The following is a 54,188-nucleotide window of genomic DNA, read 5'->3' on the forward strand; positions in this document are numbered from 1 at the left end:
GAATACCGGCCTGTCACGCCGGGGGTCGCGGGTTCGAGTCCCGTCCACTCCGCCATTTATTAAATCCCTAGTAGCAATACTGGGGATTTTTTGTATGGAAGAACGCAGAGCGGTCGTTCAGTGGGTTCGCTTATTGACCTTGAAAGAAGCGCCCAGTCACGCTGACGAAGGCATTCGTGGATTCGAGTCTCGCTGGAGTGCCAGTCCAACCGCTTCGCCATTTATACTAAGCCTCAGACTAGGCGTCCCCACCGAAATGTTGGCGCTTTTCTCAGTCTATAAAAAATAGTTAGTTTACTTATCTTGAAACAAGCGCCTTCAGTTCTTGATCTCGAGCTTGTTCATTCGGCCCAAGGTGTTTTCGCCGCATTACTTACGCTCTATTCGGTGAGTTATGATTATCCAACGTGTTGGGATCGATCGCTAAGTGTTGATGAACATAGCGACGAATAAAAGGAATGACTTCTTCCTCGAACCAAGGATTTTTCCTTAACCAAAGCGTATTTCGCGGCGAAGGGTGGGGCAACGGTAAGTATTGTGGTGCCCACTTCTCCCATTGCTTTACAGTTTCCGTTAGTGTCTTGGGCTTGTCGGACAAATAATAGCTTTGTGCATACTGACCAATAAGCAGCGTCATACCAATATTCGGCAGGCAATTCAGTACGGGTTGATGCCAAAGCGGCGCGCACTCTTTACGAGGTGGTAAATCACCACTTTTGGCCTTTCCTGGGTAACACAGACCCATCGGCATGATGGCAATATTGTCTGGATCATAAAATGCGTCTTTACCAAGCTCAAGCCATTGCCTTAGTCGATCGCCGCTAGGATCATTCCAAGGGATTGAGGTTTTGTGTACTCGAGTACCAGGGGCCTGACCAATAATCATTAGCTTAGCACTCTCGCTCGCTTGTATCACTGGATTAGCGCCAAGCGGTAGTTCCGGTTCGCATACTCTGCATTGACGAATTTGGTTTAATAATTGGTCAAGCATCAATAGCCTCGAATAAAATCGACTTGATGATTGAGAGTGAATCCATCTCGCCATTGTAAATAATTATCGGCAAAGATGCCCGCGACCTGTTTGGGAAAGCTTGGGGCTGCGACGTGAGGCGTAATCGTTATTGCTGGATGGTGCCATAAAGGGCTATCTTGAGGTAGCGGTTCTTGGTCGAATACATCAAGGTACGCATGAGCAATATTCTGCTGTTCAATGGCGGATAGCAACCCTGTAATTTCCAGCGTATTCCCTCGTCCAACATTAAACAGCAAAGCTTGCTTGGCAAAAGACAATGACTCTTGGTTAAGTAAATGATGCGTTTGCTCGGTATTGGGTAATGTGTTGACGATGATATCCGCATTCTCCAGTGCTAATTCCAGCTGCTGAATATGATAAACAGTATCAAAGGGTGAGTCCTTTGGTGGAATACCACTGCGATTGATACCCATTGTTTTGATGCCAAAATGATTTGAAGCGTGAGCTAAGTGCGCCCCAATCGAGCCTGTTCCTAGTATGACCATTGTTTTGGTCGCTAAAGAGTCAAACGAGTAAGCATGCCATTCTTGATTGCTTTGTTGCTGCTTATACTGAACAAAATGACGATAATACTGGAGGCTATAGCCGAGAACATATTCGGCAATCAGCGGGCCAAATATGCCTTTGATATTGGTAAGTTGGTAATCTTGACGCAGTGATGGCGTCATCAGAGGTTCAACTCCTGCATAAACCGACTGCAACCATTGTAGATTAGGGAACTCATCCAACTGCTTGGCTGCTAGAGGTGGCGCTGCCAGTAAGATTGTGGCTTGTTGTTTGTCTTCAGTGATCTCAAGATCCTCAAGATCACGCTCAGCAAGCAATTGGCGGTAAGTTTGGTCTTGTTTAGTCAGAATATAGAGCTTATGAGTAAAATTGTTCATGTTCTTCGCTTTTTTCCATTCGGTAGATCAAGTACACTTCCGCTGTCTTCTTCAGCAACGAATGAGTAACCATGCTACAGAATCCACTTCAGGTTCGTCTAGAAAAGTTAGAACCTTGGCAACAGATTACCTTTATGGCTTGCCTATGTGAGCGTATGTATCCCAACTTTGCGATGTTTTGTGAGCAAACGGAGTTCGCTGAAGCCCGAGTTTATCGTGATATTTTAGATAGTGTTTGGGAAATACTGACGGTTAAAAATGCCAAAGTGAATTTTGAACGTCAGCTTGAAAAGCTGGAAGACGTCATTCCGAGTTCTGAAGATTTTGATATTTATGGTGTGCTACCAGCGATTGATGCCTGTGTCGCACTGTCTAGCTTACTTCATGGCTTACTTGACCGTGAGGAAGGTTTGTATGAAAGCATGCAAGAAATTAGTCAACAGTCGGTGTTAACAGTCGCTCAGTTGGAGCTTGCCAATACGGGTGTCGAGATTACCAACGACAATCAAAAACAAAATGAAGCGGTGTGTGAAGAGTGGGATGTCCAGTGGGCTATTTTCCGCCCGTTACGTGAGGCGACAGAGCGCGACATCGATCTGATTAAAGATTTACGTCAGGAACTCAGAGATGAATGCGTGAGTAATATCGGTATTGAGTTATAAAAAAGGAGCCTTCAGGCTCCTTTTTACTCTTTGGCTTACTCTTCTTCTTTTTCATCACGGCTTTCTATGACGCCGTGAGTTTGTTTCCATTGCTCCCACTTCTGAAAAGCAAGCTGCTGCATGTCGGTGGTTTTGTCTGCTTCATCGATGATTTCTTCACCCAGTAAGTATTCAAAGATATCTTCTAAAGTGACAATGCCTTGCACCGTGCCATATTCATCAACCACAAGGGCAAGTTGTAGACGCTGTGCCATCATCTGCTCAAACACTTTAGGCAGAGACAAGGTATTCAGTACCACATGGATAGGACGCATAATCGCACCAAGTTGCTTTTCTCCCATCCCTGCCTGTTGCAGCTTAAATAACTCCAAACGATGAGCAAAGCCGATGATGTTATCCTTGGATTGACTGTAAATGAGCGGTCTTGAGAACGGCGTTTCTTTATAGTCTTTGAGGAAGCGGTTGATGGTCATCTCTGCTTTTACTCGAAACAGTACCGTTCTTGGTGTCATCACTTGAGTAATCGGAACGTTTTGAATACGCAGTAAGTTATCAAGAATTTTCGATTCTCCTTCGGCAAATTCCCCGCTCTCTCTCGCTAGGATTGCCATTGCCGATAATTCATCTCGCATTAGCGGTGTGCTTTGTTCTTTGGAGAGACGTTTCGTTATCAACTCGGAGAACCACACGAAGGGTTTTAGCCACCAGATCATCGCAATCAAGACACTCGCAGTAAGTGGAGCGAGCTCTCGCCAATAAGTCGCACCGAGCGTTTTCGGTACGATTTCAGAAAGTAGAAGAATCCCCAGGGTTAACACCGCTGAAAATAGTCCAAGCCACTGACTGCCAAAGACGACAGCAGCTTGTGCACCAGCGCTCGCTGCGCCAATGGTATGGGCAATGGTATTGAGGGTCAGGATGGAAGCCAGTGGGCGATCAATATCCTGTTTTAGGCGTTCAAGTTTTTCAGCAGAGCCATGAGACTGCTGTTTAAGTTGAGCGATATAAGTAGGAGTGATACTTAATAACGTGGCTTCAAGTACCGAACAAATAAACGAAATGCCAATAGCGATGGAGACATAAAGTGTCAGCAGCAGCATATAATTCCTTACAGAGTAATCGACCCGAAAGGGTAGAAAGTTCCGCTATGTAGACCGATTTTAGGTGCGGAAACGTATTATATTTGAGAGTAAAAATAGGTGAAAGCCCTTATTTCGTAGGGGCTCCAGAGCTCTCCACCTTAGTACATATGGTTTGAATGTCATGAAATCAAGTATGCTTTTTAACCAGCTCTATGACAAATTGTGAGTTGATGCTCAGAATATGGTTAAAAGTACGTCATGAAAGTCAAAGATCGGCTACAAACCTTTGCCAGATGGGGCGTTTATGCTTTAGAGTGAGGAGAATTCAATAACATATAAGAAGGGAAACCTAATGAACAAGACCCAATTAATCGACTTTATCGCAGAGAAAGCAGACCTTTCAAAAGCTCAAGCGAAAGCTGCTCTTGAAGCTACTCTTGACGGTGTGACTGGCGCACTTACAGAGGGTGACCAAGTTCAACTAATTGGTTTTGGTACATTCAAAGTTAACCACCGTGCAGCACGTACTGGTCGTAACCCTAAAACTGGTGCTGAAATCCAAATCGCCGCTGCAAACGTTCCTGCATTTGTTGCTGGTAAAGCACTGAAAGATTCAGTGAAGTAATTTATAAACTGCACTAAGCTTGTCTTAGTGCAGTTCTTTTTGGAACACTATGAAAAAGATCCTTCTTCCTTCATTAATAAGTTTATTCTTGCTTGGCTGCTCCTCAGCCGTCGTCCCTACTAAAAATCCCGATTTATATGTTAATTATACGGGTGGACAAACCATGGGCGACACCACCAGTTTCTACTGGTATACCGAAAAATCCTCCAATCCTGATTCCGCCGCCGATTACGTTTTTTCGGGAAATTACGGTTGGTATAAATCGGATTATCGTTGGGAAGGCAACCAAGTCCGTGAATTTATTCGTGAAGGTGAACAAATCAAGCCGGAAGAGGGGTTAGTCCCTTATAAAATCCATGCTCGCTTTAATAAAGCGGGAGAGGCGGTTTATCAGCAATACCGAATTGATGGTAAGGTATTGCCCTTAAGTTCTGAGCAATTACTTCGCTATCAACAAGAAGCTAAGACGCTACAACAAACCTCTGTCGCCCAAGAAGAGGTCGGTTTAGAGTTATTGCAAGGGGTTTGGGATGGTTCTTCACTTGAATTGTGCTCCGGGCAGACATACGAGCGTGTTGAGTTCAACCAAACGCTACCAAGCTTTGTGATTAATCGGTTAGCCACTATCGATAGCTACGTGGCATTTATGGGGTCTTTGCGAAGCAATCGAGTCGTGGTTGCTGAGCTACTTAGCTTAGCCGATGAAGACCATGGGTGTGTGGAACGCCCAGTGCTGATAGAAGATTAAATAGATAGAATAAAAAAGGCGCTCATTGAGCGCCTTTTTTTGTCACGATAATAAAGAGTTAGCTGTTTTGTTCACGAGCAATGGCACGGTAGCCAATATCATTCCGATAGAAGACGCCATCCCACGAAATTTGCTTGCTGAGTGCATAAGCGCGTTGCTGAGCTTCTAGCACCGTGTTACCTAGAGCGGTGGCACACAGTACGCGTCCGCCACTGGTCACGACATCACCGTTATTCTCGCTTGTTCCAGCGTGGAAGACTTTTTCGCCGTCGATTTCCTGCTGCGGCAGACCAGAAATGACATCACCTTTTTGATAATCACCTGGATAGCCGCCAGCCGCCAATACGATGCCAATAGAAGCGCGTGGGTCCCATTTGGACTCCGCTTGATCCAATTTGCCATCAATTGCGGTTAAGCACAGCTCAACTAAATCGGATTGCATGCGCATCATGATAGGTTGAGTCTCTGGGTCACCAAAACGGCAGTTATACTCAATCACTTTTGGAGTGCCGTCTTTATCGATCATCAAGCCAGCGTATAAGAAACCTGTGTATGGATGACCTTCCTGAGCCATTCCATTTACGGTTGGATAAATCACTTCTTGCATGATGCGATCATGAATTTCTTGCGTGACTACTGGAGCAGGTGAATACGCGCCCATCCCACCAGTGTTAGGCCCAGTGTCTTTATCGCCTACTCGTTTATGATCTTGGCTCGTCGCCATTGGCAATACGTTTTTGCCGTCAACCATCACGATAAAGCTTGCTTCCTCGCCATCGAGGAATTCTTCAATAACCACGCGGTTGCCTGCATCGCCAAAGGCATTGCCAGCAAGCATGTCTTTGATTGCGTCTTCGGCTTCTTCTAGCGTCATGGCCACAATAACGCCTTTACCTGCGGCCAAGCCGTCGGCTTTAACCACAATCGGCGCACCTTGAGCTCGTACGTACTCGATGGCTGGTTCGATTTCAGTAAAGTTGGCGTAAGCGGCTGTTGGAATCTTATGGCGTGCTAAGAAGTCTTTAGTGAACGCTTTTGAACCTTCCAATTGCGCAGCGGCTTGCGTTGGGCCAAAGATTTTCAGGCCAGCTTGACGAAACGCATCAACCACACCAATCACCAAAGGTGCCTCTGGACCGACAATGGTTAAATCGACCGCATTGTCTTTAGCGAATGCCACGAGCCTTTTGATGTCTTCAACCTGAATTGAAACATTGGTCAGCTTTGGCTCAAGCGCCGTTCCTGCGTTGCCTGGTGCAACAAAGATATTGTCAACTTCTGGGTTTTGCGCCACTTTCCAACCGAGAGCGTGCTCGCGACCGCCGCCACCAATAATCAATACATTCATTTTTTAATCCTTACTGCTGGGCCATTTCTAAGACCCCCGTATCAAGCATGTGGATTTATAGCGATAAACCGTACGTGCTTTTGTTGAGCTCTCAAAAATGGCTGTGCATTAAATTCTTAAAACGTTGCTTTAACGAATTTTTAAACTTATCTCATCTAAATGCTGAATTAGTGACGGAAGTGACGCATGCCTGTAAAGATCATTGCCATTCCGTGCTCGTCTGCCGCGGCAATGACTTCTTCGTCACGCATAGAACCGCCCGGCTGAATGACACATTTGATTCCCGCTTCTGCTGCCGCATCGATACCATCACGGAATGGGAAGAAAGCATCAGAAGCCATCACGCTACCAGCCACTTCAAGGCCTTCATCGGCCGCTTTAATACCAGCAATCTTAGCGGAATAAACACGGCTCATTTGGCCTGCTCCTACACCAATAGTCATGTCGCCTTTGGCGTAAACAATGGCATTCGATTTCACGTACTTCGCCACTTTCCAGCAGAACAGCGCATCTTTAAGCTCTTCAGCGCTTGGTTGGCGTTTAGAAACGACTTTGAGATCTTCCAAACCGACCATGCCTTGGTCACGGTCCTGAACCAATAAGCCGCCATTGACGCGTTTTAGATCAAAGCCAGAAGTCTTGGTCGACCACTCGCCACACTCAAGCAAGCGAACGTTTTTCTTCGCAGCAACCACCTCAGCAGCCTGAGCTGAAACGCTTGGTGCAATGATGACTTCAACGAACTGACGTTCAACAATCGCCGCCGCCGTATCTGCGTCTAACTCTTGGTTAAACGCGATGATGCCACCAAAAGCTGACGTTGGATCGGTTTGATACGCTCGGTTGTAGGCTTCAAGAATGTCGTTGCCTAGAGCGACGCCACATGGGTTCGCGTGTTTAACGATCACACAAGCCGGTTCTCTGAATTCTTTAACACACTCAAGTGCGGCGTCTGTGTCGGCAATGTTGTTGTAAGACAACGCTTTACCTTGTAATTGACGAGCCGTTGATACCGATGCTTCTTGAGGGTTCGCTTCAACATAGAAGGCCGCAGCTTGGTGACTATTTTCACCGTAGCGCATGTCTTGTTTTTTCTCGAATTGCTGATTGAAGGTGCGAGGGAATTTGGATTCTTGGTCACCTTCTTTATTTTCGCCGTAGCTAGGCACCATGGTACCGAAGTAGTTGGCGATCATACCGTCGTAGGCTGCGGTGTGTTCAAAGGCAGCGATGGCAAGGTCAAAGCGAGTATCCAGCGTAAGTGATTGGTTGTTGCTGTCCATTTCGCTAATTACACGCGTGTAATCTTTCGCATTCACGACGATGGTGACATCTTTATGGTTTTTCGCTGCCGAGCGCACCATAGTTGGTCCGCCGATATCAATGTTTTCAACGGCATCTTCGAGTGTGCAACCGTCTTTAGCCACGGTTTCTGCGAAAGGGTATAGGTTGACGACAACCATATCAATTGGGTTAATGCCGTGCTCTGCCATGATGGCATCATCTTGACCACGACGGCCCAGTACACCACCGTGTACTTTTGGGTGGAGCGTTTTTACACGCCCGTCCATCATTTCTGGAAATCCGGTATAGTCAGAAACTTCAGTCACTGATAAACCGTTGTCGGCAAGTAGGCGAGCGGTGCCGCCAGTAGAAAGAATATCGACGCCACGCTCTGCTAGAGCGGTAGCGAACTCAACAATACCGGTTTTGTCTGATACGCTGATCAAAGCGCGACGAATAGGACGAGCGTTGTTCATGCTTCCTTGTTCCTCAAAATAAGTGGAGTTTTAAGATGTTTGCCAAAAGTGAACATGGGTTACTTGAGCGGTAACAACTTGGCCAATTTTGGTAAAAACCTTAGTCTGGGTTTTCATCCGTGAAGTGAAAGTGTTGCAGACAATCCAAATTTTGATGGCGCGTATTCTAACTAATTTATTACAAAAAAGCTCGCGCAATCGTTTGGCATGATGAAATTATTTGCAAATCCCACGATATTTCGCGTTTTAGATAACAACAATGCAAAAAGGTATCACGATGTTCCAAATAGGTGAATTAGCGAAACGCTGCGGCGTAAGTACTGATACGTTGCGCTTTTATGAAAAGAACCAATTGATCAAACCAGCAGGGCGAAGTGAATCTGGTTATCGTTTGTATAACGATAACAATCAACAGCAAGTGGCATTTATTCTCAAAGCCAAAGCGTTAGGCTTAAGTTTGGAGGACATTCGGGAGTTACTGGAGATCAAATTGGAAGCGACGGAGCACAGCTGTGCCGAAGTTAAGGCCATTACCTCGAGCAAACTCGAGATCATCGACAACAAAATTGCTGAGCTGAGAGAGATTCGCAGCGCGTTGAGTAAAATTAATAGTGCGTGTTGTGGTGGTGTGGATGAAGACGCAACCCATTGTTCGATTCTTGCTGCATTGGAGAAGTAACGGCAGTTTATACTTGCCTTTCGCTGCGGCTACTGCAAAATACGCTCACTTCAACATGCTAACATGACTTTATTTCTTATGCTGCTGATTATCGATAACTACGATTCATTTACCTATAACCTTTACCAATACTTTTGTGAGTTGGGCGCTGAGGTTAAAGTGGTTCGTAATGACGAGATTGATATCGCGGGTATTGAGGCTCTTGCTCCTTCTCACTTAGTTATTTCTCCTGGGCCATGCACACCCAATGAAGCGGGTATTTCATTGGCGGCGATTCAGTACTTTGCTGGTAAGTTACCGATTCTAGGTGTTTGTCTCGGCCACCAAGCGATCGCACAAGCCTTTGGTGGTGAGGTGGTCAGAGCCCGTCAAGTTATGCATGGAAAAACCTCCCCGATTGTTCACACCGGAAACAGTGTGTTTAAGCAGCTCAATAACCCCTTAACTGTCACGCGGTATCACTCACTGGTGGTGAAAAACGGGACATTGCCTGATGAATTTGAGTTGACGGCTTGGACGCAATTCGCGGACGGTTCGATGGATGAAATCATGGGCTATCAGCATAAAACGCTGGCAATAGATGCCGTACAATTTCACCCTGAATCGATCAAAACGGAACAAGGGCACCAACTTTTGGCCAACTTTTTAGCGCGTTAACTCCCTCAGAACTCTGATAACGATCACCTTTCTCAACATTCCTCAGCTCTCTTTTCCGTGGTTGTCTTGGTTGCAATTCTATGCGCAGCTGAGTACGTTGCTTTACTTCAACCTAATGATTTATCGATGGTTTGAAATTTTTTTTTGCGCCAGTTCAAAAAAACACTTCATAAAAGAAGTGGCATGATGCATAAATAATCATAGGCGTCTCAAAAGACGCTAAGTGGTTGCTAGTAAAAAGAATAAATCACTATTGAAATGGTTAATTAAATGTAAATACAATGCTGCATCAAGCAAAAGTCGAAACAATCTCCGTTAAACTTAGTTTATAAGACAATGGATTACTCGACTCGCGGTGCGGTATTGAGAGGGAATGTGCAATGACAATGGAACAAAACATAGAGCGCGGTTTATTCGATGAGGTAATGGTGCCTTGTTATAACCCGATGGAAATGATCCCAGTGAAAGGGGAAGGCTCTCGAGTATGGGACCAGCAGGGTAACGAATACATCGACTTTGCTGGCGGGATCGCGGTGAGCTGTCTAGGACATTGTCACCCAGCGATGGTCAAAGCACTGAACGAACAAGGCAACAAGTTGTGGCACCTGAGCAACGTGATGACCAATGAGCCCGCACTGCGTTTAGCCAAAAAACTGACTGACATCAGCTTTGCCGAGAAAGTGTTTTTTGCTAACTCTGGCGCCGAAGCTAATGAAGCGGCATTAAAATTAGCTCGTCGCTATGCCGCCGATGTGTATGGTTCAGAGAAGTCAGAAATTATTGCGTTTAAGCAAGGGTTCCATGGACGTACTTTCTTCACTGTCACGGTGGGCGGACAAGAAGCTTATTCTGATGGCTTTGGGCCAAAGCCAGGTAACGTAACCCATTTGCCATATAATGATATCGAAGCGCTCACTCAGCACATTTCTGATCGCACTTGCGCGATTATGATGGAACCCCTTCAAGGTGAGGGGGGAATTGTGTCTCCAACACCTGAGTTTGTACAAGCTGTGCGAGAATTATGCGATAAGCACAATGCATTACTGATTTTTGATGAAGTGCAAACGGGCAATGGCCGTACGGGTGATTTTTATGCGTATCAAGGGCTTGGTATTACACCTGATATTCTCAGTACGGCAAAATCGTTGGGGGGCGGGTTCCCAATTGGCGCAATGTTAACAACGACCAAACTAGCTCAGCACATGAAAGTGGGCGTACATGGTTCGACATATGGCGGTAATCCCCTCGCATGTGCGGTGGCCGAAGCGGTGGTTGATATCACGAGCCAGCCAGACACCCTAGCGGGTGTTAAGCAGCGTGAAGCTTTAATGCGTGAAGGCTTAGAGAAGATTAATCAAAAATACCAAATTTTCAGTGAAATTCGCGGTAAAGGTCTATTACTGGGTGGCGCTCTAACCGAGCAGTGGCAAGGCCGAGCTCGCGATGTTTTGGTGGCAGCAGGAAAACATGGCCTATTGATGCTGGTAGCAGGTGCCAATGTCGTGCGCTTTACACCATCATTAGTGATCAGTGAACAAGAAATTGAACAAGGTTTAGCGAAACTGGATAAGGCGATAGCCTCTTTGGTTTAACTAAGCATATCGCCCCTTGCGCGGAAGCGAGGGGCGCATCCATCACCTGAGAATCGACTCAGGAGCTACTTGCATCAGGAGGGAAGTAACGATGCTGGTTGTTCGTCCTATTGCGATGTCTGATTATGACTCGCTGCATACTTGTGCCGTTGAATCCGGACACGGTTTTACCTCTTTACCCGTCAACGAAGAACTATTAACCAATCGCATTCAGCACTCGGAATACAGCTTTAGTAAATCCAGCGTGACTGAGCCCGGTGATGAAGGTTATTTGATGGTTGGTTTTGATAGTGAAACGGGTGAGGTTGCAGGGTGTACTGGCATCGAAGCATCCATTGGCTGGGATGTGCCATTTTACTCGTATCACATCAGTACCATTGTGCACTCTTCGCAGAAGCTGGGTGTCAATAATGTGGTTAAGTTGCTGACATTTGGCAATAACTACACGGGATGTTCGGAGATCTGCACGCTCTTTTTGCGTCCTACGTTTCGCGGTGGATTAAATGGACGATTAATGTCCAAATGCCGTTTTTTAATGATGGCAGAACATCCGCATCGTTTCTCGAAGACCATTTTTGCTGAAATGCGTGGCGTTTCTGATGAAGAGGGCAATTCACCTTTCTGGCAGTGGCTACAAGAGCACTTTTTCTCGATTGACTTCACTATGGCTGATTACCTGACGGGGATCGGCAATAAAGGCTTTATTGCCGACCTGATGCCTAAGCTACCGATTTACATCAACTTATTGAGTAAAGAGGCGCAGGCGGTGATCGGTCAAGTTCACGAGAATACTCGTCCAGCGTTAAAGCTGCTGGAAAATGAAGGTTTCACTTGCCGTAACTACGTCGATATTTTTGATGCGGGCCCAACCGTCGAATGCGATTTAAAAAACATTAACTCGGTGCGTGACTCGTTTCGTGCCAAGGTGCAAATCGCTGAACACTCGAGTTCACAAGATTATTTAATTGCGAATACGTTGTTTGAAGATTTTCGTGCGACTGCGGCGAAAGCGGCGTATGACAAAGAATCTGAGAGTGTGATTATTTCTCCTCAGGTCGCCGAAGCGTTGAACTTAGGCGTGGGTGATTATGTGCGTATGCTCGCGCAATAAATGGTTCGAATAATACAAGGATACTAAGATGACACATTGGATTGCAGGTCAATGGGTAGAAGGACAAGGTGAACAACTGCATTCAACCAGTCCATACAATGAACAGACAGTTTGGCAAGGTAAAGCCGCCAGTGCTATTCAAGTTGATCAAGCCGTGAGTGCGGCTCGTCATGCCTTAATTGAATGGAAGCGATTAAGCTTCGAGCAACGTGAAAAGGTAGTGTTGACCTTTGCGGAATTGGTGAAAACCAATAGCGAGCAAATTGCCGAAATCATTGCCCAAGAAACCGGTAAGCCATTGTGGGAAACTCGAACCGAAGCCGCGGCGATGGCTGGCAAGATAGCCATTTCTATTCGTGCTTATCACGAACGCACCGGAGAAAGCACGCGAGAAGCCAATGGTAACCAAATTGTATTGCGTCATCGTCCACTAGGGGTCATGGCAGTGTTCGGTCCTTATAACTTCCCTGGTCACCTGCCGAATGGTCATATCGTGCCTGCGCTTCTGGCTGGCAATACCGTGGTATTTAAGCCTTCTGAACAAACGCCAATGACGGGCGAGTTTGCCATGAAACTTTGGCAACAAGCCGGTATTCCAAATGGTGTAATTAACTTAGTCCAAGGCGCAAAAGAAACAGGTATCGCTCTGGCAGAGTCTAAGGGTATTGATGGCTTACTGTTCACGGGCAGCGCGAACACAGGTCATGTTTTGCACCGCCAGTTTGCCGGGCAACCGGGTAAGATGCTGGCATTAGAAATGGGGGGGAATAACCCCATGGTAATCTCCGAACACTATGGCGATCTTGATGCCGCGGTTTATACCATTATCCAATCCGCGTTTATCAGTGCTGGGCAGCGCTGTACCTGCGCGCGTCGCTTGTATATTCCGCAAGGTGAAAAAGGCGATCGGCTTTTGGAAAAGCTGGTGGTTGCGACAAAAAACATTCGAGTGGATCAGCCTTTTGCTGAACCTGCGCCATTTATGGGGTCGCAAATCTCAAAAGCGGCGGCTGATTTTATTTTAGCAGCGCAAGCCAATTTACTCTCATTGGGCGCCACGAGTTTAGTCGACGCTCGCGCTGGTGATGCCGCATTTGTTACTCCCGGGATTATTGATGTCACTGCGATTGAACAGTTGCCAGATGAAGAGTACTTCGGCCCGCTGCTGCAAGTCGTCCGTTATCAACACTTAGAGCAAGCCGTAGAGATGGCCAACGACACGCGATTTGGCCTCTCTGCGGGGCTGGTTTCGACACAAGACAGTGAGTGGGACTATTTTGTTGAACATATTCGTGCTGGGATTGTGAATCGTAATCGCCAACTGACAGGTGCCAGTGGTGATGCGCCATTTGGGGGGCCTGGAGCGTCAGGAAACTTACGTCCAAGCGCGTATTACGCAGCAGATTATTGTGCTTATCCGATGGCATCGATGGAAGGCGAAACGCCGGTACTTCCAGCAACCTTTAGCCCCGGCTTGTCGCTTGACTAAACCGATTAGCCTGCGACTCAGTGAGCGATAACACTCAGCGCAGGCTTAATGATATAGAAGATCGTCACAGGCTGATGATTGTGGATCTCAGCAAATCTTACCTCTCTTTTTGCGTGAATAAATGAGGAGGCGATATGACGCCCTGCGCTCTGTTTGATTGTTTATGGCAAGACTATATTAAGCGCTTGTGCCCATCGGCGCAGCGTGTACACCAATTGCTTGAAGAAGACCAAGCTCTGATTAATGATCATATTGCTCTGCGTACGTTTAACCTAGCGCCGCTCGGGCTGGCAACATTGGCCAAACCTTTTCTTGAACTCGGTTATCGAGAAGGAGGCGATTATGTGTTTGAAAGCAAAAAGCTGGTCGCTAAGCATTTTGAACATGATGACCCATCCTTACCTAAGGTGTTCATTAGCGAGTTAAAGGTTGAAGAGTGCTCATCTGAGCTGCAGGAAATTGTTACACGTTTAGTGGCTCAGGTTGATAGTGCGTATTTCGCTGGGAACCAGTTTCTCTATCAAGGTCGCCCTTGGTCGTTAAGTTTTGCAGAGTATCAAACACTGGCCTTGGAAAGTGAATACGCCGCATGGTTAGCTGCGCATGGGTACGGAGCCAATCATTTTACGGTGAGTGTCAATCAGCTCAATCGCTTTGAGCAAGTGAAACAAGTGAATGACTATCTACGTGAATCAGGGTTTACCATCAATACGTCAGGTGGTGAAGTTAAAGGCACGCCGGATGTTCTGTTAGAGCAATCATCGACGATGGCGGATAAGGTCATGGTGTCATTTGCTGATGAGTCACAGGAGATTCCCGGGGGCTTTATGAGTTCGCCAAGCGTTATCCGCAAGCGGATGGCAAATTGTATTCTGGCTTTGTAGCGGCTTCAGCCGACAAAATTTTTGAGAGTACCGACCGCTAAGATTGACTTTCCCCAATCGTTATTCGTTAAAGCCTCGCAATCGCGAGGCTTTTTTGTTGCGTATTGGTTCTCTACCATAACCTCAATATGACCTTTTTTGACCTCTCAATAACCACACGTTTTCCCTTCATTTACCTTACTGTTACCTAGCCATTTTAGCCATCAGTGCGCTAGCTCAAAAAATATTGGCATTCGATAGCCAAAAAGTATCCGCTGATCACAATTTATAAAAATCATATATAAATGGAATTGATCAAATATGAATAAGTGGTACTTTTTGCTCACCAAGGAGGCTGCGATGCACATTAATTACAACAGTAACCCTACCGATGCGAAATCTTACGACACTGATCGTTTACGCGCGGAATTTCTGACTGAAGAGTTTTTCAAACCTGGTGAGATCACCATGGTGTATAGCCACATTGATCGTATTGTTGCCATGGGCGTTAGCCCAAGTGAACAAGCATTAAAGCTGGACGATGTTGCTGATAAAAAAGCATTTGGTACTGACTTTTTCTTGCAGCGACGTGAGCTAGGCATTGTGAATTTAGGTCAGCGAGCGATGGTGAAAACCAGTACCAGCGAATACACGCTTGAGCATCTTGACGCGCTTTACTTAGGACAAGGCGAGCAAGAGATTGAATTCGTATCTTTGGTCGATGGTGAGTATGCAACGCTTTATTGCTTGAGTGCGCCAGCACATCACGCTTACCCAACACGAATGATTTTACGTGATCAAGCACGCCAAGTGGATTTAGGTGCACAAGAGAATGCCAATGCACGTTTGATCACTCAGTACCTCCATCCAGATGTATTGCCAACTTGCCAGCTATGCATGGGCGTCACCCATCTTAAGCCGGGTAGTGTTTGGAATACGATGCCGGCTCATACTCATGAACGTCGTATGGAGGCGTATCTCTACTTCAATATTAAGCCTGAACAAGTGGTGTTCCACTTTATGGGCGAACCGACTGAGACGCGCCACATCATTGTTCGTGATAAGCAGCTCGTATTGTCACCCAGTTGGTCTATTCACTCAGGCTGCGGCACACAAAACTACAGTTTCGTGTGGGGCATGCTGGGTGAAAACCAGACCTTTGATGATATGGATTTTGTCGATATGAACGCGATTCGCTAATTAGGCATCACATAGTCACAGATGCAGTGCATTTTTAGCGCATAACTTTATTCGTCATAAGTCGTTATCTGCGTTGATATCGCAATCCATTTTCATCAAAGCGTATTTGTCCTCGACGCGAAATGATTAGAACAACATAAAGATTTGTACCCTACGGAGACTTTTTCATGTTTAAATCTTCTGCCCTAAAGCTCGCAACTATTGCGACAGTTATCGCCAGTTCTCTAAGCTATTCAAGCTTAGTGAGTGCCGCCACTGAGTTAAAAGCGGCGTTTAACCAATCTGATAAACACCCTCAGTATCAGGCGCTGAAAGATTTTGGTGACAAACTGAGTGAGCAAACAGACGGCCGCTACAAGCTGACCATTTATCCTAATGAATTGCTTGGTGACCAACGTGCCGCGCTTGAACTCGTACAAAACGGGGCTATCCAAATGGCCGTGGTGGCCAACCCATTGGTTGAAAACTACGACAAGACGTTCCGCGTGATTGGGATGCCTTATGTCTACTCAGGTTCCGAACATCAAGAAAAAGTCTTCACATCGGGTGCGCTTGATGAGTTGTTCGCCTCGACACAAAAGTTTGGTTTTGAGGTGCTAACGGCTTATACCGCAGGTGCCCGTAGCATGTATACCAAAGGTGGGGCAGTCACTTCCGTAGAGGACATGAAAGGTAAGAAGATTCGTGTCATGCAATCTGACACCATGATCAAGATGCTTTCATGCATGGGTGGTACTGGTGTGCCAATGAGCCAAGGGGAAGTGTACACCGCAGTACAACAAGGGGTTCTTGATGGTGCGGAAAACAACGAAATCACCTATGCCGATTTGAAACAATATGAAGTCGCGCCTTACTTTTCAACCACTCGCCATCTGATGGTGCCCGATTTAGTGGTTATCAGTAGCTACTTCTTGTCTACGATGTCTGCAGAAGACCAGGCGACCATCAAACGCTTAGCCAAAGAGAGCACGCCAGAAGAGTTTAAGATCTGGAATCAGCAAATCACTGAAGCGAAGAAAGTGGCGCAAGATAAGGGTGCAACGTTCACTGAAGTGGATATCAAGCCGTTCCAAGAAGCTTGCCATTCTTTGCAAGACCAACTGTTAGAAACACCGGCTCAAAAAGCGTTATTTGAAAAAATCACCGCATTGCAATAATTGCGCGTGTATCGATGTGGTCGAGGCGAATGCCTCGGCCTGATAAAGGTTAAGAAGTTATGTTGAACAATGATCAAAGTGGCCTACTTGGTGTCGTGTCTATGCTCAAGCGTTGGCTCGATAAGCTGGTTGCGAGTACATGCATTGCCATTGTTGCGGCGATGACCGTTCTGGTGACTTACCAAGTCGTAGTGCGATACCTGTTTAATAGTCCTAGTGCCGTTAGTGAAGTGATGTCGCGCTACCTGTTTATTTGGTTAGTGCTGATTGGTAGTGCGTACGTGTTTGGGTTGAAAGAGCACATGGCGATTTCGTTCGTGAAAGAAAAGTTCTCTGCCAAAGCGCAAGTGATTGTCGAAATGTTTATTGAATTGACCACGGTCGTTTTCGCTCTGGCAATTATGCTGGTGGGGGGCTACAACAGCGCCGTTCGACAAATGTGGCAGTTGGACTCTGCACTGCAAATTCCAATGGGGGCTATTTATGCCGCGATTCCAATCAGTGGCGGTTTGATGGTGTTTTACTTTTTACATAATGAATTGCAGCTGTTCTCGCGTTGGAAGCAATTGCGTTCTTCAACGGTGAACTAGGGGTAGGGTATGGACATTGCTTTAACAGCTGCCTTAATCATGTTTTGTGGTGTGGTGTTCTTTTTAGTCATTGGCGCGCCAATCGCGATTAGTGTGGGTATTTCTTCTTTTGCGGCCATGATGATGATCTTGCCTGCGCAAGGTGCGATGGTAACCTCTGCGCAGCGCATGTTTGTTGGCCTTGACTCATTTGCTTTATTGGCGATTCCCTTCTTTATTCTGGCTGGCAATATTATGAATAACGGGGGCATCGCGATACGGCTTATTAACTTTTCAAAGATTGTTAGTGGTTTCTTCCCGGGCTCTTTAGCGCAAACCAATGTGGTTTCAAACATGTTGTTTGGGTCGATCAGTGGCTCTGGTGTTGCTTCTGCGGCGGCAGTCGGCGGGATCATGTCACCGATTCAGCAAAAAGAAGGCTATGACAAAGCGTATAGTACCGCGGTGAATATCGCGTCAGCGCCTACCGGAATGTTAATTCCACCAAGCAATACCTTAATCGTCTATGCAACGGTTGCAGGTAGTGTCTCTGTCTCGGCTCTATTTATGGGCGGTTACATTCCCGGTATTTTATGGGGATTGGGCGTGATGATTGTCGCGGGTATCATGGCAAAACGCCGCGGGTACATCGCCAAAAATCGAATGACGTTGGCAGAGTGTATCAAAGTCTCATTGGAAGCGATTCCAAGTTTATCACTGATCATCGTGGTCATTGGTGGGATATTGGGGGGAATATTTACTGCAACCGAAGCTTCAGCGATTGCCGTGGTGTACGCCTTATTCTTGAGCCTATGTTATCGTTCCCTAGATTTTCGCACTTTGCCAAATATCTTTTTACAAACTGCGAAAATGTCGGCGATTGTGATTTTCATGCTGGCAACCTCTTCGATTATGTCGTGGGTAATGGCGTTCACGCAAATTCCAGGCATGATTGCGGATTTCTTATTGTCGCTGACCGACAACCCAATCATCATCTTACTGATCATCAATATTGTGCTGTTGTTTATCGGTACCTTTATGGACCCAACCCCAGCCGTATTGATCTTTACACCCATCTTCCTACCCATTTGTATGGGGTTAGGCATGGATCCCGTGCAGTTTGGTATTTTGTTGGTATTCAACTTATCGCTTGGTACGATCACACCGCCCGTTGGGCCGATACTGTTTACCGGCTGTAAGGTGAGTGGTATCAGTATTGATGCAGTGATTAAAACCTTACTACCGTTTTTCATCGTTATCTTTGGCGTGTTAATGCTGGTTACCTATATTCCAGCAATTTCGATGACGCTGCCTGAGTTGATGGGACTGATTAAGTAATCAATGAAACGTGAATAACACTTTGTTTATAGCCCCAATTTCGATTGGGGTTATTTGTTTTTTTGCTTGTTATTCAAGCCTGCAGGAATGATTGCAGGCAAAGAGTAGTGTAATCTAAGCCAACATTTGTCAAACGAACCTATCTATGGAACCGAGTAAAAAGACTGAGTATCGCGCGCCTGCCTTAGAGAAAGGGCTCGATATTCTTGAATTGCTGGCAGCCCATGGCGAGCCTTTAACTAAAAAGCAGATTGCTGACAGTCTAAATCGCAGCGTGAACGAGATCTTTCGAATGCTGTCGGTATTAGTAGAAAGGCAATACATTGAGTTTGATGCTTGGAGCTCAGGCTACTCGTTAACCTTAAAAATGTTTGCGTTGTCGAATCAACATCCACCAACATCACAACTACTAAAGCGCGCCGCGCCGCTGATGGAAGAGTTGTGCAGCAAAGTGAATCAATCTTGCCATTTGAGCAGTTATAAAAACGGTGAAATGGTGGTGATTGCTCGCGAAGAAAGCCCTTATAAAATGGGCTTTGGTTTGCGTTTAGGCTCAAAAATCGACATTTGCTCCTCAGGCTCCGGTATTGTTTACTTAAGCTTTAGCTCTGAGCAGCAACGTCAGCAAGTGTTAAGCCGTGTTGATGCGACTGAAGAAGAAATCGCGCATGCGCTTAGCCATGTTGAAGGGACTCAACAGCAAGGTTATTACGTGGGGGATAGCCCCCAGATCTCCGGGGTAACCAACATCAGTGTCCCAATCATTGGGGTGCAAGGGGACGTGTTAGCGGTGATTACGATTCCGTATATGACTTTGAATTCACGGACGGTTCACCATCACATTGAAGATATTGAAAATACCAAGCAAGAGTTGCTCAGTGTGGCTCAGCAGTTGAATCAAGATCTCTGCTAGCAGGCTTACCAATGCTTAGAAACACAAAAGCCACCTGAGCGGTGGCTTTTTCTGACAGCAAATTGCTTAGCGAGTACCGTAAACCACGATGGTTTTACCGTGCGCTGAAATCAAGTTTTGCTCTTCAAGCATTTTCAAGATACGACCAACGGTCTCACGTGAACAACCAACAATTTGGCCGATCTCTTGGCGAGTGATCTTAATTTGCATACCGTCAGGGTGAGTCATTGCATCTGGCTGTTTTGCTAGGTTAAGTAGCGTTTGCGCGATGCGACCAGTCACGTCAAGGAATGCTAGGTCACCAACTTTTTGGCTTGTCACTTGTAAGCGGCTTGCCATTTGCGCTGATAGGCGCATTAGGATGTCCGGATTCACTTGAATCAACTGACGGAATTTTTTGAATGAAATTTCTGCCACTTCACATGGTGATTTTGCACGAACCCAAGCGGTACGCTCTTGGCCTTCTTCAAACAAGCCAAGCTCACCGATGAAGTCACCTTGGTTTAGGTAAGAGAGAATCATCTCTTTACCTTCTTCATCTTTGATTAATACCGCAACAGAACCTTTAACGATGTAGTACAAGGTCTCTGCTTTTTCGCCCGCATGAATCAGCGTGCTCTTTGAAGGGTATTTATGAATATGACAGTGTGAAAGAAACCACTCTAATGTTGGGTCGGTTTGAGGTTTACCTAGAACCATAATATCTCACTTCCTCTGCAGGGTACGCTTGCTTCTTTTCCATATTGTAGCGAAGCTTTTAATACGAGCTTCCTAGAATAAGAGCACTTTAACAATGCTGCAAGCTATCTTGTGTTTCGGTAAGAAATAGTATCCTTTTTAGAAAACGATTTCTTGATTTTAATCGGGTCATACACCGATAAATCTACGCAAAAATGTGCACATGATCACGGTATGAAAAGTAATCACCAAATGTAGGAAAAATTACCCTATCTTTCCTGTCTCTATGAGCTGCTGTAGGAGAGGTCTAACGATCAACTCCATGGCAAAACTCATCTTACCGCCAGGCACCACGATGGTGTTATGACGCGACATAAACGACCCATCAATCATCGCAAGTAAGTACGGATAGTCAACATTTTTAATCCCTCTGAGGCGAATGACGACGAAACTTTCGTCCAAACTTGGAATCCCTTTGGCATTAAGTGGGTTGGAGGTGTCGACTGTGGGAACGCGTTGGAAGTTGATATGGGTTCGTGAAAACTGCGGAGTAATGTAGTTAAGGTAGTCATCCATCGAGCGTACGATGGAATCCATCACAGCTTCACGCGAGTGACCTCGATCGCGTGTATCGCGGACAAATTTCTGAATCCACTCTAAGTTGACTATCGGCACCATGCCAATCAAAAAATCGACGTGCTGCGAGACATTCACGTCACCATCTACCACACCACCGTGCAAGCCTTCGTAGAATAAGACATCGGTATCACTAGGGAGTTCTTGCCAGGGAGTAAAGGTGCCCGGCATTTGGTTGTATGGGACGGCTTCATCAAAAGTATGTAAATAGCGGCGGATTTGTCCAACACCTTCATGGCCGTATTTACGAAAGAACTCCGCTAAGGCTTCGAAATCATTCGCCGCAGGACCAAAGTAGCTGATATGACGCCCCTGTTCGCGCGCTTTACGAATTTCAACGTCCATTTCCGGACGCGTAAAACGGTGGAAGCTATCACCTTCAACCCAAGCGGGTTTAATGTTCATCATATTGAACATTTTGCGAAACGCTTCTGAAGTTGTGGTTGTACCGGCACCGGAAGAGCCCGTTACCGCAATGATCGGATGTTTTGCTGACATGACAAACCTTGTCTAATTGAATACCTTCCTGAAAGCCACCAAGTGTCGGCGACGATAAGTCGCTGGGTGATTTTTAACCCAGCCACTATAGCACGAAGTTATCGCATGTCATCGAATGGTATTCTGTAAATGAAATGAGACGCGTAAAAACGGCCAAAATGAAGTGCTAGAATTTATTTTTAACTTGAATATCAACTGATTCGTGCAGCTCTGAATAAACCACTACCGCTTGGTTGGTTCTAAGTTGATGTTTGACCTGCTCTATTTTACGGTCAAGAGAGACTTCGGAACTGCCGTAATCAGTCCCTTCCCGCAGAACAAACTCACGAATTAAGTTATCCAATGTTTCTGGCGCGATGTCTTGCCATGGAACAATCATAAATACCTCGTTCTTTTATGATAAGTAACCCGTCGAGTTCTATTATGCCGTCTTTAAACTGCGATAGTAAGCGGGGAGTGTATCCTCAAGCCAAAATCGCGGTTTGAAAGCACTACCTGAAACAAAGCCGACATGACCGCCATGGTCAAACAAGCGATAGTCGATATTCTCGGGTAGGACAAACTTAGGAATCACGGCATCGGTCATAAAAGGATCGTCTTTAGCGTGAATGATTTGAGTGGGCAGGGTGATGTCTTTGAGGCGATGGATGCCTGAGCACTTCTGATAGTAATCTTGAGCGTCATTAAAGCCATGCAGCGGGGCGGTAATCAAATCATCAAACTCAAACATGCGAGTAACGCGCTTGATGCTTTGATAGGTTACACCCAATTCACCTTTGAGCAGCTGATGTTTGCGTAAGGCATTGCTTTTCATTGAGCGCAATAAATAAGTGCGATAAACCTTAGAAAAGCCCACTTCCATCTGTTGAGAACAGGCGGAGAGATCCAACGGTGCAGAGATGAGCGTTGCTGCATCTAAAAGTGGTGTGGTGGCGTAGTTAGCTAGATAGTTGGCGAGCATGTTGCCACCAAGCGAAATGCCTGCGGCGACTTTACGCTGCTGAGGAAAGAGCTGGTGGAGGTACTCTAAGAATAATCGCGCATCTTCCACTTCCCCGGAATGGTAAGCGCGGGCAAGACGATTGGGCTTACCGCTGCAGCCTCGAAAATGCATCATTACCGCTAGCCAACCTTCCTCGGCGAAGGCGTGCATTAACCCATTGGCATACGGACTGTAAAAACAGCCTTCTAACCCGTGAAATAAAACAAAAATCGGCTTGTTTTGAGCACCATCACTTTGCCAGTCCTCACTCCAAGCAAGATCGAGAAAATCGCCATCGGGCGTATCAATGGTTTGCCAATGAGGTTCAAACAGAGCACGCTTTCGAATAAAACGCGGCGCTAAGGTTTGTAAATGTGAGTTGGTTAATCCAGTTGCTGCGATAAAGTGCGTCATAAGTATCCGTTTACAAATGAGGGTTTTCAGCCGGAGGCGTGCAAAACGCTGTATAAAGGTGCTCCCCTCCTAATTGGCGACAGTAGCGCAGTGTCAGAGAGTCACCGTGATTGGTGGTCAGCCCAAGTTGATTGATGCAATCGACTAGGTCTGACTGTTGCTGACGCTCCAGTTGCAATTCAAATTGTAGTGATTCGCGATACAGTGTATCTGGCAGGTGCGATTTGAGCTTTTTACGCAGTTCACGGTAACTATGCAGTAAGGTCTCAGACCGGCCAAGACAGGCTTCGAGCTGAAGCCACTGCTGATCATGGATAGTGATGTGCTGAACGTCGAGCCATTTCAGCAACATCAATAAATTCACGTTACCATTGAACTGGTTTTGTAGCTTTAAGCATGCTTCTTTGACTTCTCTAACACTGTAATATTGTAAGCTAAATTGCCATAAACGCTCTAAGGTTAAAGAAACTCGAACCTGCTCATCACTCATTCGTCATTGAACTCCTCTTCCATGGTTTCCAGCGTTTCTTGCTCGGTCATCCACTCCATTTCAACACTTTCTAGTTCCGCTTTCGCCTGAGCTTGCAGCGAAAGTATCTCATTCAGTTTAGCCTTATTTTCGAGTTCATACAGACTGTTGTCTGCAAGCTGAGACTCTGCTTCGGCTAATTGCTGGTTGAGTTTGTCCATCTGCGCTTCCAGTTTTGTTAACTGTTTACGAATTGGTGCGGTTAATTTACGGAACTCCGCCTCGCGACGTTTTTGCTCTTTACGATTGGCTGCGCTGTTGGCGGTATTCTTTTCGGGTTGTTGTGCTTGTGCTTCTTTGCGCAGTACTTTTTGTTGTTCTGTCAGCCACTTGTAGTAATCGTTGAGATCGCCATTAAAAGGGGCGACTTGGCGATCATGGACGAGGTACAAATCGTCGGCAGTCGCGCGCAGTAAGTAGCGATCGTGACTGACAATTACCATTGCTCCCTCAAAGGTTTGCAGCGCCATCGTTAAGGCTTGACGCATATCGAGATCCAAATGGTTAGTCGGTTCATCGAGGAGTAACAGGTTCGGCTTTTGCCACACAATCAAAGCCAGCACTAAGCGAGCTTTTTCCCCGCCAGAAAAAGGGGCTACTTTTTCCAGTGCTTTGTCACCTTGAAACCCAAAACTACCTAAGTAATCACGCAGTTGCTGCTCGGTGTGACTCGGGGCGATTTGCATCATGTGCTGCAATGGTGTTTCTTCGGGGTGCAGGGTTTCCAATTGATGCTGAGCAAAGTAGCCAATTTTCACACCTTGTGAATAGCGAAATTCACCAGACATCGGGTTTAAGTCGCCAGACAACAATTTAATCAGCGTTGATTTACCTGCGCCATTTCGCCCGAGAAGTCCAATGCGGCTACCCGGGACCAAATTCAGGCGGATTTTATCTAGAATCAGATTATCGTCATAGCCGGCTGATACCTCATCCATCATCAAAATTGGGTTGGGCAGAGCGGCTGGTTCACGAAACTCAAAACTAAATGGGTTATCAAATTGAGCTGGTAACACTTTCTCTAAGCGATCAAGGGCTTTAATTCGGCTTTGAGCTTGGCGAGCTTTTGACGCTTTATAGCGGAAACGGTCGATATAACTTTGCATGTGAACCATTTGTTTTTGCTGTTTCTCAAACTGGGCTTGTTGGAGAATCATTTTTTGTGCGCGCTGCTCTTCAAAAGACGAGTAGTTGCCGGTGTATTCGTTCAGTTGCTGGTTTTCGACGTGAATGATTCGTCCAACAATGGGATCAAGAAAGTCACGGTCGTGAGAGATGAGAATCAGAGTACCAGGGTACGTTTGCAGCCAGCGTTCGAGCCACATTACCGCATCAAGATCTAAGTGGTTGGTTGGCTCATCGAGAAGCAGTAAGTCAGAGCGACACAATAGGGCTTGAGCTAGGTTAAGACGCATCCGCCACCCACCCGAGAATTGGGTGAGGTTCCAATCCATTTGTTCTTGGCGAAAGCCCAAACCATCGAGCAACTCAGCAGCTCGAGCTCGAATACTGTAACCCCCAATGGTTTCGATTTTGCCATGCAGTTCGGCCACCAATGTGCCGTTATCTTGTTGCTCGGCCACCGCTAATTGGCTTTCGAGCGCGCGATATTCACGGTCACCGTCGATCACATACTCCAGAGCCGTGCGTTCTAAGGCGGGGGTTTCCTGTGCAACCCAAGCTAATTCCCAATGACTCGGCAGGTTAAATGACCCGGCATCAATGCTTAGTTCATCTTTCATTAAGGCAAACAGTGTAGACTTACCACAACCGTTTTTGCCAACCAGGCCGATTTTGTCACCTGGATGGATGGTCGCGCTGGCCTGATCAAGAAGAGGTTTGCCACCGCGCAGTAATTGGATGTCAGAGAAGATAATCATAGTGTGTCGACTTTTGGTTTCCGCTTATCGTCCCGCATAGTAGGGGCATTGACTGAAAAAGTCGATTATTGCGTTATTGATGACAAAAACGTATAACAAACTGATAACCAAGATCGAATTCATTTATAGGGTGGGCGAATAAGGGAATGACACAGGCACGTACTACGCAACCCAAGGTGTTGGTGATTTATGCGCATCCAGAACCTAATAGCTCCATAGTCAATCAAGTATTGATAAATCGCATTCAAGCGCTCGATCATGTCACGGTGCATGATCTTTACGGTAATTATCCTGATTTCTTTATTGATGTGCATATCGAACAACAAAAATTGCTCGAACACGATGTGATTGTGTTTCAGCATCCTCTCTATATGTATTCGTGCCCAGCGCTGTTGAAAGAGTGGCTTGACCGCGTACTGAGTAAAGGCTTTGCTTTCGGCGGGGGGAATGCCATGCAGGGCAAGATTTGGCGGAGCGTCATTTCGACCGGGGGGCGCGAAGAAGCCTTTGGTGAAGAAGGCTATAACAAGTACCCGCTCGAACAGATTCTTCAACCTTTCGAGTTGACGGCCGCGTTGTGTCGTATGACTTGGCTTGATCCTTTGGTGCTGTACTGGTCGCGTAATGTTTCTGATCTCGAGCGAGAGCAGCACGCTGAACAATATTGTCACTGGTTACAAAGTCTCTCGCCATTCGGAGGTCAGAATGCAGGCTGAAAGTGATTTCCTCGTTATTGCAATGGTGTTTTTAACCGCGGCAGTAGTGGCGGTACCCGTCGCTCAGCGGATGGGAATGGGCTCAGTGATTGGTTACTTACTCGCGGGTGTGACTATCGGGCCTTGGGGACTAGGGCTCATCAACGACGTTGAAGCCATTCTCCATTTTGCTGAATTTGGTGTGGTGCTGTTACTGTTTTTGATTGGTCTTGAGCTGAATCCGAAAAAATTGTGGCAAATGCGAGGTCCTATTTTAGGCCTTGGGGGCGCACAGGTGGTGGTAACCACGGCGATGATCGCCAGTGTCGTTAACTTAATGGGGCTGAGCTGGCAAATTAGCCTCGTGATTGGTATGGGTCTGGCACTGTCTTCTACCGCCATTGCTTTGCGGGTGATCGAGGAGCAAGGCTTAGCGCGCACTGAAACTGGGCACTCGGGTTTTGCGGTATTGTTATTTCAAGATATTGCCGTGATTCCAATGCTGGCCTTTATGCCGTTGTTGGCGGGCAGTTCCGGTGGTGATTGGCAAGATGCCGTCTGGATGCTGGTTGGCGTGATCGGACTGATGTTCGGAGGGCACTTCTTACTGCGACCACTTTTCCGTTATGTGATAGCCAGTGGCGTACAAGAATTATTTACGGTAGCGGCTCTATTGATGGTTATTGGCATCGCGTTAATGATGCAAAAGCTTGGTCTTTCTATGGCGTTAGGTGCCTTTCTAGCGGGGGTGCTTTTGGCCGAGAGTGAATACCGGCATGAGCTAGAAATTACCATTGAGCCGTTTAAAGGCTTGCTCTTAGGGCTGTTTTTTATTGCGATTGGTATGGCGGTCAACTTGGGCTTGTTAGTTGACCAGCCCTTGCTGATTATTCTATCGGTCATTGGCTTGGTGGTAGCAAAGGGTCTAGTGCTGTACCTGCTTGCGAGAATCACCGGAACGCGCTCTAAAGCGCGTAGTCGTATGGCGGCGATATTAAGTCAAGGCGGTGAGTTTGCCTTTGTTATCTTTACCGCGGCGAGTTCAGAAGGATTACTCGATAAATCACAAACAGAACTGCTGCTGGTGATTGTGAGCTTGTCGATGGTGACCACTCCTCTTTTGCTCACCGCGCAAAACCGTTGGTATGCGCGAGGCTTTAACCAGCAAGAGGATGATGAAGACGTTAAGCATAACGAGCTGCCTAATAGTCAACCTAGAGTGATTATTGCCGGGTTTGGGCGCTTTGGGCAGATCGTTGGTCGTTTGATGTATGCCAACAAAATTAAGTTGACGGTATTGGAAAGCGATCCTAGTCAAATTCGTCTGCTTAGAAAATATGGCTACAAAGTATTTTATGGAGATGCCACTCAGTTACATTTACTGCGTTCAGCGGGCGCCGATGAAGCTGAAGCACTGGTCATATGTACGGATTCGCCGGATGAGATCGTAAAAATTGTCGAACTGTGTCAGCAGCATTTTCCCCATCTCAAACTGCTGTCTCGAGCTCGAAGCCGCGTCGAAGCTTATCAGCTTCTGAGCTACGGCGTGGTGAATTACTCACGAGAAACGTATCTGGGCGCGTTAGATTTAGGACGCCAAGCTTTGGTTGAACTTGGGATGCATCCATATCAAGCGAAGCGCGCCGAAGCACATTTTCGTAAGTTAGATAATGCTATGCTTAAAGAGTTAATTCCTCAGCATAATGAGGATAAGAAGTTAGCTCTGCGCGCTAAAGAAGCACGTAAAGAGTTGGAAGAGATCTTTGGTCGCGAAATGGAAAGCGACCAACAATCAAAGCATTATTGGAATTAGGAAGTAGGTACTTAAGGTGGCCAAAAAGAGATTCATTGCTGGAGCCAGTTGTCCCAAATGTCAGCAACAGGATACGTTGCGCTGGTGGATCGAAAATAACATCGAGTTAGTTGAATGTGTTGACTGCGATTATACCGAACAGCGAAAACCCCAGTCTGTGGAACAAGCGGGTCATAGTGAACAACAAATGATCGGAATTTTTAAGCCAGATTGATTGAGTTTCGCTGTCGGATCTTCATAATACGCGGGTAAATACATTGATCTTGAGTCCAATCCTCAAGCCAGATGCCTCGGAGCAAATATGAAAATTGAAAATAACGTAGTCGTTAGTCTTGCGTACCAAGTGAAGTTAGAAGATGGTGCGGTTGTTGACCAATCAACAGTAGACGCGCCACTTGATTACCTACACGGTAACAACAATCTGATCCCTGGTCTTGAGAAAGCCCTTGAAGGTCAAGCGGCAGGTGATAAGTTCTCTGTGACTGTAGGTCCAGAAGAAGCGTACGGTGAACACAGCGATGCGCTTGTTCAACGCGTTCCTGCGAACGTTTTCCAAGGCGTAGACCAAATCGAAGTGGGTATGCGTTTCCTTGCGGATACCGATCAAGGTCCAATCCCAGTTGAAGTTACTGACGTTGATGGCGACGAAGTCGTGGTTGACGGTAACCACATGCTAGCGGGCCAAACCCTAACATTTGACGTAGAAGTGGTTGCAGTTCGTGAAGCGACTCAAGAAGAGCTAGACCACGGTCACGTTCACCAAGCGGGTGATCACGACCACGGTCATGAGCATGGCGAAGGTTGTGGCTGCGGGCACTAATTCGCAACTCGCTTAATCACATCGAGTTTCAAAAAAGGCGCACTGGGTAACCTGTTGCGCCTTTTTTGTGTCTGTGTTTGGCCCCACTTTACTACTTGCAATCGTTTTGCTTTAGCCGCATCCTCAAATAAAGGACTTTTTCTATTTGTCAGGAGCTTATATGACACAGCCATTCTCAATCGCCATTCATGGCGGAGCAGGAACTATCGTTCGCGAACAGATGAGCGAAACGTTAAAAACCGAGATTTTATCCGCGTTAGAAACGTCAGTCCGGGCTGGTTATAAGATACTTGAGCAAGGTGGCGATGCGCTGGATGCGGTTACCGCAGCCGTTCTAATACTTGAAGACTCACCTCATTTCAATGCCGGGAAGGGCTCTGTGTTTACTCACCAAGAGATCGTTGAGATGGATGCGTCCGTGATGCATGGTGCGCATAAACAAGCAGGTGCCATTGCTGGCGTTCGGCATATCAAAAATCCCGTGTGCTTGGCGCGCGATGTTTTACGTAATAGCCAACATGTATTTTTGATCGGAGAAGGCGCAGAGGCGTTTGCTTTTGAGCAAGGCTATTCATTTACCGAGCAAGATTACTTCTATACCGACCGTCGGTATGAGCAGCTACAAACGATGAAAGAAAAAGGGGCATTTGCCTTATCGGAATCGAAATTTCCCGATGATCGTAAGTACGGAACGGTTGGCGCAGTTGCACTTGATCAGGCTGGTAATCTTGCTGCCGCGACCAGTACCGGGGGAATCACCAATAAGAAATACGGACGTGTTGGTGACTCTGCACTGATTGGGGCTGGAACGTATGCAGAAAACGGTAATGTCGCTGTCTCAACGACGGGAATGGGCGAGTATTTTATTCGACAAACCGTCGCGGGCGATGTCGCGGCACGTATGCGCTATCTTAAGCAAGATTTGCAAACGGCGTGTGATACGGTGATTAATGGTGAGCTCAAGGCGATGGGGGGAGAAGGCGGCTTAATCGCTGTGGATGGTGCCGGTCAAATTCATTTTGCGATGAATAGCTCTGGTATGTACCGAGCATCTATTGATGCTCAAGGGGAAGTTAGTATAAAAATCTATGCAGACGAGTAACTCCATTTCTCAGCAGTATGAAATATTGTCCAATCAGACTGTTACTGCTGAGATGGTTTTTTATGCTTAAAAAATGACTGCATCCTGCGCTTATCGGTGCTAGAATCCATTTTTAACTAGCAATCAGACTTGGAAAGATGGGAAATAACGTAGTCGTTCTAGGCACCCAATGGGGTGACGAAGGGAAAGGTAAAATCGTAGACCTTTTAACGGAAGATGCAAAATACGTGGTTCGTTACCAAGGCGGACACAACGCAGGCCACACTCTAGTTATTGACGGTGAAAAAACCGTTCTTCACTTAATTCCATCCGGTATTCTTCGCAATAATGTGAAATGCATTATTGGTAATGGTGTTGTTCTCTCACCGGAAGCCCTAATCAATGAAATGAAACCTTTGGAAGAGCGTGGTATTCCAGTACGCGAACGTCTTTTCATTTCTGAAGCTTGCCCACTTATTTTGCCTTACCACATTGCTCTAGACCAAGCTCGCGAAGCGGCGCGTGGTAAAAAAGCCATTGGTACAACTGGCCGTGGTATCGGTCCTGCCTATGAAGATAAAGTCGCACGTCGCGGTCTTCGTGTTGGCGATCTATTTGATAAAGAAGTGTTTGCTGAAAAACTGAAAGAAGTGATGGAATTCCATAACTTCCAGTTAGAGCACTTCTACAAGACAGAACCAGTGAGCTACGAAGCCGTGCTTGAACAAGCGATGGGCTATGCAGACTTACTGACTTCGATGGTGATTGATGTTACTGACGAACTTGATGCTGCGCGTAAACGCGGTGATAAAATCATGTTCGAGGGAGCACAAGGCACTATGCTTGATATCGACCATGGTACTTACCCGTATGTGACTTCTTCAAATACCACCGCGGGTGGTGTTGCTGCAGGGTCAGGTTTTGGTCCTCGCCACTTAGGTTACATTCTTGGTATCGTAAAAGCTTACTGTACTCGCGTTGGTGCGGGGCCGTTTACGACTGAGCTTGATGATGAAATTGGGAGCCATTTAGGCACGAAAGGTGCTGAGTTTGGTGCAACTACAGGGCGTAAGCGCCGTTGTGGTTGGTTTGATGCGGTCGCACTGCGCCGTGCTATTCAAATTAACTCAGTGACTGGCTTCTGCTTAACTAAGCTTGACGTATTAGATGGCTTGGAAGAGCTTAAGATCTGTACAGGTTACAAAACTGAAGATGGTACTATTCTTGAAGTGTCGCCAATGGCCGCTGATGCCTTTGACAAAGTGACACCAGTTTACGAAACCATGCCTGGTTGGTCTGAGAATACATTTGGTGCGAAGAAGCTGGAAGATCTTCCTCAAGCTGCTCTAAATTACATCAAACGTATTGAAGAGTTAACTGGCGTGCCCGTTGATATTATTTCAACTGGCCCAGATCGTAACGAAACGATTATCAAGGTGCACCCATTTGCATCATAATCGTGTTTAACGTTGCTCTGTGAGAACTTTCAACGAGTTAGAAAAAGCCGGCCGATGAGCCGGTTTTTTATGCTCAATTTGCTGCTATGTTGAACAAACGCGGCAAAAGTTTGCCAGCTAAAGGCAAAAAGTGACTAAAGAGTGAGTGGCTATTGCCGATACCTTTATCAAGCCTGCCAGTTTAAATAAGGCGGAAGATTTGAAAAGAGTGACAATATGAAGCTACGAACGGTGGCTGCTTCGTTATTGTTTGCCCTGAGTTCCTCATTGAGCCAAGCCAATGTTCTCGATGTCGGGGAGCCAGTGCCGATCTATACAGAAGCTGAGCTAATCAAACTGATTGAACAAAATAAACATCTAGAGCGGGTGCGAGCAGACAATTGCCAGTTAGTGGAAGATATCGTGGCGCGTGCTACACGTATTAACCTTCCATCTTACGAATTTTTATATGGCGATATGTTGGCGTGGGGCGTGTGTGTTGACCAAGACGTTGAGCTGGGCTTGTACTATATGGAAAATGCAGCGCATCAAGGCCTACCAGTAGCGCTTGAGCAATTGGGTCGCTATTATTCACATGGCACCTTAGTTCAACAAGATAAAGAACGTGCGATTCCCTACCTGCGCGAAGCGGCCGCCATGGGAAATTTGAATGCGCGTATTCATCTTGCCGAGCTTTTGTTGCGAGATTACGGTAGTCCACTCGATTACGAAGATGCGTATCGTTGGCTTTATAACTCAGTGACCGCGGATCAGCGTCAGCATAAGCGCATTTCAAGTTTACGTCATGGTTTAGAGCAACGAATGCCACAAAACATCATTGCTCGAGCCAAAAAACGCGATACGTTTTGGTAAGCTCAGTCACTTTGTTGTTAAAGCCCACTCCGTTCGGTGGGCTTTTTTGTAGGTATGAATATGAATCACCTTAGCGTATAGAATCTGAGCTTTTATAAAGCAATTCTGTAGGTTAGGCTGTGAGTCAGATATACTTACTAAAACCTTCCCCTGTTAACAGGCGCAATTATGTCAAATACCACTTCGAATGATCCTTTTGCCGAGCGCGAATCCCAAAATTACGAAAATCCGATTCCAAGCCGTGAGTTTATTCTCGATTATCTCTCGAAAGCGGGGGTACCTCTGAATCGTAATGATCTCTTTGAAGCTCTGAAACTTGAGGGCGAAGATCAATACGAAGGATTACGCCGTCGTTTGCGTGCCATGGAGCGTGATGGTCAGTTAGTGTTTACTCGTCGTCAGTGCTACGCACTACCAGATAAGCTTGAGATGATTAAAGGGTACGTGATTGGTCATAAAGATGGCCATGGTTGGGTTCGTCCTGAAGGTAGCCTGAATAAAGAAAATGATATCGTGCTGCCACATCATCAAATGCGCACGTTGATTCATGGCGACTTCGTCTTGGTGCAACCGACAGATAATAGCAAACGGGGACGCAAGGAAGGGCGTCTGGTTCGCGTTTTAGAAGAGCGTCAATCACAAATCGTGGGGCGTTTCTTTCTCGAGCAAGGTTACGGGTATGTTGTCGCGGATGATTCACGTATTTCCCAAGATATCCTAATTCCTAATGATGCTCGCAATGGCGCGCGAATGGGCAATGTTGTGGTGATAGAAGTCACTGATCGCGGTGCGCGTTCGCGTGGCATGATGGGACGTGTGGTGGAAGTTCTAGGTGAAAATATGGCGCCAGGCATGGAAACCCAAATCGCTATCCGTACCCATCAAATTCCTCATGAGTGGCCTGAAACGGTCGAAAAACAAATTCAGGGTTTAGGCGAGGAAGTCCCCGAAGACGCAAAAGTAGGACGCGTTGATTTGCGTACCTTACCTTTGGTGACAATTGATGGCGAAGACGCTCGAGATTTTGATGATGCCGTGTATTGTGAAGCGAAAAAAGGTGGCGGCTGGCGCCTGTGGGTTGCGATCGCTGATGTGAGCTATTACGTCCGTCCAGATAGCGCGTTAGATAAAGAAGCGATCAATCGTGGTAACTCAGTGTATTTCCCATCTCAAGTCGTTCCTATGCTACCGGAAGTTTTGTCGAACGGGCTATGCTCGCTGAACCCACAAGTCGATCGCCTGTGTATGGTGTGTGAAATGACCATTTCTGAAAATGGCAAGCTTTCCGGCTACAAGCATTATGAAGCGGTCATGAATTCCCATGCACGCCTTACTTACAACAAGGTTGGCGATATTCTTGAAGGGGATGAAGCACTGCGTGAGCGTTATCAGCCATTGGTTGGGCATCTTGAAGAGCTCCACAAAATGTACAAAGTCCTCAAGGCTGCGCGTGATCAGCGCGGCGCCATTGAGTTTGAAACGGTTGAAACTAAGTTCATTTTTAACGCGGAGCGTAAGATTGACCGTATTGAACCTGTGATTCGTAATGATGCCCATAAGATCATCGAAGAATGTATGATTTTGGCCAATATCGCCTCAGCATCATTTGTGGAAAAAGCCAAAGAGCCGGCACTGTACCGAATTCATGAAACGCCAGGGGAACTTAAGCTCCAAGGCTTTCGAGATTTCCTTGGTGAACTTGGCTTGAACTTAGGTGGTGGGCTAGAGCCATCGCCGACCGATTACGCGAACTTGGTTCGCCAAATTGGTGAGCGCCAAGATAAAGAACTGATTCAAACCATGCTATTGCGCTCAATGAAGCAAGCCATCTACAGCGCCGATAATGCTGGCCACTTTGGCTTGGCACTGAAACGCTACGCGCACTTTACCTCGCCAATTCGTCGTTACCCTGACCTGCTGTTACACCGTGCAATTAAGTATCTGATCGCCAAGCAACAAGGGCGCAACCAAGACCGCTGGACACCAACGGGTGGCTATCATTACTCATTTGATGACATGGACTTTTATGGCGAGCAGTGCTCGATGACAGAGCGCCGCGCTGATGATGCGACTCGAGATGTTTCTGATTGGCTCAAATGTGAGTACATGCAAGATCATGTTGGAGAAGAGTTAGAAGGGGTGATTGCCAATGTGACAGGCTTTGGCTTCTTTGTACGCCTCAGTGAACTGCATATTGATGGCCTGGTGCATATTTCAACCCTTGCCAATGATTACTATCAATTTGATCCCGTTGGTCAGCGCTTAATTGGAGAAAGCTTCGGACTTATTTATCGTTTAGGTGATGCTGTCAAAGTGAAAGTCCTCGCGGTGAACTTAAATGATCGTCAAATTGACTTTGAATTGGTCGAAACAAGTCGTAAGCTACGCGGCAAAGGCAAGACGGCGAAAAAACGGGCTGCAGAAGCGCAGCAAAAAGCCAAAGCCAAAAAGCGTGCATCGAGTAAAGGCGAAGCTAAAGCCTCGCCAGGCATTGAGCCAACCGTAAGGCCTGAACCTGCACAGCGCGGAGAAGAAGGCAAAAAAAACAAAGCCACTAAAGCTCGCAAGAAGAAGCCGAGTAGTAAGCCCAAAAGCAGAAGAAAACCTAAAGCGCAGGAATAACACAGGTTTAATTAATGAGTAATGAATTTATCTACGGCATTCATGCCGTCAAAGCTGTATTAGAACGAGAGCCAGAGCGTTTTATTGAAGCCATGGTACTAAAAGGCCGTCAAGACGAGCGGTTAATGCCAATACTAAATGACTTGCAAGCCATGGGTGTCTCTATTCAACAGATGGGCCGAAAAGCGCTTGATGACAAGGCGAGAGGTGCGAACCATCAAGGTGTCATCGCTCGTGTTAAACCTGCAAAGCAGTTGAACGAGCATGACTTAGATGCCATTGTTGCCAAGCATGACCAGCCACTGTTATTGGTGCTCGATGGTGTGACTGACCCTCATAATTTAGGTGCGTGTTTGCGTAACGCTGATGCCGCGGGCGTTGCTGCCGTGATCGTACCAAAAGACAAATCGGCGCCTCTGACGGCAACCGTTAGTAAAGTGGCGTGTGGCGCGGCAGAAACCGTGCCTTTAGTCCGAGTGACGAACTTAGCCCGTACCATGCGTGCTTTACAAGAGCAGGGAGTTTGGTTTGTCGGTACTGCCGGTGAGGCGACCCATGATATCTACGAGGCGAAACTAACTGGTCCATTAGCTATCGTGATGGGCGCAGAAGGGGATGGTATGCGCCGATTAACTCGAGAAACTTGCGATGACCTCATCAAGATTCCAATGGCGGGAAGTGTGTCTAGTCTGAATGTTTCTGTGGCGTCGGGCGTATGCTTATTTGAAGCGGTTCGTCAGCGCTTGAGCAAAGCAGCCTCTTAACCCCCGTTTACTTATCATTTCAATGTTGAGCCTTTCACTTTAGTGGAAGGCTTTATTTTTAGGGCTTTGCATGGACAGGAAGATTAATTCGTTTAATTTTCGCTCAATGCTTGCATGTGAAGTCGCGATCTGTATAATGCAGCGCACTGGTTAAGCCAGTTGTGAACCAATGAGCATCGAGGAGCTGATTTATCTTAGGATAATGAAGGTAATGTATACTCAGCTTATGTTCGCAGTTAATAAAAATTTAGCTTAAAACTGTCGTTATGATAGTTCAGGTTAATCACCTATTAGCTGACAATGCGTCCTAATCTTGGATGCTACGGTTTCACATAAATCAATCGGCATTCTCTCGTCTTAGACGTGTATGAGTGGCGATATTGTTTGTGTAATTTATTAATTTGGAGCTCTGTCTCATGCAGAACCAACGTATTCGTATCCGCCTTAAAGCTTTCGATTACAAACTAATCGATGCTTCAACTGCGGAAATCGTTGAAACAGCTAAGCGCACAGGCGCACAGGTTCGTGGTCCAATCCCACTACCTACTCGTAAAGAGCGTTTCACAGTTCTTATCTCTCCACACGTAAACAAAGATGCTCGTGATCAGTACGAAATCCGTACTCACAAACGTCTAATCGACATCGTTGAACCAACAGACAAAACTGTTGATGCACTGATGCGTCTAGACCTTGCTGCGGGCGTTGACGTACAAATTAGCCTAGGTTAAGGGGAGATTAGAATATGATTGGTCTAGTCGGACGTAAAGTGGGTATGACCCGCGTATTTACCGAAGAAGGCGTTTCTATCCCAGTAACTGTTGTTGAGGTTGAAGCGAACCGTGTTTCTCAAGTTAAAACTCTTGAAAGCGACGGCTACGCAGCAATCCAGGTTACTGCTGGTGCTAAGAAAGCTAACCGTGTATCTAAGCCAGAAGCTGGTCACTTTGCGAAAGCAGGTGTTGAAGCTGGCCGCGGTCTTTGGGAATTCCGTTTAGAAAACGGCGAAGAGTTTGAAGTTGGTGCTGAGCTAACTGTTGAACTATTCAACGAAACTAAAAAAGTAGACGTTACTGGTACATCTAAAGGTAAAGGTTTCCAAGGCGCTGTTAAGCGTTGGAACTTCCGCACTCAAGATATGACTCACGGTAACTCATTGTCTCACCGTGCTCCTGGTTCTATCGGTCAATGTCAGACTCCAGGTCGCGTATTTAAAGGCAAGAAAATGGCTGGTCACATGGGTGCTGAGCGTGTTACGACTCAAAACCTAGAGATCGTTCGTGTTGACGCTGAACGCAATCTGCTTCTTATTAAAGGTGCAGTACCTGGCTCAACTGGCGGAAACGTCATCGTTAAACCAGCTGTAAAAGCATAACGTCTAGGAGTAAGTAATGGAATTGATGGTTAAAGGTGCTGATGCACTAACTGTTTCCGAAACTACTTTCGGACGTGAGTTCAACGAAGCTCTTGTTCATCAAGTAGTTGTTGCGTACGCAGCAGGTGCTCGTCAAGGTACTCGTGCTCAAAAAACACGTTCAGAAGTTTCTGGCGGTGGCGCTAAGCCATGGCGTCAAAAAGGTACTGGCCGTGCACGTGCTGGTACTATTCGTAGCCCAATCTGGCGTACAGGTGGTGTTACTTTTGCTGCGAAACCACAAGATCACAGCCAAAAAGTAAACAAAAAAATGTACCGCGGTGCTATGAAAAGCATTTTCTCTGAGCTAGTTCGTCAAGAGCGTCTAATCGTTGTTGATAACTTCTCAGTAGAAGCACCAAAAACAAAAGAACTTGTTTCTAAGCTTAAAGATCTTGAGCTAAGCGATGTTCTTATTGTTACTGGTGAAGTAGACGAGAATCTATTCTTAGCTGCTCGCAACCTATACAAAGTTGACGTGCGTGACGTTGCTGGTATCGACCCAGTAAGCCTAATCGCATTTGACAAGGTTCTAATGACTGCAGACGCAGTTAAGCAAGTTGAGGAGATGCTAGCATGATCACTGAAGAGCGTATCCTAAAAGTTCTACGTGCTCCGCACATCTCTGAAAAAGCAACTATGGCTGCTGAAAAAGCAAACACTATCGTGTTTAAAGTAGCTAAAGATGCAACTAAGAAAGAGATCAAAGCAGCTGTAGAAAAGCTATTTGAAGTTGAAGTTAAGTCTGTAAACACCCTTATCACTAAGGGTAAGACCAAACGTCAAGGTCTACGCCAAGGTCGTCGTTCAGACGTTAAGAAAGCGTACGTTACTTTGAAAGAAGGTCAAGACCTTGACTTCGTTGGCGGCGCGGAATAACAGGAGTAGTTGAAAAATGGCTATTGTTAAATGTAAGCCGACTTCGGCTGGTCGTCGTCACGTTGTTAAAGTTGTTAACGCTGACCTATACAAAGGTAAGCCTTACGCACCTCTTCTAGAGAAAAACTCTAAGAATGGTGGTCGTAATAACAACGGTCGTATTACAGTACGTCACATCGGTGGTGGCCACAAACAGCACTACCGTGTAATCGACTTTAAACGTACTAAAGACGGTATCCCAGCGAAAGTTGAGCGTATCGAGTACGATCCAAACCGTAGTGCAAACATTGCACTAGTGCTTTATGCAGACGGTGAGCGTCGTTACATCATTGCACCTAAAGGTATCCAAGCTGGTGATGCAATCCAGTCTGGTGTTGATGCGCCTATCAAAGCGGGTAACGCTTTGCCAATGCGTAACATCCCTGTAGGTTCTACTATTCACAACGTTGAGCTTAAACCTGGTAAAGGTGCTCAGCTAGCTCGTTCTGCTGGTGCATACGCACAGTTAGTAGCACGTGATGGTTCTTACGTAACTATCCGTCTACGTTCTGGCGAAATGCGCAAAGTGCTTTCTGAAGGCCGTGCAACAATCGGTGAAGTTGGCAATGCAGAGCACATGCTACGTGAACTAGGTAAAGCTGGTGCTAGCCGTTGGCGCGGTGTTCGTCCTACCGTTCGCGGTGTGGTAATGAACCCAGTAGACCACCCACACGGTGGTGGTGAAGGCCGTACTTCTGGTGGTCGTCACCCAGTATCTCCTTGGGGTATGCCTACTAAAGGCTTTAAGACCCGTAAGAACAAACGCACCGACAAGTACATCGTACGTCGTCGTAATAAGTAATCTATATAAGAGGATAAGCCATGCCACGTTCTCTCAAGAAAGGTCCATTTATTGACCTACACTTGCTGAAGAAGGTAGAGAAAGCGGTGGAAAGCGGAGACAAAAAGCCTATTAAGACTTGGTCCCGTCGTTCAATGATCATTCCATCAATGATTGGTTTGACCATCGCTGTCCATAATGGTCGTCAGCACGTTCCAGTTTTCGTTACCGATGAAATGATTGGTCACAAACTGGGTGAATTCGCACCAACACGCACTTACCGCGGTCACGCTGCGGATAAGAAAGCGAAGAAGCGCTAAGGAGTAAATAAATGGAAGCATTAGCTAAACATAACTTTGCTCGCATTTCGCCTCAGAAAGCTCGCTTAGTTGCGGATCAAATTCGTGGAAAATCTGTTGACCAAGCTCTAGAAATCTTAACTTTCAGCAACAAAAAAGCGGCTGAACTAGTTAAGAAAGTTCTTGAGTCAGCAATCGCGAACGCGGAGCACAACGAAGGTGCGGATATCGACGATCTATCAGTCGCTAAAATCTTCGTAGATGAAGGCCCAACCATGAAGCGTATTATGCCTCGTGCAAAAGGTCGTGCGGATCGTATCTTGAAGCGTTCAAGCCACATCACTGTTGTTGTAGCAGATCGCTAAGAGACTAGGAGAGTAAGCAATGGGTCAAAAAGTACATCCAAATGGTATTCGTCTAGGCATCGTTAAGCCTTGGAATGCTACATGGTTTGCTAACACCAAAGATTTCGCTGACAACCTAGACGGCGACTTCAAGGTACGTCAGTTCCTTACTAAGGAACTACAAAAAGCATCTTTATCACGCATCGTTATCGAGCGTCCTGCTAAGAGTATCCGTGTGACTATTCACACTGCTCGTCCAGGCGTTGTTATCGGTAAGAAAGGTGAAGATGTAGAGAAACTACGCACAGCTGTTGCGAAAATTGCAGGTGTACCAGCGCAAATTAACATCGCTGAAGTACGTAAACCTGAGCTGGACGCACAACTTGTGGGTGACAGTATCGCGTCTCAGCTAGAGCGTCGTGTAATGTTCCGTCGTGCTATGAAGCGTGCGGTACAAAACGCAATGCGTCTAGGTGCTAAAGGTATCAAAGTGGAAGTAAGCGGTCGTCTAGGCGGCGCTGAAATTGCACGTTCTGAGTGGTATCGTGAAGGCCGTGTGCCTCTACATACTCTACGTGCTGACATTGATTACGCAACTTCTTCGGCTCACACTCAATACGGTGTAATCGGCATTAAAACTTGGATCTTCAAAGGTGAGATCCTAGGCGGTATGCCAGCAGCTAACGCTGTAGAGCCTAAAGGCGACAAGCCTAAGAAGCAGCGCAAAGGCCGTAAGTAAGGAGTCGACAGATGCTACAACCTAAACGTACTAAGTTCCGTAAGGTTCATACTGGTCGCAACCGTGGTCTAGCAAAAGGTACAGACGTAAGCTTCGGCACATACGGCTTGAAAGCTGTTGGTCGTGGTCGTCTTACTGCTCGCCAGATCGAAGCGGCACGTCGTGCGATGACACGTCACGTTAAGCGTCAAGGTAAAATCTGGATTCGTGTATTCCCAGACAAACCTATCACAGAAAAACCACTAGAAGTTCGTCAAGGTAAGGGTAAAGGTAACGTTGAGTACTGGGTAGCCCAAATCCAACCTGGTAAGGTTATGTACGAAATGGACGGTGTACCTGAAGAGTTGGCACGTGAAGCGTTCCGCCTAGCGGCTCGTAAACTGCCATTCAAAACTACTTTTGTAACTAAGCAGGTGATGTGATGAAAGCACTAGATTTACGCGAAAAAAGCGTTGAAGAGCTTAATGCAGAACTATTGAATTTGCTTCGTGAACAGTTCAACTTGCGTATGCAAGCTGCGACTGGTCAACTACAGCAAACTCATACTCTGAAAGCTGTACGCCGCGATATCGCACGTGTGAAAACTGTTTTGACTGAGAAGGCAGGCGCATAATGAGCGACAAAATTCGTACTCAACAAGGTCGTGTCGTTAGCGACAAGATGGACAAGTCTATCGTAGTTGCAATTGATCGTTTCGTAAAACACCCAATCTACGGGAAGTTCGTACGTAAAACGACTAAACTGCACGCCCACGATGAAAACAACGAGTGTGGCATTGGCGACACAGTTGAGATCAGTGAATGTCGTCCACTGTCTAAGAAAAAATCTTGGACATTGGTACGCGTTGTAGAAAAAGCGAAGATTTAATCTCGGTTTATCTACGATAAAGAAAGCGGCTCCAAGACTTTTTTGGAGCCGTTTATTTTTTGACTACCCAATCTCAAAAAAGGGTGGTACAATTCGCGTCCCTTTTAAAGAGGCAGCCCGACCCGAGATGGGTCTAGTTTTAATATTTAGCGGAGCACTAACATGATCCAAATGCAAAGTATGCTGGACGCAGCTGATAACTCAGGCGCTCGCAGCGTAATGTGTATTAAGGTTCTGGGTGGCTCTCACCGTCGTTATGCACACATCGGTGACATCATCAAAGTTACTGTTAAGGAAGCAATTCCACGCGGTAAAGTTAAAAAAGGTGATGTACTGAAGGCGGTGGTAGTTCGCACCCGTAAAGGCGTACGTCGTCCAGACGGTTCTGTCATTCGCTTCGACCGAAATGCTTGCGTATTGTTGAACAACACAACTGAGCAACCAGTCGGTACACGTATCTTTGGTCCAGTGACTCGTGAACTTCGTAATGCGAAATTCATGAAAATTGTTTCACTGGCTCCAGAAGTTCTGTAAGGAGCACGTAAAGATGGCAGCTAAAATCCGTCGTAATGACGAAGTAATCGTTCTTGCTGGTAAAGATAAAGGCAAGAAAGGTAAAGTAAACAAGGTTCTCGCAACTGGTAAAGTTATCGTTGAAGGTATCAATCTAGTTAAGAAGCACCAAAAACCTGTTCCAGCTCTAGGTATCCAAGGCGGTATCGTTGAGCAAGAAGCAGCTATTGATGTTTCTAACGTTGCAATTTTCAACGCAGCAACTGGTAAAGCGGACCGTATCGGTTTCCGTTTTGAAGAAGGCAAAAAAGTGCGTTTCTTCAAGTCTAACGGCGAAACAATTAAGTAATTTGGAGTTCTACTATGGCGAAACTGCATGATTACTACAAGTCGTCTGTAGTCGCTGAATTGACCAAACAATTCAGCTACACAAGCGTCATGCAAGTCCCTAGGATTGAGAAAATCACCCTAAACATGGGCGTTGGTGAAGCAATCAACGATAAGAAACTTCTAGAAAACGCAGCAGCGGACATGGCAACGATCTCTGGTCAAAAGCCACTTGTTACTAAAGCGCGTAAATCTGTAGCAGGTTTCAAAATTCGTGAAGGCTACCCAATTGGTTGTAAAGTAACCTTACGTGGCGAACGTATGTGGGATTTCTTAGAGCGTTTAATCTCTATTGCACTTCCACGTGTACGTGACTTCCGTGGTGTTAGCGCTAAGTCTTTTGACGGACGCGGTAACTATAGCATGGGCGTTCGCGAGCAAATCATCTTCCCGGAAATCGACTTTGATAAAGTTGATCGAGTACGCGGTCTAGACATCACTATTACGACGTCTGCTGGTACTGATGAGGAAGGCCGTGCTCTGCTGGCTGCCTTTAACTTCCCATTCCGTAAGTAAGGTGAAGGGTTACTGTTATGGCTAAAAATTCAATGAAAGCACGTGAAGCAAAACGTGCGAAGCTAGTAGCTAAGTTCGCTGAAAAGCGTGCTGCGCTAAAAGCTACTATCAGCGATGTTAATGCATCTGAAGAAGACCGTTGGAACGCAGTTCTTAAACTGCAAACTCTTCCACGTGATTCAAGTGCGTCACGTCAGCGCAACCGTTGCAACCAAACTGGTCGTCCACACGGTTACCTACGTAAATTCGGTCTAAGCCGTATCAAAGTTCGTGAAGCTTGCATGAAAGGCGAGATTCCTGGACTTCGTAAGGCTAGCTGGTAATTGCCACTTAATCATTTGGAGTAATACATATGAGCATGCAAGATCCGATTTCGGATATGCTGACCCGCATTCGTAACGGTCAGGCAGCAGATAAAGTTGCTGTTAAGATGCCTTCTTCAAAGCTTAAAGTTGCAATTGCTGCACTATTAAAAGCTGAAGGTTACATCACTGACTTCGCTGTTGAAGGCGAAGAAAAACCTGAGCTAGAAGTTACTCTTAAGTACTTCCAAGCGAAACCAGTAATCGAGCAACTAAAACGTGTTTCTCGTCCAGGTCTGCGCGTCTATAAGAAAAAAGGCGAGCTACCATCTGTGATGGGTGGACTTGGTGTTGCCATCGTTTCAACTTCCAAAGGTCTTATGTCTGACCGTGCTGCACGTAAAGCAGGCCTTGGTGGTGAAATTCTTTGCTACGTAGCTTAAGGAGTAGAATATGTCTCGTGTTGCTAAAGCACCTGTCGCTATTCCAGCTGGCGTAGAGGTGAAACTGAATGGCCAAGAAGTCACTGTAAAAGGTGCGAAAGGTGAACTATCACGCGTTCTTAACAACGCTGTCGTAGTTTCTCAGGAAGAAAATAACCTGACTTTCGGTCCACGCGAAGGTGTTGTTAATGCATGGGCACAAGCAGGTACTGCTCGTGCGCTAGTAAACAACATGGTTGTGGGTGTTACTGAAGGCTTTACTAAGAAGCTTACTCTTAAGGGTGTAGGTTACCGTGCTGCTATTAAAGGCAACGCTGTTTCTCTAACTCTAGGCTTCTCTCACCCAGTTGAGCATGAATTGCCAGCGGGTATTAAAGCTGAGTGTCCAAGCCAAACTGAGATCGTTGTAACTGGTTGTGATAAACAACTAGTCGGTCAAGTTGCTGCGGATATTCGTTCTTATCGTGAGCCTGAGCCTTATAAAGGTAAAGGTGTTCGTTACGCAGATGAAAATGTGCGTACTAAAGAAGCTAAGAAGAAGTAAGGTAACACTATGGATAAGAAAGCATCTCGCATCCGTCGTGCTACACGCGCACGTCGTAAGATTGCAGAACTGGGTGCAACTCGCCTAGTAGTACACCGTACTCCGCGTCACGTGTACGCTCAGGTTATCGCATCAAACGGCTCAGAGGTTATCGTTTCAGCTTCTACTGTAGAAAAAGCGATCCGTGAGCAATTGAAATACACCGGTAACATCGATGCTGCTAAAGCAGTAGGTAAAGCTATTGCTGAGCGCGCTCTTGAAAAAGGCGTAACTGCAGTTGCATTCGATCGTTCTGGTTTCCAATACCACGGTCGAGTAGCGGCGCTAGCAGAATCTGCTCGCGAAGCTGGTCTGAAATTCTAAGGTAGGGTTGGAAGATGGCTAAAGAACAACAACAAGCTAATGATTTGCAAGAAAAGCTAATCGCTGTTAACCGTGTTTCTAAAACGGTTAAAGGTGGTCGAATCATGAGCTTTACTGCACTAACAGTAGTTGGTGATGGTAATGGTCGTGTAGGTTTCGGTTACGGTAAAGCCCGTGAAGTACCTGCTGCGATTCAAAAAGCAATGGAAAAAGCGCGTCGTAACATGACTACTATCGCGCTTAACGAAGGCACACTTCACCACCCAGTGAAAGGTCGCCATTCGGGCTCTAAAGTTTACATGCAGCCTGCGACAGAAGGTACTGGTGTAATCGCAGGTGGTGCGATGCGTGCAGTTCTTGAAGTTGCTGGTGTACACAACGTACTATCTAAAGCATACGGTTCTACGAACCCTATCAACATCGTTCGTGCAACGATCGATGCGCTAGGTAGTGTGAAGTCGCCAGAAATGGTTGCTGCTAAACGTGGTCTAACTGTTGAATCTATTTCGGAGTAAGAACACCATGGCAACTATTAAAGTAACTCAAACTAAAAGCTCAATTGGTCGCCTACCGAAGCACAAAGCTACTTTGCGCGGTCTGGGCCTTCGTAAAATCAACCACACAGTAGAACTTGAAGATACTCCGTGCGTACGCGGTATGATCAACAAGGTTTACTACATGGTTAAAGTTGAGGAGTAATCAGAATGCGTTTGAATACTCTATCACCGGCTGCGGGCTCTAAACCTTCTAAGAAGCGTTTAGGTCGTGGTATCGGTTCGGGCCTTGGTAAAACCGGTGGCCGTGGCCACAAAGGTCAAAAATCGCGTTCTGGCGGCAGTGTCCGTCCAGGTTTTGAAGGTGGTCAAATGCCTTTGAAACAACGTCTACCTAAATTCGGTTTCACTTCTCGTAAGAGCCTAGTGTCTGCTGAAGTTCGTCTAGGTGAACTAGCGAAAGTAACAGGTGATGTTGTTGATCTAAACAGCCTTAAAGCTGCTAACGTTGTCACTAAGAACATCGAATTTGTTAAAGTTGTTCTTTCAGGTGAAATCAACAAAGCAGTGACTGTTAAAGGTCTACGCGTAACTAAAGGCGCTAAAGCTGCAATCGAAGCTGCAGGCGGTAAAATCGAGGAATAATCTCGAGGATTGAGGTACAGATGGCTAAGAAACCAGGACAAGATTTTCGTAGTGCTCAAAGCGGCTTGAGTGAATTGAAGTCGCGCTTATTATTCGTATTAGGTGCACTTTTAGTTTTCCGAGCAGGCTCTTTTGTGCCGATTCCTGGTATTGACGCTGCTGTACTTGCCGATTTGTTCGAACAGCAAAAAGGTACCATCATTGAAATGTTTAACATGTTCTCTGGTGGTGCTCTTTCGCGTGCATCTATTTTCGCATTGGGCATCATGCCGTATATTTCGGCTTCTATTGTTGTCCAATTGTTGACTGTAGTTCATCCAGCGTTAGCGGAGCTCAAGAAAGAGGGTGAAGCAGGCCGTCGTAAGATAAGCCAATATACGCGCTACGGCACGCTTGTACTTGCAACATTCCAAGCAATAGGTATCGCAACTGGCCTACCAAACATGGTCGACAATCTGGTTGTTATCAACCAAACCATGTTTACGCTAATTGCAACCGTGAGTTTAGTAACTGGCACCATGTTCTTAATGTGGTTAGGTGAACAAATCACAGAGCGAGGAATTGGTAACGGTATTTCGTTACTTATTTTTGCAGGTATTGTTGCTGGATTGCCTTCTGCAATCGGTCAAACAATCGAGCAAGCGCGTCAAGGTGAATTGCATGTGCTTCTTCTGCTATTAATCGCTGTTGTTGCGTTTGCAGTAATCTATTTCGTTGTTTTCATGGAGCGTGGTCAGCGTCGAATCGTCGTTAACTATGCAAAACGTCAACAAGGTCGTAAGGTTTTTGCAGCGCAAAGTACACACCTACCATTAAAAATTAATATGGCAGGCGTGATCCCAGCGATTTTTGCATCTAGTATTATCTTGTTCCCAGGAACATTGGCTCAATGGTTCGGCCAGAACGGTGAGAGCAGCACATTTGGTTGGTTAACTGATGTGTCTTTGGCTCTTAGCCCAGGTCAACCGTTGTATGTAATGCTTTATGCTGCAGCAATTATTTTCTTCTGTTTCTTCTACACGGCGTTGGTTTTCAACCCGCGTGAAACAGCAGATAACTTGAAGAAGTCTGGTGCATTCGTACCCGGAATCCGCCCAGGTGAGCAGACAGCCAAGTATATTGATAAAGTGATGACACGTTTAACCCTAGCGGGTGCGTTGTATATTACTTTTATCTGTCTGATTCCAGAGTTCATGATGGTCGCGTGGAACGTTCGTTTCTACTTCGGCGGAACATCACTACTTATCGTAGTGGTCGTGATTATGGACTTTATGGCACAGGTACAGACTCATATGATGTCTCAACAGTATGATTCTGTGTTGAAAAAGGCAAATCTGAAAGGCTACGGTCGTTAATACGATCAAAGCATCAGATTCCATTTACGGAGTTTAGCAATGAAAGTTCGTGCTTCCGTTAAAAAAATCTGCCGTAACTGTAAAGTTATCAAGCGTAACGGTGTTGTTCGCGTGATTTGCAGTGAGCCAAAGCATAAACAGCGCCAAGGCTAAGCAGCAGAAATTTTTACTTGAAATATAAGGTAGTGTCGAGTATATTCCTCGGCCTACCTTTTGCGTGCAAAAGAAGTAGTAACCGCAACGTATCCTCAACGGGCTTTGTTGTGGTTGATTTCTTTATTTAAAGTACTAGGAGTGAATAGTGGCCCGTATAGCAGGCATTAACATTCCTGATCAAAAACACGCTGTAATCGCGCTAACTGCGATCTACGGTATCGGTAAAACTCGCTCTCAAGCTATCCTAGCTGAAGTGGGTATTGCTGAAAATGTTAAGATCAGTGAACTAACTGAAGAGCAGATCAATCAACTGCGTGATGGTGTAGCTAAGTACACTGTAGAGGGTGATCTACGTCGTGAAGTTTCCATGAATATCAAGCGTCTGATGGACCTTGGTTGTTACCGTGGTCTTCGTCATCGTCGCAGTCTACCACTACGTGGACAGCGTACTAAAACCAACGCTCGCACCCGTAAGGGTCCGCGCAAGCCGATCAAGAAATAATCGGGAAGGTAGAGTACAATGGCTAAACAACCAACACGCGCTCGTAAGCGCGTACGCAAGCAAGTTGCTGATGGCGTAGCGCACATCCATGCATCTTTCAATAACACAATCGTTACTATCACTGACCGTCAAGGTAATGCTCTAGCTTGGGCTACAGCAGGTGGTTCCGGTTTCCGTGGTTCTCGTAAGTCAACTCCGTTCGCTGCACAGGTTGCTGCTGAGCGTTGTGCTGAAATGGCTAAAGAATACGGTCTAAAGAACTTGGAAGTTATGGTTAAGGGTCCTGGTCCAGGCCGTGAATCTACTGTTCGCGCTCTGAACGCCGCAGGTTTCCGCATCACAAACATTGTTGACGCGACTCCTATCCCTCATAACGGTTGTCGTCCGCCTAAGAAACGTCGCGTTTAACGTTTCTGGGAAGATTGGAGAAAGATCATGGCAAGATATTTGGGTCCTAAGCTGAAGCTTAGCCGTCGCGAAGGCACTGACTTGTTCCTTAAGTCTGGTGTTCGCGCGATCGATACCAAGTGTAAAATTGATAACGCCCCAGGTGTACACGGCGCTCGTCGCGGTCGTCTATCTGAATATGGCGTTCAGCTTCGTGAGAAGCAAAAAGTTCGTCGTATGTATGGCGTTCTAGAAAAACAATTCCGTAACTACTACAAAGAAGCAGCTCGTATAAAAGGCAACACTGGTGAAAACCTACTTCAACTTCTTGAAGGTCGTCTTGATAACGTAGTTTACCGCATGGGCTACGGCGCAACTCGCGCAGAAGCACGCCAACTAGTTAGCCACAAAGCTATCCTAGTTAACGGTAAAGTTGTAAACGTTCCTTCTTTCAAAGTTGCGGCTAATGACGTTGTTTCTATTCGTGAGAAAGCTAAAACTCAAGCTCGTATCAAAGCAGCTCTAGAAGTTGCAGAACAACGCGAAAAACCAACTTGGATTGAAGTAGATGCCGGTAAGATGGAAGGTACTTTCAAGCGTATGCCTGAACGTTCTGATCTATCAGCTGACATCAACGAACAATTGATCGTCGAGCTTTACTCTAAGTAAGGTTTAAACTAAAGAGAGGACACAATGCAGGGTTCTGTAACAGAATTTCTTAAGCCACGTCTTGTTGACATCGAACAGATCAGCACGACTCACGCAAAAGTAACTCTTGAGCCGTTAGAGCGTGGTTTTGGCCATACTCTGGGTAATGCACTTCGCCGTATTCTCCTATCTTCTATGCCGGGTTGTGCGGTAACAGAAGTAGAGATTGAAGGCGTTCTACACGAATACAGCACGAAAGAAGGCGTTCAAGAAGATATTCTTGAGGTTCTTCTTAACCTGAAAGGTTTGGCTGTGCGCGTTGCCGAAGGCAAAGATGAAGTGTACATTACGCTGAACAAATCAGGCTCGGGCCCTGTGGTTGCAGGTGACATCACCCATGATGGTGATGTAGAGATCGCTAACCCTGAACACGTTATTTGTCACCTAACTGATGACAACGCTGAGATCGCAATGCGTATCAAAGTAGAACGTGGTCGTGGTTATGTTCCGGCTTCAGCTCGTATCCATACTGAAGAAGATGAGCGTCCTATTGGTCGCCTACTGGTTGACGCAACTTACAGCCCAGTAGACAAAATCGCTTACTCAGTTGAAGCGGCTCGTGTAGAGCAGCGTACTGACTTAGATAAGCTAGTCATCGATATGGAAACGAACGGTACTCTTGAACCTGAGGAAGCTATCCGTCGTGCAGCAACAGTGCTTGCTGAACAATTGGATGCGTTCGTAGATCTACGTGATGTACGAGTTCCAGAAGAGAAAGAAGAGAAGCCTGAATTCGATCCGATCCTACTGCGTCCTGTAGACGATCTTGAACTAACAGTTCGCTCTGCTAACTGTTTGAAAGCAGAAGCGATTCACTACATCGGTGATCTTGTACAGCGCACTGAGGTTGAGCTACTTAAAACGCCAAACCTTGGTAAAAAATCTCTTACAGAGATTAAAGACGTACTTGCATCACGTGGCTTGTCTCTGGGTATGCGCCTAGAAAACTGGCCGCCAGCGTCTATCGCTGAAGATTAATCGATACTAGTTAGAAGGATTAGGTCATGCGCCATCGTAAGAGTGGTCGTCAACTCAACCGCAACAGCAGTCATCGCAAAGCGATGTTCAGCAACATGGCTAGCTCTCTAGTACGTCATGAAGTTATCAAGACTACTTTGCCAAAAGCAAAAGAGCTACGTCGCGTCGTTGAGCCTTTGATTACACTAGCTAAGACAGACAGTGTTGCTAACCGTCGTCTAGCATTTGCTCGTACTCGTGACAACGAAGTCGTTGCAAAACTATTCAACGAACTAGGTCCACGTTTTGCTGCTCGTCAGGGCGGTTATACACGTATCCTAAAAGCTGGCTTCCGTGCTGGCGATAAAGCTCCAATGGCTTTCATTGAGCTTGTTGATCGCCCAGCTGCTGAAGAAGCTGCTGAGTAATCAGTTCGTAATCTAAAAAAGCCGAGCGAAAGCTCGGCTTTTTTGTTTTTCTATTCCCCTAGTTTTTAACTTTTCCACAGGCTACTTAGCGCACTAATCAGGTCACTGCTCGCATCTTGTTGGCTCAAGTACTGAAGTACAACAGGAGCAAATTGAGTAATCATCGCTGGGTCCAATCCTAATTCCGTAAATACTTTATTGACCTGACTTAAAGAATCGACGCTGCTAAGTAGGTTGTTATCACCACTCAGGTTCAAGCTTGTAAGTTGGTCAATCCCTGGAATCAACTGACCTAACTCTTGATTATTCCCCTCGCTGAGTTGGTTTTGAGCTAATGCTAATAGCGCACCAGCACCACCTGCGGCTTGCGCTGGACTGACATCAAGTTGCTCAGTGAGTTGTGAGGTCAATTGGGTGTTACTCTGTACTTGGCTGAGTGCGCCATTTAATGCACTCGTAATGCTGTCGTTACTGTCACTGTTACCAAAATTGAGTAATGCATAGCTGGGTGCGCTAGTAATGCAGGCGCTGAGAATCAGCGTATAGATGATAGAGCGTTTCATTGTCGGTTTGTTTCCTCAATTAACGAGTGAGCCAACCCTTACTTTAAAACAAAAAAAGCGGCGCAATGCGCCGCTTGAAGTTAAATGTTTGCGAATTTTCTTACAGGATATCTAGAAGCTCAACTTCAAAGACTAGTGCTGCGAATGGAGGAATAGCGGCACCTGCACCACGCTCACCGTAAGCAAGATCGTGAGGGACATAAAGCTTCCATTTTGAGCCAACAGGCATCATCTGTAGTGCTTCAACCCAGCCTTTGATTACGCCTGTTACAGGGAATTCTGCTGGTTGGCCACGAGATACTGAGCTGTCAAATACAGTGCCATCAGTCAATTGACCGTGGTAGTGAACACGAACTTGCTTATCAGACGTTGGAATTTCGCCGTTGCCTTCAGTCAATACTTCGTATTGAAGACCTGAATCAAGAACAGTCACCTCTGGACGCAGTGCGTTATCTTTAAGGAACGCTTCACCATCTTCCGCTGCTGCTTTAGCTGCTTCTTGACGTGCTTGTTCCGCTTTTTGATGCATCGCTTGCAATGCTTGATTGATTTCGTCAATCTCGATGCTTGGCTCTGAACCAGTAAGCGCAGTGGCGATACCTGCAGCAATGGCGTCTACACTAAGACCTTCTAAGCCGCTGCCTGCGAGTTGTTGGCCCATTTGAATACCAATGCCGTAGCTTGCTTTTTGCTCTACAGTTTCGAATTTTACTTCAGACATGACTGTCTCTCTTTCAGTTACGTATAGAATCGCACAGGATACCAGTTCTCAACCCTTGATAAAACCGTCGAGCCTGTCTGTTTTGGCTTACGGTGTGCAATGAGACTTAGATCCGGTTTTGGGCGCGACGAATGCGAGAATTTACGTTTAATTCACCGAATAAGATGAAATTCACTATACGTAACAACGTGCTTGTTTTTATACTGGTAATCAATCACTAAGTGGAGGTTAGCTAAGAATGAATCGCCGTAGGAAAAAGCCAAAGGCTGATTTTAGCCAAGTCGTAAAACAAAAACTGTCCCAGTTTGATTGGCATTCTTACGTTCAATCTATTCGTCAATTGTGGGCTCGGTTACCAACGTTTCATCAGCGAGCTCTTTGTGTATTAGCGCTGGTTGTCATAGTGCTACTGGTGATTCCCGTTCCGAGCCCAAGTCAGGATTCTCAACCTGAACCTAATCAGCGAATTGAAGTGGACCTCAATGCGCAAGGGTTAAGCGAACAAACCGTGAGTGGTCAAGCGGCGCTTAAATCGAAAGCTTGGAAAGAGTATACGGTGAAGCGTGGTGATACTTTATCTCAAGTGTTTCGCAATAACGGTTTACCGATGTCTGATTTGAATGCGTTGGTTAAAGTCGAAGGTTCGGATAAGCCGCTGAGTTACATTAAGCAAGGGCAGTTAGTCCGTTTTAAACTGACCGCGAACGGTCAGTTGGATATCCTTCAATTGGATAAGGGAGGGCATTCTGTGATGTTTTTCCGTCTTTCTGATGGCGGTTTTGGGCGCAGTAAATAAAGTTAACGGTCAACCTCGCTTACATCTCTTTGCATGTCAATGTGGGGAATGCCATCTTCTAAATAAGTGTCTGAAGACTTAACAAAGCCGTGTTGCGCATAAAATCGCTCAAGATGCGCTTGTGCCCCGATCTCAATACGGTCTTGAGGCCAGAGTGCTGAACAGTGCGCGACGGCTTGCTGCATCAACTCGTGTCCTAACCCCCCTCCACGGTGCAGAGCGGAAGTCGCTACTCGGCCAATACTGGCACTCGGATAGCTAATGCCAGGGGCGAGCAACCGAGCGCACGCAACAATTTCCCGATCTTTTATGCCAATCAATTGATAGACCTCTGCCGCTAAATCCTTATTATCCAGCTCCGGATAAGGACATGTTTGTTCGACAACAAAAACATCCACTCTGAGCTTCAATAGCTGATAAAGCTGAACATTTGTTAACTGTTCAAAGCGCATTCTTTGCCACTCAATCATGGTCAATCTCTTCCTTTTATTATGTCCTACTGGCATTTCACTGACTGTAGGGTATCCAAGCTCATGTGAAGTGAGGTTGCAAGTTGGTGTTCAGGAACTTGTTTCACTAAATGAGGAAATTGTTCGGTTATGATTTGATAACGCTGTTGTGATGTGTAAATCGAGAGAAATTGCTGTTTGTAGGTCACTTGAAGTTGAGCACGTTCAAGTAGGCGCACATACAATGGATGATGTTGAGCTCGCCAGTCCTGTATAGCGCTGACTGGCACACACAGCAGCAATGCCGGGGTTAGGGTTTCTAATAAGATTTTACTGCACGTATTGTTGAGCAAGCTATCGATATCCAATATCAACTCTTGTGGCCAATAACTGTCTCGAAGAGTTGCCTGAGTCGGAGTGAGGTAACTCTCTATAACGAGACCGTTGAGCACCAGGTAGATATCGTTTGACCTTTCTCCCTGTTGAACCAATATATGACGAGTGGGAAGCTCGAGTGGGGAACTGACTTCTAAGAGCTGCTGGGCTTCCTCGTGGGAAAAACCGAAGGATTCAAGTTGATGGTTAAGGGAGGGGGAGTGCATAGTCTCTCGATATTTATTAGTTGCAACGTTAGCTAATATGAAAAAGCCACGAATAAATCCGTGGCTTTACTTTAGAGAACTCTGGATCAGTTTTGAAGATCTATTCGATAAATATCAAAGCCGACGTCATCATTGGCGACTTTGTGCATTGGGTATTGTCCCTTCATTTTAATAAATTGCGCTGCTTTATCACTTGGTGATGTCTCAAAGCGAATATCTAACTTTGTCTCACTATGAATTGGTGCAAAAGACCAATTATTATCAGCGCTCGGGGTCACTTCGCCCTCTTCATGACTAACTCGGCTAATGTAACTCGCAACCACTGAGCGGTTTTCATCTGGGGAGTCAAAAGCGACATGATCGCTACCCGTTCCTGCAAATTTTTCTCCATAAGCACGATAGTTATTGGTTGCCACTAAGAAAGTTTGGCTAAGATCCAGAGGTTTACCTTGATAGGCCAAATTAACGATACGCTGTGCTTTCGGATGCGTTATCTGGCAATCACCGTCATACTTCGCGGGTTGAGTGACATCAATCTGGTACTGAATGCCGTCAATGACATCAAAGTTGTAGGTTCTAAACCCGTTCCAATCAATCAGTGATTGTGGCGCCGTTGTGTTGGTATCGATCTGATTAAATTGACCTGCACTGCACTCTAACCACTCTTTGACTTCTTTACCTGATACTTTGAGCGCAACCAGTGTATTTGGGTATAGGTAGAGATCGGCGGCGTTACGGAACGTCAATTGACCTGATTCGACTTCAGTAAAGTTAGAAGGGTCATTCTTGCGACCCCCGACTTTGAAGGGCGCTGCCGCTGATAACACGGGTAACTCAGCCAAGTCGGGATCGCCTTGGATAAATTGTTCGACATAATCTTGTTGAGCAAGGTTAACAATTTGAATCGTTGGATCGTCCTGTACTAATGCTAAATAGCTGTACATCACGTCATTCGCTTGGCCGATTGGCTTATTCACAAAATCACGGGTTGCTTTATGATCGCTGTCTAATGCTGCGACCATCTCAGCGTCTGGTTTCGCGAGAGATTTTTGGGTTTTCTTATCAAAAATAGGTCGAGCTTCACTTTGGCTTGTCATCACCTGCCACTGACCTTGTATGTGCTCTAAGGTAAGATCAATCACACCCACATGGCTTCCCCAGCGTCCAGGCATCACTGCGGCGACGCCGTTGATTGTTCCTTTTTGATTGTCGATACCCTGAATATTATCAAAGCCGTCACCGGGGAAGACCGCATGCGAATGACCAAAGGTGATGGCATCAATGCCATTGACTTCTGAAAGATAATACGTCGAGTTTTCTGCGCCTGATTGATAAGGTTGAGAAGACACGCCAGAGTGAGGAATGGCAACAATTAAATCCGCGCCTTTTTGTTTCATTTCGGGTACAAACTTCTCTGCGGTGGCTTTGATATCCTCAACAAAAACCTTGCCTTCTAGGTTCTTTTTATCCCAGACCATCACTTGTGGGGGGACAAAACCGATATAACCGATACGCAGAGTCTGAGTCTGACCATCAGTATCTTTGAAACGGTATGTCTTGATAACAT

General features: G+C 46.2%; 67 protein-coding genes and 3 pseudogenes (1 of these 70 running past the window's edge). 53 read left to right on the forward strand and 17 right to left on the reverse strand.

Annotation, left to right across the window (positions count from 1 at the left end):
* The coding region (locus ACFFUV_RS19645) for a hypothetical protein (protein ID WP_390196306.1) at window positions 1-289 on the forward strand (289 nt) is incomplete at its 5' end.
* Window positions 290-373: 84 nt separating this feature from the next.
* On the opposite strand, the gene ACFFUV_RS19650 is transcribed toward ACFFUV_RS19645, so the two are convergent.
* Together ACFFUV_RS19650 and ACFFUV_RS19655 are read right to left on the reverse strand one after the other, a co-directional pair.
* Window positions 374-991 carry a uracil-DNA glycosylase family protein gene (locus ACFFUV_RS19650; protein WP_390196309.1) on the reverse strand — a complete coding sequence of 206 codons (618 nt, stop codon included), beginning with the start codon at window positions 989-991 and terminating at the stop codon, window positions 374-376.
* Window positions 991-1,917 (reverse strand): D-2-hydroxyacid dehydrogenase, encoded by a 927-nt coding sequence (locus ACFFUV_RS19655; RefSeq protein ID WP_390196312.1) that lies wholly within the window; start codon window positions 1,915-1,917, stop codon window positions 991-993. The genes ACFFUV_RS19650 and ACFFUV_RS19655 overlap by 1 nt, the downstream gene beginning before the upstream one ends.
* 71 nt (window positions 1,918-1,988) lie before the next feature.
* Here ACFFUV_RS19655 and ACFFUV_RS19660 point away from each other — a divergent pair, with 71 nt between their 5' ends.
* A complete protein-coding gene (locus ACFFUV_RS19660; protein ID WP_390196315.1) occupies window positions 1,989-2,579 on the forward strand; it encodes a YjaG family protein in 591 nt (196 codons plus the stop codon).
* A gap of 35 nt (window positions 2,580-2,614) precedes the next feature.
* Here the strand turns inward: ACFFUV_RS19660 and ACFFUV_RS19665 are convergent, their stop codons facing one another.
* A complete protein-coding gene (locus ACFFUV_RS19665; protein WP_390196318.1) occupies window positions 2,615-3,679 on the reverse strand; it encodes a CNNM domain-containing protein in 1,065 nt (354 codons plus the stop codon).
* Between the two features lie 334 nt (window positions 3,680-4,013).
* Between ACFFUV_RS19665 and hupA the strand changes: the two genes are divergently transcribed.
* A complete protein-coding gene (gene hupA / locus ACFFUV_RS19670; protein ID WP_390196320.1) occupies window positions 4,014-4,286 on the forward strand; it encodes a nucleoid-associated protein HU-alpha in 273 nt (90 codons plus the stop codon).
* A 49-nt stretch (window positions 4,287-4,335) separates the two neighbouring features.
* Window positions 4,336-5,034, forward strand: coding sequence for a DUF1481 domain-containing protein (locus ACFFUV_RS19675; protein ID WP_390196324.1), 699 nt, complete (start codon window positions 4,336-4,338; stop codon window positions 5,032-5,034).
* 58 nt (window positions 5,035-5,092) lie between these two features.
* Here the strand turns inward: ACFFUV_RS19675 and purD are convergent, their stop codons facing one another.
* The 3 genes and pseudogenes from purD to ACFFUV_RS19690 form a co-directional block, all read right to left on the reverse strand.
* A complete protein-coding gene (gene purD / locus ACFFUV_RS19680; protein WP_390196328.1) occupies window positions 5,093-6,382 on the reverse strand; it encodes a phosphoribosylamine--glycine ligase in 1,290 nt (429 codons plus the stop codon).
* Between the two features lie 167 nt (window positions 6,383-6,549).
* Complete coding sequence (gene purH, locus ACFFUV_RS19685) at window positions 6,550-8,142, reverse strand: bifunctional phosphoribosylaminoimidazolecarboxamide formyltransferase/IMP cyclohydrolase (RefSeq protein WP_390196331.1); 1,593 nt, start codon at window positions 8,140-8,142, stop codon at window positions 6,550-6,552.
* A 147-nt stretch (window positions 8,143-8,289) separates the two neighbouring features.
* Window positions 8,290-8,358: pseudogene (locus ACFFUV_RS19690) on the reverse strand (phosphoribosylamine--glycine ligase); the annotation flags it as partial.
* A gap of 61 nt (window positions 8,359-8,419) precedes the next feature.
* Between ACFFUV_RS19690 and zntR the strand changes: the two are divergent.
* The 11 genes and pseudogenes from zntR to ACFFUV_RS19745 all read left to right on the forward strand — a co-directional run bounded on the left by zntR (window position 8,420) and on the right by ACFFUV_RS19745 (window position 19,710).
* The gene (zntR, locus tag ACFFUV_RS19695; protein WP_390196333.1) at window positions 8,420-8,821 is read left to right on the forward strand and encodes a Zn(2+)-responsive transcriptional regulator; all 402 of its coding nucleotides are present in this window, start codon (window positions 8,420-8,422) and stop codon (window positions 8,819-8,821) included.
* Window positions 8,822-8,899: 78 nt separating this feature from the next.
* Window positions 8,900-9,478 carry an aminodeoxychorismate/anthranilate synthase component II gene (locus ACFFUV_RS19700; protein ID WP_390196628.1) on the forward strand — a complete coding sequence of 193 codons (579 nt, stop codon included), beginning with the start codon at window positions 8,900-8,902 and terminating at the stop codon, window positions 9,476-9,478.
* Window positions 9,479-9,858: 380 nt separating this feature from the next.
* Complete coding sequence (locus tag ACFFUV_RS19705; protein WP_390196336.1) at window positions 9,859-11,070, forward strand: aspartate aminotransferase family protein; 1,212 nt, start codon at window positions 9,859-9,861, stop codon at window positions 11,068-11,070.
* Window positions 11,071-11,161: 91 nt separating this feature from the next.
* On the forward strand, window positions 11,162-12,181 hold the full coding sequence (gene astA / locus ACFFUV_RS19710) for an arginine N-succinyltransferase (RefSeq protein WP_390196338.1): 1,020 nt from the start codon (window positions 11,162-11,164) through the stop codon (window positions 12,179-12,181).
* A gap of 28 nt (window positions 12,182-12,209) precedes the next feature.
* Window positions 12,210-13,670 (forward strand): succinylglutamate-semialdehyde dehydrogenase, encoded by a 1,461-nt coding sequence (astD, locus tag ACFFUV_RS19715; RefSeq protein WP_390196340.1) that lies wholly within the window; start codon window positions 12,210-12,212, stop codon window positions 13,668-13,670.
* Window positions 13,671-13,804: 134 nt separating this feature from the next.
* A pseudogene (locus tag ACFFUV_RS19720) lies at window positions 13,805-14,595 on the forward strand (DUF1338 domain-containing protein).
* 298 nt (window positions 14,596-14,893) lie between these two features.
* Window positions 14,894-15,733 (forward strand): 5-dehydro-4-deoxy-D-glucuronate isomerase, encoded by an 840-nt coding sequence (kduI, locus tag ACFFUV_RS19725; RefSeq protein ID WP_390196343.1) that lies wholly within the window; start codon window positions 14,894-14,896, stop codon window positions 15,731-15,733.
* 167 nt (window positions 15,734-15,900) lie between these two features.
* The gene (locus ACFFUV_RS19730) at window positions 15,901-16,890 is read left to right on the forward strand and encodes a TRAP transporter substrate-binding protein (protein ID WP_390196345.1); all 990 of its coding nucleotides are present in this window, start codon (window positions 15,901-15,903) and stop codon (window positions 16,888-16,890) included.
* A gap of 59 nt (window positions 16,891-16,949) precedes the next feature.
* Window positions 16,950-17,480, forward strand: a complete 531-nt coding sequence (locus tag ACFFUV_RS19735) for a TRAP transporter small permease (protein ID WP_390196347.1) — start codon at window positions 16,950-16,952, stop codon at window positions 17,478-17,480.
* Window positions 17,481-17,489: 9 nt separating this feature from the next.
* Complete coding sequence (locus tag ACFFUV_RS19740; protein ID WP_390196350.1) at window positions 17,490-18,797, forward strand: TRAP transporter large permease; 1,308 nt, start codon at window positions 17,490-17,492, stop codon at window positions 18,795-18,797.
* A 145-nt stretch (window positions 18,798-18,942) separates the two neighbouring features.
* Window positions 18,943-19,710, forward strand: coding sequence for an IclR family transcriptional regulator (locus tag ACFFUV_RS19745; protein ID WP_390196353.1), 768 nt, complete (start codon window positions 18,943-18,945; stop codon window positions 19,708-19,710).
* A 66-nt stretch (window positions 19,711-19,776) separates the two neighbouring features.
* Here the strand turns inward: ACFFUV_RS19745 and crp are convergent, their stop codons facing one another.
* From crp to ACFFUV_RS19775, 6 genes are all read right to left on the reverse strand, one after another.
* Window positions 19,777-20,409, reverse strand: coding sequence for a cAMP-activated global transcriptional regulator CRP (crp, locus tag ACFFUV_RS19750; protein ID WP_011079297.1), 633 nt, complete (start codon window positions 20,407-20,409; stop codon window positions 19,777-19,779).
* A 243-nt stretch (window positions 20,410-20,652) separates the two neighbouring features.
* On the reverse strand, window positions 20,653-21,522 hold the full coding sequence (locus ACFFUV_RS19755; RefSeq protein ID WP_390196360.1) for a phosphoribulokinase: 870 nt from the start codon (window positions 21,520-21,522) through the stop codon (window positions 20,653-20,655).
* 166 nt (window positions 21,523-21,688) lie between these two features.
* A complete protein-coding gene (locus ACFFUV_RS19760) occupies window positions 21,689-21,901 on the reverse strand; it encodes a YheU family protein (protein ID WP_390196362.1) in 213 nt (70 codons plus the stop codon).
* Between the two features lie 42 nt (window positions 21,902-21,943).
* Window positions 21,944-22,918 (reverse strand): hydrolase, encoded by a 975-nt coding sequence (locus ACFFUV_RS19765; protein WP_390196365.1) that lies wholly within the window; start codon window positions 22,916-22,918, stop codon window positions 21,944-21,946.
* A gap of 10 nt (window positions 22,919-22,928) precedes the next feature.
* On the reverse strand, window positions 22,929-23,408 hold the full coding sequence (locus ACFFUV_RS19770) for a TIGR02444 family protein (protein WP_390196368.1): 480 nt from the start codon (window positions 23,406-23,408) through the stop codon (window positions 22,929-22,931).
* Window positions 23,405-25,327, reverse strand: coding sequence for an ABC transporter ATP-binding protein (locus ACFFUV_RS19775; protein WP_390196370.1), 1,923 nt, complete (start codon window positions 25,325-25,327; stop codon window positions 23,405-23,407). Before ACFFUV_RS19775 ends, ACFFUV_RS19770 begins: the two co-directional genes overlap by 4 nt.
* Before the next feature lie 146 nt (window positions 25,328-25,473).
* Between ACFFUV_RS19775 and kefG the strand changes: the two genes are divergently transcribed.
* The 37 genes from kefG to rplQ all read left to right on the forward strand — a co-directional run bounded on the left by kefG (window position 25,474) and on the right by rplQ (window position 49,490).
* Window positions 25,474-26,043: a glutathione-regulated potassium-efflux system ancillary protein KefG gene (gene kefG, locus ACFFUV_RS19780; RefSeq protein WP_390196372.1), complete on the forward strand. Its 570-nt coding sequence runs from the start codon at window positions 25,474-25,476 to the stop codon at window positions 26,041-26,043.
* Window positions 26,033-27,835 carry a glutathione-regulated potassium-efflux system protein KefB gene (gene kefB / locus ACFFUV_RS19785; RefSeq protein WP_390196374.1) on the forward strand — a complete coding sequence of 601 codons (1,803 nt, stop codon included), beginning with the start codon at window positions 26,033-26,035 and terminating at the stop codon, window positions 27,833-27,835. The genes kefG and kefB overlap by 11 nt, the downstream gene beginning before the upstream one ends.
* A gap of 16 nt (window positions 27,836-27,851) precedes the next feature.
* Window positions 27,852-28,049: a YheV family putative zinc ribbon protein gene (locus tag ACFFUV_RS19790; protein WP_390196376.1), complete on the forward strand. Its 198-nt coding sequence runs from the start codon at window positions 27,852-27,854 to the stop codon at window positions 28,047-28,049.
* An 87-nt stretch (window positions 28,050-28,136) separates the two neighbouring features.
* Window positions 28,137-28,655, forward strand: a complete 519-nt coding sequence (gene slyD / locus ACFFUV_RS19795; protein WP_390196379.1) for a peptidylprolyl isomerase — start codon at window positions 28,137-28,139, stop codon at window positions 28,653-28,655.
* Window positions 28,656-28,815: 160 nt separating this feature from the next.
* Complete coding sequence (locus ACFFUV_RS19800; RefSeq protein WP_390196381.1) at window positions 28,816-29,757, forward strand: isoaspartyl peptidase/L-asparaginase family protein; 942 nt, start codon at window positions 28,816-28,818, stop codon at window positions 29,755-29,757.
* 137 nt (window positions 29,758-29,894) lie between these two features.
* Entirely contained in the window at window positions 29,895-31,193 is a 1,299-nt protein-coding gene (locus ACFFUV_RS19805) for an adenylosuccinate synthase (RefSeq protein WP_390196383.1), read from the forward strand.
* 216 nt (window positions 31,194-31,409) lie between these two features.
* The gene (gene motX / locus ACFFUV_RS19810; protein ID WP_390196385.1) at window positions 31,410-32,045 is read left to right on the forward strand and encodes a flagellar protein MotX; all 636 of its coding nucleotides are present in this window, start codon (window positions 31,410-31,412) and stop codon (window positions 32,043-32,045) included.
* Between the two features lie 168 nt (window positions 32,046-32,213).
* Window positions 32,214-34,667, forward strand: a complete 2,454-nt coding sequence (gene rnr / locus ACFFUV_RS19815) for a ribonuclease R (protein ID WP_390196389.1) — start codon at window positions 32,214-32,216, stop codon at window positions 34,665-34,667.
* Window positions 34,668-34,681: 14 nt separating this feature from the next.
* Entirely contained in the window at window positions 34,682-35,431 is a 750-nt protein-coding gene (gene rlmB / locus ACFFUV_RS19820; protein WP_390196393.1) for a 23S rRNA (guanosine(2251)-2'-O)-methyltransferase RlmB, read from the forward strand.
* 416 nt (window positions 35,432-35,847) lie between these two features.
* The gene (gene rpsJ, locus ACFFUV_RS19825) at window positions 35,848-36,159 is read left to right on the forward strand and encodes a 30S ribosomal protein S10 (protein WP_001181007.1); all 312 of its coding nucleotides are present in this window, start codon (window positions 35,848-35,850) and stop codon (window positions 36,157-36,159) included.
* Window positions 36,160-36,173: 14 nt separating this feature from the next.
* Entirely contained in the window at window positions 36,174-36,803 is a 630-nt protein-coding gene (gene rplC, locus ACFFUV_RS19830) for a 50S ribosomal protein L3 (RefSeq protein ID WP_390196447.1), read from the forward strand.
* A 16-nt stretch (window positions 36,804-36,819) separates the two neighbouring features.
* Complete coding sequence (rplD, locus tag ACFFUV_RS19835) at window positions 36,820-37,422, forward strand: 50S ribosomal protein L4 (protein ID WP_093278417.1); 603 nt, start codon at window positions 36,820-36,822, stop codon at window positions 37,420-37,422.
* Window positions 37,419-37,721: a 50S ribosomal protein L23 gene (rplW, locus tag ACFFUV_RS19840; RefSeq protein ID WP_004398471.1), complete on the forward strand. Its 303-nt coding sequence runs from the start codon at window positions 37,419-37,421 to the stop codon at window positions 37,719-37,721. The genes rplD and rplW overlap by 4 nt, the downstream gene beginning before the upstream one ends.
* Window positions 37,722-37,737: 16 nt before the next feature.
* A complete protein-coding gene (gene rplB, locus ACFFUV_RS19845; RefSeq protein WP_390196450.1) occupies window positions 37,738-38,562 on the forward strand; it encodes a 50S ribosomal protein L2 in 825 nt (274 codons plus the stop codon).
* Window positions 38,563-38,582: 20 nt separating this feature from the next.
* On the forward strand, window positions 38,583-38,861 hold the full coding sequence (gene rpsS, locus ACFFUV_RS19850) for a 30S ribosomal protein S19 (protein ID WP_010318762.1): 279 nt from the start codon (window positions 38,583-38,585) through the stop codon (window positions 38,859-38,861).
* Window positions 38,862-38,872: 11 nt separating this feature from the next.
* Complete coding sequence (gene rplV, locus ACFFUV_RS19855; RefSeq protein WP_390196454.1) at window positions 38,873-39,205, forward strand: 50S ribosomal protein L22; 333 nt, start codon at window positions 38,873-38,875, stop codon at window positions 39,203-39,205.
* Window positions 39,206-39,224: 19 nt separating this feature from the next.
* Window positions 39,225-39,923, forward strand: coding sequence for a 30S ribosomal protein S3 (rpsC, locus tag ACFFUV_RS19860; RefSeq protein ID WP_038864899.1), 699 nt, complete (start codon window positions 39,225-39,227; stop codon window positions 39,921-39,923).
* A gap of 11 nt (window positions 39,924-39,934) precedes the next feature.
* Window positions 39,935-40,345 (forward strand): 50S ribosomal protein L16, encoded by a 411-nt coding sequence (rplP, locus tag ACFFUV_RS19865; RefSeq protein ID WP_093278411.1) that lies wholly within the window; start codon window positions 39,935-39,937, stop codon window positions 40,343-40,345.
* Window positions 40,345-40,536, forward strand: coding sequence for a 50S ribosomal protein L29 (gene rpmC, locus ACFFUV_RS19870; RefSeq protein WP_004398465.1), 192 nt, complete (start codon window positions 40,345-40,347; stop codon window positions 40,534-40,536). Before rplP ends, rpmC begins: the two co-directional genes overlap by 1 nt.
* On the forward strand, window positions 40,536-40,790 hold the full coding sequence (rpsQ, locus tag ACFFUV_RS19875) for a 30S ribosomal protein S17 (RefSeq protein ID WP_390196460.1): 255 nt from the start codon (window positions 40,536-40,538) through the stop codon (window positions 40,788-40,790). Before rpmC ends, rpsQ begins: the two co-directional genes overlap by 1 nt.
* Before the next feature lie 162 nt (window positions 40,791-40,952).
* Window positions 40,953-41,324 (forward strand): 50S ribosomal protein L14, encoded by a 372-nt coding sequence (rplN, locus tag ACFFUV_RS19880; protein ID WP_021704470.1) that lies wholly within the window; start codon window positions 40,953-40,955, stop codon window positions 41,322-41,324.
* A 13-nt stretch (window positions 41,325-41,337) separates the two neighbouring features.
* Window positions 41,338-41,652 (forward strand): 50S ribosomal protein L24, encoded by a 315-nt coding sequence (gene rplX, locus ACFFUV_RS19885; protein WP_093278405.1) that lies wholly within the window; start codon window positions 41,338-41,340, stop codon window positions 41,650-41,652.
* Between the two features lie 14 nt (window positions 41,653-41,666).
* Window positions 41,667-42,206: a 50S ribosomal protein L5 gene (rplE, locus tag ACFFUV_RS19890; RefSeq protein ID WP_093278403.1), complete on the forward strand. Its 540-nt coding sequence runs from the start codon at window positions 41,667-41,669 to the stop codon at window positions 42,204-42,206.
* Window positions 42,207-42,223: 17 nt separating this feature from the next.
* Window positions 42,224-42,529: a 30S ribosomal protein S14 gene (rpsN, locus tag ACFFUV_RS19895; protein ID WP_093278401.1), complete on the forward strand. Its 306-nt coding sequence runs from the start codon at window positions 42,224-42,226 to the stop codon at window positions 42,527-42,529.
* A gap of 29 nt (window positions 42,530-42,558) precedes the next feature.
* Window positions 42,559-42,951 (forward strand): 30S ribosomal protein S8, encoded by a 393-nt coding sequence (gene rpsH, locus ACFFUV_RS19900; RefSeq protein WP_390196467.1) that lies wholly within the window; start codon window positions 42,559-42,561, stop codon window positions 42,949-42,951.
* Window positions 42,952-42,961: 10 nt separating this feature from the next.
* Entirely contained in the window at window positions 42,962-43,495 is a 534-nt protein-coding gene (rplF, locus tag ACFFUV_RS19905; RefSeq protein WP_390196470.1) for a 50S ribosomal protein L6, read from the forward strand.
* A gap of 9 nt (window positions 43,496-43,504) precedes the next feature.
* Complete coding sequence (gene rplR / locus ACFFUV_RS19910; protein WP_390196473.1) at window positions 43,505-43,858, forward strand: 50S ribosomal protein L18; 354 nt, start codon at window positions 43,505-43,507, stop codon at window positions 43,856-43,858.
* Between the two features lie 14 nt (window positions 43,859-43,872).
* Window positions 43,873-44,373, forward strand: a complete 501-nt coding sequence (rpsE, locus tag ACFFUV_RS19915) for a 30S ribosomal protein S5 (protein ID WP_390196476.1) — start codon at window positions 43,873-43,875, stop codon at window positions 44,371-44,373.
* Between the two features lie 7 nt (window positions 44,374-44,380).
* The gene (gene rpmD, locus ACFFUV_RS19920; RefSeq protein WP_000201159.1) at window positions 44,381-44,557 is read left to right on the forward strand and encodes a 50S ribosomal protein L30; all 177 of its coding nucleotides are present in this window, start codon (window positions 44,381-44,383) and stop codon (window positions 44,555-44,557) included.
* 5 nt (window positions 44,558-44,562) lie between these two features.
* Window positions 44,563-44,997 carry a 50S ribosomal protein L15 gene (gene rplO / locus ACFFUV_RS19925; RefSeq protein WP_390196529.1) on the forward strand — a complete coding sequence of 145 codons (435 nt, stop codon included), beginning with the start codon at window positions 44,563-44,565 and terminating at the stop codon, window positions 44,995-44,997.
* Window positions 44,998-45,017: 20 nt separating this feature from the next.
* Window positions 45,018-46,352, forward strand: a complete 1,335-nt coding sequence (secY, locus tag ACFFUV_RS19930) for a preprotein translocase subunit SecY (protein WP_390196531.1) — start codon at window positions 45,018-45,020, stop codon at window positions 46,350-46,352.
* 39 nt (window positions 46,353-46,391) lie between these two features.
* Entirely contained in the window at window positions 46,392-46,505 is a 114-nt protein-coding gene (gene rpmJ, locus ACFFUV_RS19935) for a 50S ribosomal protein L36 (RefSeq protein WP_000868186.1), read from the forward strand.
* 148 nt (window positions 46,506-46,653) lie between these two features.
* Window positions 46,654-47,010: a 30S ribosomal protein S13 gene (gene rpsM, locus ACFFUV_RS19940; RefSeq protein WP_390196534.1), complete on the forward strand. Its 357-nt coding sequence runs from the start codon at window positions 46,654-46,656 to the stop codon at window positions 47,008-47,010.
* Window positions 47,011-47,028: 18 nt separating this feature from the next.
* A complete protein-coding gene (gene rpsK, locus ACFFUV_RS19945; protein ID WP_001118870.1) occupies window positions 47,029-47,418 on the forward strand; it encodes a 30S ribosomal protein S11 in 390 nt (129 codons plus the stop codon).
* 27 nt (window positions 47,419-47,445) lie between these two features.
* The gene (rpsD, locus tag ACFFUV_RS19950) at window positions 47,446-48,066 is read left to right on the forward strand and encodes a 30S ribosomal protein S4 (protein WP_390196539.1); all 621 of its coding nucleotides are present in this window, start codon (window positions 47,446-47,448) and stop codon (window positions 48,064-48,066) included.
* A gap of 24 nt (window positions 48,067-48,090) precedes the next feature.
* Window positions 48,091-49,083 (forward strand): DNA-directed RNA polymerase subunit alpha, encoded by a 993-nt coding sequence (locus tag ACFFUV_RS19955; RefSeq protein WP_390196542.1) that lies wholly within the window; start codon window positions 48,091-48,093, stop codon window positions 49,081-49,083.
* 26 nt (window positions 49,084-49,109) lie between these two features.
* Window positions 49,110-49,490, forward strand: a complete 381-nt coding sequence (gene rplQ, locus ACFFUV_RS19960; RefSeq protein WP_093278381.1) for a 50S ribosomal protein L17 — start codon at window positions 49,110-49,112, stop codon at window positions 49,488-49,490.
* A gap of 65 nt (window positions 49,491-49,555) precedes the next feature.
* On the opposite strand, the gene ACFFUV_RS19965 is transcribed toward rplQ, so the two are convergent.
* Entirely contained in the window at window positions 49,556-50,053 is a 498-nt protein-coding gene (locus ACFFUV_RS19965) for a DUF2780 domain-containing protein (protein ID WP_390196545.1), read from the reverse strand.
* Between the two features lie 100 nt (window positions 50,054-50,153).
* A complete protein-coding gene (bamJ, locus tag ACFFUV_RS19970; protein ID WP_390196548.1) occupies window positions 50,154-50,774 on the reverse strand; it encodes a BamJ family beta-barrel-assembly machinery protein in 621 nt (206 codons plus the stop codon).
* A gap of 238 nt (window positions 50,775-51,012) precedes the next feature.
* Here bamJ and ACFFUV_RS19975 point away from each other — a divergent pair, with 238 nt between their 5' ends.
* Window positions 51,013-51,570: a LysM-like peptidoglycan-binding domain-containing protein gene (locus ACFFUV_RS19975; protein WP_390196551.1), complete on the forward strand. Its 558-nt coding sequence runs from the start codon at window positions 51,013-51,015 to the stop codon at window positions 51,568-51,570.
* Between the two features lie 2 nt (window positions 51,571-51,572).
* Here ACFFUV_RS19975 and ACFFUV_RS19980 read toward each other — a convergent pair whose 3' ends face one another.
* The 3 genes and pseudogenes from ACFFUV_RS19980 to cpdB form a co-directional block, all read right to left on the reverse strand.
* Entirely contained in the window at window positions 51,573-52,040 is a 468-nt protein-coding gene (locus ACFFUV_RS19980; protein WP_390196554.1) for a GNAT family N-acetyltransferase, read from the reverse strand.
* 26 nt (window positions 52,041-52,066) lie between these two features.
* Window positions 52,067-52,621, reverse strand: a complete 555-nt coding sequence (locus ACFFUV_RS19985; protein WP_390196557.1) for a Crp/Fnr family transcriptional regulator — start codon at window positions 52,619-52,621, stop codon at window positions 52,067-52,069.
* A gap of 86 nt (window positions 52,622-52,707) precedes the next feature.
* A pseudogene (gene cpdB / locus ACFFUV_RS19990) lies at window positions 52,708-54,188 on the reverse strand (2',3'-cyclic-nucleotide 2'-phosphodiesterase) (it continues 480 nt past the right edge of the window).

Source organism: Vibrio olivae, assembly GCF_042428525.1.
GTDB classification, from domain to species: domain Bacteria; phylum Pseudomonadota; class Gammaproteobacteria; order Enterobacterales; family Vibrionaceae; genus Vibrio; species Vibrio olivae.

Bases quoted from the DNA above. Each gene is read 5' to 3' on its own strand.
- ACFFUV_RS19650 (WP_390196309.1), bottom strand. From the start codon at position 991: ATGCTTGACCAATTATTAAACCAAATTCGTCAATGCAGAGTATGCGAA.
- ACFFUV_RS19655 (WP_390196312.1), bottom strand. From the start codon at position 1,917: ATGAACAATTTTACTCATAAGCTCTATATTCTGACTAAACAAGACCAA.
- ACFFUV_RS19660 (WP_390196315.1), top strand. From the start codon at position 1,989: ATGCTACAGAATCCACTTCAGGTTCGTCTAGAAAAGTTAGAACCTTGG.
- ACFFUV_RS19665 (WP_390196318.1), bottom strand. From the start codon at position 3,679: ATGCTGCTGCTGACACTTTATGTCTCCATCGCTATTGGCATTTCGTTT.
- hupA (WP_390196320.1), top strand. From the start codon at position 4,014: ATGAACAAGACCCAATTAATCGACTTTATCGCAGAGAAAGCAGACCTT.
- ACFFUV_RS19675 (WP_390196324.1), top strand. From the start codon at position 4,336: ATGAAAAAGATCCTTCTTCCTTCATTAATAAGTTTATTCTTGCTTGGC.
- purD (WP_390196328.1), bottom strand. From the start codon at position 6,382: ATGAATGTATTGATTATTGGTGGCGGCGGTCGCGAGCACGCTCTCGGT.
- purH (WP_390196331.1), bottom strand. From the start codon at position 8,142: ATGAACAACGCTCGTCCTATTCGTCGCGCTTTGATCAGCGTATCAGAC.
- zntR (WP_390196333.1), top strand. From the start codon at position 8,420: ATGTTCCAAATAGGTGAATTAGCGAAACGCTGCGGCGTAAGTACTGAT.
- ACFFUV_RS19700 (WP_390196628.1), top strand. From the start codon at position 8,900: ATGCTGCTGATTATCGATAACTACGATTCATTTACCTATAACCTTTAC.
- ACFFUV_RS19705 (WP_390196336.1), top strand. From the start codon at position 9,859: ATGACAATGGAACAAAACATAGAGCGCGGTTTATTCGATGAGGTAATG.
- astA (WP_390196338.1), top strand. From the start codon at position 11,162: ATGCTGGTTGTTCGTCCTATTGCGATGTCTGATTATGACTCGCTGCAT.
- astD (WP_390196340.1), top strand. From the start codon at position 12,210: ATGACACATTGGATTGCAGGTCAATGGGTAGAAGGACAAGGTGAACAA.
- kduI (WP_390196343.1), top strand. From the start codon at position 14,894: ATGCACATTAATTACAACAGTAACCCTACCGATGCGAAATCTTACGAC.
- ACFFUV_RS19730 (WP_390196345.1), top strand. From the start codon at position 15,901: ATGTTTAAATCTTCTGCCCTAAAGCTCGCAACTATTGCGACAGTTATC.
- ACFFUV_RS19735 (WP_390196347.1), top strand. From the start codon at position 16,950: ATGTTGAACAATGATCAAAGTGGCCTACTTGGTGTCGTGTCTATGCTC.
- ACFFUV_RS19740 (WP_390196350.1), top strand. From the start codon at position 17,490: ATGGACATTGCTTTAACAGCTGCCTTAATCATGTTTTGTGGTGTGGTG.
- ACFFUV_RS19745 (WP_390196353.1), top strand. From the start codon at position 18,943: ATGGAACCGAGTAAAAAGACTGAGTATCGCGCGCCTGCCTTAGAGAAA.
- crp (WP_011079297.1), bottom strand. From the start codon at position 20,409: ATGGTTCTAGGTAAACCTCAAACCGACCCAACATTAGAGTGGTTTCTT.
- ACFFUV_RS19755 (WP_390196360.1), bottom strand. From the start codon at position 21,522: ATGTCAGCAAAACATCCGATCATTGCGGTAACGGGCTCTTCCGGTGCC.
- ACFFUV_RS19760 (WP_390196362.1), bottom strand. From the start codon at position 21,901: ATGATTGTTCCATGGCAAGACATCGCGCCAGAAACATTGGATAACTTA.
- ACFFUV_RS19765 (WP_390196365.1), bottom strand. From the start codon at position 22,918: ATGACGCACTTTATCGCAGCAACTGGATTAACCAACTCACATTTACAA.
- ACFFUV_RS19770 (WP_390196368.1), bottom strand. From the start codon at position 23,408: ATGAGTGATGAGCAGGTTCGAGTTTCTTTAACCTTAGAGCGTTTATGG.
- ACFFUV_RS19775 (WP_390196370.1), bottom strand. From the start codon at position 25,327: ATGATTATCTTCTCTGACATCCAATTACTGCGCGGTGGCAAACCTCTT.
- kefG (WP_390196372.1), top strand. From the start codon at position 25,474: ATGACACAGGCACGTACTACGCAACCCAAGGTGTTGGTGATTTATGCG.
- kefB (WP_390196374.1), top strand. From the start codon at position 26,033: ATGCAGGCTGAAAGTGATTTCCTCGTTATTGCAATGGTGTTTTTAACC.
- slyD (WP_390196379.1), top strand. From the start codon at position 28,137: ATGAAAATTGAAAATAACGTAGTCGTTAGTCTTGCGTACCAAGTGAAG.
- ACFFUV_RS19800 (WP_390196381.1), top strand. From the start codon at position 28,816: ATGACACAGCCATTCTCAATCGCCATTCATGGCGGAGCAGGAACTATC.
- ACFFUV_RS19805 (WP_390196383.1), top strand. From the start codon at position 29,895: ATGGGAAATAACGTAGTCGTTCTAGGCACCCAATGGGGTGACGAAGGG.
- motX (WP_390196385.1), top strand. From the start codon at position 31,410: ATGAAGCTACGAACGGTGGCTGCTTCGTTATTGTTTGCCCTGAGTTCC.
- rnr (WP_390196389.1), top strand. From the start codon at position 32,214: ATGTCAAATACCACTTCGAATGATCCTTTTGCCGAGCGCGAATCCCAA.
- rlmB (WP_390196393.1), top strand. From the start codon at position 34,682: ATGAGTAATGAATTTATCTACGGCATTCATGCCGTCAAAGCTGTATTA.
- rpsJ (WP_001181007.1), top strand. From the start codon at position 35,848: ATGCAGAACCAACGTATTCGTATCCGCCTTAAAGCTTTCGATTACAAA.
- rplC (WP_390196447.1), top strand. From the start codon at position 36,174: ATGATTGGTCTAGTCGGACGTAAAGTGGGTATGACCCGCGTATTTACC.
- rplD (WP_093278417.1), top strand. From the start codon at position 36,820: ATGGAATTGATGGTTAAAGGTGCTGATGCACTAACTGTTTCCGAAACT.
- rplW (WP_004398471.1), top strand. From the start codon at position 37,419: ATGATCACTGAAGAGCGTATCCTAAAAGTTCTACGTGCTCCGCACATC.
- rplB (WP_390196450.1), top strand. From the start codon at position 37,738: ATGGCTATTGTTAAATGTAAGCCGACTTCGGCTGGTCGTCGTCACGTT.
- rpsS (WP_010318762.1), top strand. From the start codon at position 38,583: ATGCCACGTTCTCTCAAGAAAGGTCCATTTATTGACCTACACTTGCTG.
- rplV (WP_390196454.1), top strand. From the start codon at position 38,873: ATGGAAGCATTAGCTAAACATAACTTTGCTCGCATTTCGCCTCAGAAA.
- rpsC (WP_038864899.1), top strand. From the start codon at position 39,225: ATGGGTCAAAAAGTACATCCAAATGGTATTCGTCTAGGCATCGTTAAG.
- rplP (WP_093278411.1), top strand. From the start codon at position 39,935: ATGCTACAACCTAAACGTACTAAGTTCCGTAAGGTTCATACTGGTCGC.
- rpmC (WP_004398465.1), top strand. From the start codon at position 40,345: ATGAAAGCACTAGATTTACGCGAAAAAAGCGTTGAAGAGCTTAATGCA.
- rpsQ (WP_390196460.1), top strand. From the start codon at position 40,536: ATGAGCGACAAAATTCGTACTCAACAAGGTCGTGTCGTTAGCGACAAG.
- rplN (WP_021704470.1), top strand. From the start codon at position 40,953: ATGATCCAAATGCAAAGTATGCTGGACGCAGCTGATAACTCAGGCGCT.
- rplX (WP_093278405.1), top strand. From the start codon at position 41,338: ATGGCAGCTAAAATCCGTCGTAATGACGAAGTAATCGTTCTTGCTGGT.
- rplE (WP_093278403.1), top strand. From the start codon at position 41,667: ATGGCGAAACTGCATGATTACTACAAGTCGTCTGTAGTCGCTGAATTG.
- rpsN (WP_093278401.1), top strand. From the start codon at position 42,224: ATGGCTAAAAATTCAATGAAAGCACGTGAAGCAAAACGTGCGAAGCTA.
- rpsH (WP_390196467.1), top strand. From the start codon at position 42,559: ATGAGCATGCAAGATCCGATTTCGGATATGCTGACCCGCATTCGTAAC.
- rplF (WP_390196470.1), top strand. From the start codon at position 42,962: ATGTCTCGTGTTGCTAAAGCACCTGTCGCTATTCCAGCTGGCGTAGAG.
- rplR (WP_390196473.1), top strand. From the start codon at position 43,505: ATGGATAAGAAAGCATCTCGCATCCGTCGTGCTACACGCGCACGTCGT.
- rpsE (WP_390196476.1), top strand. From the start codon at position 43,873: ATGGCTAAAGAACAACAACAAGCTAATGATTTGCAAGAAAAGCTAATC.
- rpmD (WP_000201159.1), top strand. From the start codon at position 44,381: ATGGCAACTATTAAAGTAACTCAAACTAAAAGCTCAATTGGTCGCCTA.
- rplO (WP_390196529.1), top strand. From the start codon at position 44,563: ATGCGTTTGAATACTCTATCACCGGCTGCGGGCTCTAAACCTTCTAAG.
- secY (WP_390196531.1), top strand. From the start codon at position 45,018: ATGGCTAAGAAACCAGGACAAGATTTTCGTAGTGCTCAAAGCGGCTTG.
- rpmJ (WP_000868186.1), top strand. From the start codon at position 46,392: ATGAAAGTTCGTGCTTCCGTTAAAAAAATCTGCCGTAACTGTAAAGTT.
- rpsK (WP_001118870.1), top strand. From the start codon at position 47,029: ATGGCTAAACAACCAACACGCGCTCGTAAGCGCGTACGCAAGCAAGTT.
- rpsD (WP_390196539.1), top strand. From the start codon at position 47,446: ATGGCAAGATATTTGGGTCCTAAGCTGAAGCTTAGCCGTCGCGAAGGC.
- ACFFUV_RS19955 (WP_390196542.1), top strand. From the start codon at position 48,091: ATGCAGGGTTCTGTAACAGAATTTCTTAAGCCACGTCTTGTTGACATC.
- rplQ (WP_093278381.1), top strand. From the start codon at position 49,110: ATGCGCCATCGTAAGAGTGGTCGTCAACTCAACCGCAACAGCAGTCAT.
- ACFFUV_RS19965 (WP_390196545.1), bottom strand. From the start codon at position 50,053: ATGAAACGCTCTATCATCTATACGCTGATTCTCAGCGCCTGCATTACT.
- bamJ (WP_390196548.1), bottom strand. From the start codon at position 50,774: ATGTCTGAAGTAAAATTCGAAACTGTAGAGCAAAAAGCAAGCTACGGC.
- ACFFUV_RS19975 (WP_390196551.1), top strand. From the start codon at position 51,013: ATGAATCGCCGTAGGAAAAAGCCAAAGGCTGATTTTAGCCAAGTCGTA.
- ACFFUV_RS19980 (WP_390196554.1), bottom strand. From the start codon at position 52,040: ATGATTGAGTGGCAAAGAATGCGCTTTGAACAGTTAACAAATGTTCAG.
- ACFFUV_RS19985 (WP_390196557.1), bottom strand. From the start codon at position 52,621: ATGCACTCCCCCTCCCTTAACCATCAACTTGAATCCTTCGGTTTTTCC.